This window comes from Pseudomonas sp. NPDC099000 (genome assembly GCF_044759925.1).
In the GTDB taxonomy this organism is placed as follows: Bacteria; Pseudomonadota; Gammaproteobacteria; order Pseudomonadales; family Pseudomonadaceae; genus Aquipseudomonas.
Window position 1 is genome coordinate 1 of the sequence record NZ_JBIWAF010000033.1, and the last position, 52,325, is coordinate 52,325.

The 52,325-nt window shown below is 59.4% G+C and carries 48 protein-coding genes and 1 pseudogene; 25 read left to right on the plus strand and 24 right to left on the minus strand.

The features are described from left to right. Positions 1 to 35: 35 nt before the first annotated feature. A pseudogene (locus ACIQV9_RS25475) lies at positions 36 to 101 on the minus strand (30S ribosomal protein S21); the annotation flags it as partial. A gap of 199 nt (positions 102 to 300) precedes the next feature. On the opposite strand from ACIQV9_RS25475, the gene tsaD reads away from it, so the two are divergent. Continuing rightward, entirely contained in the window at positions 301 to 1,326 is a 1,026-nt protein-coding gene (tsaD, locus tag ACIQV9_RS25480) for a tRNA (adenosine(37)-N6)-threonylcarbamoyltransferase complex transferase subunit TsaD (protein WP_010467153.1), read from the plus strand. Positions 1,327 to 1,349: 23 nt separating this feature from the next. Here the strand turns inward: tsaD and plsY are convergent, their stop codons facing one another. Beyond that, positions 1,350 to 1,919: a glycerol-3-phosphate 1-O-acyltransferase PlsY gene (gene plsY, locus ACIQV9_RS25485; protein WP_150654008.1), complete on the minus strand. Its 570-nt coding sequence runs from the start codon at positions 1,917 to 1,919 to the stop codon at positions 1,350 to 1,352. 74 nt (positions 1,920 to 1,993) lie between these two features. On the opposite strand from plsY, the gene folB reads away from it, so the two are divergent. Then, the gene (folB, locus tag ACIQV9_RS25490) at positions 1,994 to 2,350 is read left to right on the plus strand and encodes a dihydroneopterin aldolase (RefSeq protein ID WP_008051601.1); all 357 of its coding nucleotides are present in this window, start codon (positions 1,994 to 1,996) and stop codon (positions 2,348 to 2,350) included. Then, complete coding sequence (gene folK / locus ACIQV9_RS25495) at positions 2,341 to 2,859, plus strand: 2-amino-4-hydroxy-6-hydroxymethyldihydropteridine diphosphokinase (protein ID WP_403107427.1); 519 nt, start codon at positions 2,341 to 2,343, stop codon at positions 2,857 to 2,859. The genes folB and folK overlap by 10 nt, the downstream gene beginning before the upstream one ends. Before the next feature lie 97 nt (positions 2,860 to 2,956). Here the strand turns inward: folK and ACIQV9_RS25500 are convergent, their stop codons facing one another. From ACIQV9_RS25500 to ACIQV9_RS25550, 11 genes are all read right to left on the minus strand, one after another. Then, entirely contained in the window at positions 2,957 to 4,186 is a 1,230-nt protein-coding gene (locus tag ACIQV9_RS25500) for a multifunctional CCA addition/repair protein (protein WP_403107428.1), read from the minus strand. A gap of 63 nt (positions 4,187 to 4,249) precedes the next feature. Beyond that, positions 4,250 to 5,812, minus strand: coding sequence for a SpoVR family protein (locus ACIQV9_RS25505; protein WP_109635328.1), 1,563 nt, complete (start codon positions 5,810 to 5,812; stop codon positions 4,250 to 4,252). Then, entirely contained in the window at positions 5,809 to 7,080 is a 1,272-nt protein-coding gene (locus tag ACIQV9_RS25510; RefSeq protein WP_010467159.1) for a YeaH/YhbH family protein, read from the minus strand. Before ACIQV9_RS25510 ends, ACIQV9_RS25505 begins: the two co-directional genes overlap by 4 nt. A gap of 204 nt (positions 7,081 to 7,284) precedes the next feature. After that, entirely contained in the window at positions 7,285 to 9,207 is a 1,923-nt protein-coding gene (locus tag ACIQV9_RS25515) for a PrkA family serine protein kinase (RefSeq protein ID WP_010467160.1), read from the minus strand. Positions 9,208 to 9,503: 296 nt separating this feature from the next. Next, positions 9,504 to 9,833: a thiosulfate sulfurtransferase GlpE gene (gene glpE / locus ACIQV9_RS25520; protein ID WP_054044142.1), complete on the minus strand. Its 330-nt coding sequence runs from the start codon at positions 9,831 to 9,833 to the stop codon at positions 9,504 to 9,506. Between the two features lie 33 nt (positions 9,834 to 9,866). Beyond that, positions 9,867 to 10,748: a symmetrical bis(5'-nucleosyl)-tetraphosphatase gene (locus ACIQV9_RS25525; protein ID WP_403107431.1), complete on the minus strand. Its 882-nt coding sequence runs from the start codon at positions 10,746 to 10,748 to the stop codon at positions 9,867 to 9,869. Continuing rightward, positions 10,748 to 11,128 (minus strand): Co2+/Mg2+ efflux protein ApaG, encoded by a 381-nt coding sequence (gene apaG / locus ACIQV9_RS25530; protein ID WP_403107433.1) that lies wholly within the window; start codon positions 11,126 to 11,128, stop codon positions 10,748 to 10,750. Before apaG ends, ACIQV9_RS25525 begins: the two co-directional genes overlap by 1 nt. 123 nt (positions 11,129 to 11,251) lie before the next feature. Further along, complete coding sequence (gene rsmA, locus ACIQV9_RS25535) at positions 11,252 to 12,070, minus strand: 16S rRNA (adenine(1518)-N(6)/adenine(1519)-N(6))-dimethyltransferase RsmA (protein ID WP_403107435.1); 819 nt, start codon at positions 12,068 to 12,070, stop codon at positions 11,252 to 11,254. Next, entirely contained in the window at positions 12,067 to 13,056 is a 990-nt protein-coding gene (gene pdxA / locus ACIQV9_RS25540) for a 4-hydroxythreonine-4-phosphate dehydrogenase PdxA (RefSeq protein WP_403107437.1), read from the minus strand. The genes rsmA and pdxA overlap by 4 nt, the downstream gene beginning before the upstream one ends. After that, positions 13,053 to 14,369, minus strand: coding sequence for a peptidylprolyl isomerase SurA (gene surA / locus ACIQV9_RS25545; protein WP_403107438.1), 1,317 nt, complete (start codon positions 14,367 to 14,369; stop codon positions 13,053 to 13,055). The genes pdxA and surA overlap by 4 nt, the downstream gene beginning before the upstream one ends. Next, on the minus strand, positions 14,350 to 17,160 hold the full coding sequence (locus ACIQV9_RS25550; protein WP_403107440.1) for an LPS-assembly protein LptD: 2,811 nt from the start codon (positions 17,158 to 17,160) through the stop codon (positions 14,350 to 14,352). Before ACIQV9_RS25550 ends, surA begins: the two co-directional genes overlap by 20 nt. Positions 17,161 to 17,290: 130 nt before the next feature. Here ACIQV9_RS25550 and ACIQV9_RS25555 point away from each other — a divergent pair, with 130 nt between their 5' ends. From ACIQV9_RS25555 to ACIQV9_RS25565, 3 genes are read left to right on the plus strand one after another with little or no spacing between them, the layout of a single operon-like run. Next, complete coding sequence (locus tag ACIQV9_RS25555) at positions 17,291 to 18,310, plus strand: aminoglycoside phosphotransferase family protein (protein ID WP_403107441.1); 1,020 nt, start codon at positions 17,291 to 17,293, stop codon at positions 18,308 to 18,310. Beyond that, entirely contained in the window at positions 18,307 to 18,978 is a 672-nt protein-coding gene (gene murU, locus ACIQV9_RS25560) for an N-acetylmuramate alpha-1-phosphate uridylyltransferase MurU (protein WP_403107442.1), read from the plus strand. Before ACIQV9_RS25555 ends, murU begins: the two co-directional genes overlap by 4 nt. Before the next feature lies 1 nt (position 18,979). Next, positions 18,980 to 19,747 (plus strand): TerB family tellurite resistance protein, encoded by a 768-nt coding sequence (locus ACIQV9_RS25565; protein ID WP_403107444.1) that lies wholly within the window; start codon positions 18,980 to 18,982, stop codon positions 19,745 to 19,747. 125 nt (positions 19,748 to 19,872) lie between these two features. Here ACIQV9_RS25565 and ACIQV9_RS25570 read toward each other — a convergent pair whose 3' ends face one another. Beyond that, positions 19,873 to 20,865 (minus strand): alpha/beta hydrolase family protein, encoded by a 993-nt coding sequence (locus ACIQV9_RS25570; RefSeq protein WP_403107446.1) that lies wholly within the window; start codon positions 20,863 to 20,865, stop codon positions 19,873 to 19,875. A gap of 73 nt (positions 20,866 to 20,938) precedes the next feature. Between ACIQV9_RS25570 and ACIQV9_RS25575 the strand changes: the two genes are divergently transcribed. The 10 genes from ACIQV9_RS25575 (at position 20,939) to trpE (ending at position 33,470) form a co-directional block, all read left to right on the plus strand. Further along, positions 20,939 to 23,335, plus strand: coding sequence for a PAS domain S-box protein (locus tag ACIQV9_RS25575; protein WP_403107448.1), 2,397 nt, complete (start codon positions 20,939 to 20,941; stop codon positions 23,333 to 23,335). Between the two features lie 126 nt (positions 23,336 to 23,461). Continuing rightward, on the plus strand, positions 23,462 to 24,091 hold the full coding sequence (locus ACIQV9_RS25580) for a response regulator transcription factor (RefSeq protein WP_003210977.1): 630 nt from the start codon (positions 23,462 to 23,464) through the stop codon (positions 24,089 to 24,091). Between the two features lie 327 nt (positions 24,092 to 24,418). Next, positions 24,419 to 25,543, plus strand: coding sequence for an ABC transporter ATP-binding protein (locus tag ACIQV9_RS25585; protein ID WP_403107450.1), 1,125 nt, complete (start codon positions 24,419 to 24,421; stop codon positions 25,541 to 25,543). Positions 25,544 to 25,592: 49 nt separating this feature from the next. Further along, the gene (locus tag ACIQV9_RS25590; protein WP_109635303.1) at positions 25,593 to 26,636 is read left to right on the plus strand and encodes an ABC transporter substrate-binding protein; all 1,044 of its coding nucleotides are present in this window, start codon (positions 25,593 to 25,595) and stop codon (positions 26,634 to 26,636) included. A 204-nt stretch (positions 26,637 to 26,840) separates the two neighbouring features. Continuing rightward, positions 26,841 to 28,088: an ABC transporter permease gene (locus tag ACIQV9_RS25595; protein WP_095127227.1), complete on the plus strand. Its 1,248-nt coding sequence runs from the start codon at positions 26,841 to 26,843 to the stop codon at positions 28,086 to 28,088. A gap of 12 nt (positions 28,089 to 28,100) precedes the next feature. Then, entirely contained in the window at positions 28,101 to 28,925 is an 825-nt protein-coding gene (locus tag ACIQV9_RS25600) for an ABC transporter permease (protein ID WP_403107452.1), read from the plus strand. Positions 28,926 to 29,162: 237 nt separating this feature from the next. After that, on the plus strand, positions 29,163 to 30,311 hold the full coding sequence (locus ACIQV9_RS25605) for an iron-containing alcohol dehydrogenase (protein ID WP_403107454.1): 1,149 nt from the start codon (positions 29,163 to 29,165) through the stop codon (positions 30,309 to 30,311). Positions 30,312 to 30,427: 116 nt separating this feature from the next. After that, on the plus strand, positions 30,428 to 31,102 hold the full coding sequence (gene rpe / locus ACIQV9_RS25610; protein WP_008035979.1) for a ribulose-phosphate 3-epimerase: 675 nt from the start codon (positions 30,428 to 30,430) through the stop codon (positions 31,100 to 31,102). After that, entirely contained in the window at positions 31,099 to 31,917 is an 819-nt protein-coding gene (locus ACIQV9_RS25615) for a phosphoglycolate phosphatase (RefSeq protein WP_403107456.1), read from the plus strand. Before rpe ends, ACIQV9_RS25615 begins: the two co-directional genes overlap by 4 nt. Positions 31,918 to 31,988: 71 nt before the next feature. After that, positions 31,989 to 33,470, plus strand: coding sequence for an anthranilate synthase component I (gene trpE / locus ACIQV9_RS25620; protein ID WP_192409285.1), 1,482 nt, complete (start codon positions 31,989 to 31,991; stop codon positions 33,468 to 33,470). Positions 33,471 to 33,666: 196 nt separating this feature from the next. On the opposite strand, the gene estP is transcribed toward trpE, so the two are convergent. Continuing rightward, complete coding sequence (gene estP, locus ACIQV9_RS25625) at positions 33,667 to 35,577, minus strand: esterase EstP (RefSeq protein WP_403107458.1); 1,911 nt, start codon at positions 35,575 to 35,577, stop codon at positions 33,667 to 33,669. A gap of 405 nt (positions 35,578 to 35,982) precedes the next feature. On the opposite strand from estP, the gene ACIQV9_RS25630 reads away from it, so the two are divergent. From ACIQV9_RS25630 to ACIQV9_RS25645, 4 genes are all read left to right on the plus strand, one after another. After that, entirely contained in the window at positions 35,983 to 36,576 is a 594-nt protein-coding gene (locus tag ACIQV9_RS25630) for an aminodeoxychorismate/anthranilate synthase component II (RefSeq protein WP_403107460.1), read from the plus strand. A gap of 9 nt (positions 36,577 to 36,585) precedes the next feature. Next, positions 36,586 to 37,635: an anthranilate phosphoribosyltransferase gene (gene trpD, locus ACIQV9_RS25635; protein ID WP_403107461.1), complete on the plus strand. Its 1,050-nt coding sequence runs from the start codon at positions 36,586 to 36,588 to the stop codon at positions 37,633 to 37,635. Then, positions 37,632 to 38,468 (plus strand): indole-3-glycerol phosphate synthase TrpC, encoded by an 837-nt coding sequence (gene trpC / locus ACIQV9_RS25640; protein ID WP_403107462.1) that lies wholly within the window; start codon positions 37,632 to 37,634, stop codon positions 38,466 to 38,468. The genes trpD and trpC overlap by 4 nt, the downstream gene beginning before the upstream one ends. A 98-nt stretch (positions 38,469 to 38,566) precedes the next feature. Next, a complete protein-coding gene (locus ACIQV9_RS25645; RefSeq protein ID WP_403107464.1) occupies positions 38,567 to 39,304 on the plus strand; it encodes a biotin/lipoate A/B protein ligase family protein in 738 nt (245 codons plus the stop codon). Between the two features lie 10 nt (positions 39,305 to 39,314). On the opposite strand, the gene crp is transcribed toward ACIQV9_RS25645, so the two are convergent. Beyond that, the gene (gene crp / locus ACIQV9_RS25650; protein WP_008027103.1) at positions 39,315 to 39,959 is read right to left on the minus strand and encodes a cAMP-activated global transcriptional regulator CRP; all 645 of its coding nucleotides are present in this window, start codon (positions 39,957 to 39,959) and stop codon (positions 39,315 to 39,317) included. A 233-nt stretch (positions 39,960 to 40,192) separates the two neighbouring features. Here crp and ACIQV9_RS25655 point away from each other — a divergent pair, with 233 nt between their 5' ends. Both ACIQV9_RS25655 and speD read left to right on the plus strand, forming a co-directional pair. Next, positions 40,193 to 40,615, plus strand: coding sequence for an OsmC family protein (locus tag ACIQV9_RS25655; RefSeq protein ID WP_007941657.1), 423 nt, complete (start codon positions 40,193 to 40,195; stop codon positions 40,613 to 40,615). 238 nt (positions 40,616 to 40,853) lie between these two features. Then, a complete protein-coding gene (gene speD, locus ACIQV9_RS25660) occupies positions 40,854 to 41,648 on the plus strand; it encodes an adenosylmethionine decarboxylase (protein ID WP_403107466.1) in 795 nt (264 codons plus the stop codon). 116 nt (positions 41,649 to 41,764) lie between these two features. Here speD and coq7 read toward each other — a convergent pair whose 3' ends face one another. From coq7 to hemJ, 6 genes are all read right to left on the minus strand, one after another. After that, positions 41,765 to 42,412, minus strand: a complete 648-nt coding sequence (gene coq7, locus ACIQV9_RS25665; protein WP_403107468.1) for a 2-polyprenyl-3-methyl-6-methoxy-1,4-benzoquinone monooxygenase — start codon at positions 42,410 to 42,412, stop codon at positions 41,765 to 41,767. 192 nt (positions 42,413 to 42,604) lie between these two features. Beyond that, positions 42,605 to 42,943 (minus strand): histidine triad nucleotide-binding protein, encoded by a 339-nt coding sequence (locus ACIQV9_RS25670; protein ID WP_094470373.1) that lies wholly within the window; start codon positions 42,941 to 42,943, stop codon positions 42,605 to 42,607. 81 nt (positions 42,944 to 43,024) lie between these two features. Beyond that, positions 43,025 to 43,813, minus strand: a complete 789-nt coding sequence (locus ACIQV9_RS25675; protein WP_403107470.1) for an SDR family NAD(P)-dependent oxidoreductase — start codon at positions 43,811 to 43,813, stop codon at positions 43,025 to 43,027. 95 nt (positions 43,814 to 43,908) lie between these two features. Further along, positions 43,909 to 44,853, minus strand: coding sequence for a DUF805 domain-containing protein (locus tag ACIQV9_RS25680; protein WP_403107472.1), 945 nt, complete (start codon positions 44,851 to 44,853; stop codon positions 43,909 to 43,911). 92 nt (positions 44,854 to 44,945) lie between these two features. Beyond that, a complete protein-coding gene (locus tag ACIQV9_RS25685; protein ID WP_403107474.1) occupies positions 44,946 to 45,914 on the minus strand; it encodes an NAD(P)H-dependent flavin oxidoreductase in 969 nt (322 codons plus the stop codon). 27 nt (positions 45,915 to 45,941) lie between these two features. Then, positions 45,942 to 46,370, minus strand: a complete 429-nt coding sequence (gene hemJ, locus ACIQV9_RS25690; RefSeq protein ID WP_219096887.1) for a protoporphyrinogen oxidase HemJ — start codon at positions 46,368 to 46,370, stop codon at positions 45,942 to 45,944. A gap of 296 nt (positions 46,371 to 46,666) precedes the next feature. Between hemJ and argC the strand changes: the two genes are divergently transcribed. After that, a complete protein-coding gene (gene argC / locus ACIQV9_RS25695) occupies positions 46,667 to 47,701 on the plus strand; it encodes an N-acetyl-gamma-glutamyl-phosphate reductase (protein WP_109635271.1) in 1,035 nt (344 codons plus the stop codon). Positions 47,702 to 47,869: 168 nt separating this feature from the next. Next, a complete protein-coding gene (erpA, locus tag ACIQV9_RS25700) occupies positions 47,870 to 48,220 on the plus strand; it encodes an iron-sulfur cluster insertion protein ErpA (RefSeq protein WP_007947969.1) in 351 nt (116 codons plus the stop codon). A 67-nt stretch (positions 48,221 to 48,287) separates the two neighbouring features. Here erpA and ACIQV9_RS25705 read toward each other — a convergent pair whose 3' ends face one another. Both ACIQV9_RS25705 and ACIQV9_RS25710 read right to left on the minus strand, forming a co-directional pair. Further along, entirely contained in the window at positions 48,288 to 49,379 is a 1,092-nt protein-coding gene (locus ACIQV9_RS25705) for an anhydro-N-acetylmuramic acid kinase (protein WP_403107477.1), read from the minus strand. 3 nt (positions 49,380 to 49,382) lie between these two features. Then, positions 49,383 to 50,804 (minus strand): peptidoglycan DD-metalloendopeptidase family protein, encoded by a 1,422-nt coding sequence (locus tag ACIQV9_RS25710; protein ID WP_403107479.1) that lies wholly within the window; start codon positions 50,802 to 50,804, stop codon positions 49,383 to 49,385. A 212-nt stretch (positions 50,805 to 51,016) separates the two neighbouring features. Here ACIQV9_RS25710 and tyrS point away from each other — a divergent pair, with 212 nt between their 5' ends. After that, entirely contained in the window at positions 51,017 to 52,216 is a 1,200-nt protein-coding gene (gene tyrS / locus ACIQV9_RS25715) for a tyrosine--tRNA ligase (protein ID WP_403107481.1), read from the plus strand. Positions 52,217 to 52,325 lie beyond the last annotated feature (109 nt).

A 52,325-nucleotide genomic window follows, 5' to 3' on the forward strand; every position in this document is an offset into this window, starting at 1 on the left:
ATACGATCTTCAGCCAGTTCTCCGGCTTTTTCTCAGGAGCTATTGATTCGACGCAGAGCTACGTCGAAGGGTTCGTTCTCTTTTACTTTGACGGCTGGCATCCAGAGCTACCTTCATTCATTACCGGGGTCAACATCCTCGCGGCAAAAGAGCACTTGAAGACGTCGGTTTTTAAGGGTTGCGGATGTTAACTCCTCATCGACCGGAATGCAAAGCCTCTGATCGAAAACCGCTAGTCGGGGCATCCCATGGCGACTATTATGCGCGCCTTCGAATTCAGCCTAAACAAGGCGCAAACCCATGCTAGTACTGGGATTAGAAACCTCCTGCGACGAAACCGGTGTCGCATTATATGACAGTGAGCGCGGCCTGCTGGCCGACGCTCTGTTCAGTCAGATCGACCTGCATCGCGCCTATGGCGGGGTGGTGCCGGAGCTGGCCTCGCGCGACCACGTCAAGCGCATGCTGCCCTTGATTCGTCAGGTGTTGGCTGAAGCGGACTGTGTGCCGACCGAGATCGACGCCATCGCTTATACCGCAGGTCCCGGCCTGGTCGGTGCCTTGCTGGTGGGCGCCTCCTGCGCCCAGGCGCTGGCGTTTGCCTGGGGCATTCCGGCCCTCGGTGTGCACCACATGGAAGGCCATTTGCTGGCGCCGATGCTGGAGCCGCAACCGCCACAATTTCCGTTCGTCGCTTTGTTGGTGTCGGGTGGTCATACGCAGCTCGTTCAGGTCGACGGGATCGGCCACTACACGCTGTTGGGCGAGACCCTCGACGATGCCGCCGGCGAAGCGTTCGACAAGACGGCGAAGATGATGGGCCTCAATTATCCGGGCGGTCCGGAAATCGCCAAACTGGCAGAGCGGGGCGTTTCAGGACGTTTCACCTTTCCGCGTCCGATGTGCGACCGCCCGGGCCTGGCCTTCAGCTTCAGTGGCTTGAAAACCTTCGCCCTGAACACCTGGCAGCAGAGCGTCAGCGCCGGGGACGACAGCGAGCAAGCCCGTTGCGACATCTCGCTGGCGTTCCAGCAGGCCGTGGTGGAGACTTTGACCATCAAGTGCAAGCGCGCCCTGAAACAGGCGGGCATGAAGCGTCTGGTGATCGCTGGGGGCGTCAGCGCCAACAAGGCACTGCGCACTTCCCTGGAAAAAATGCTCGGCGACATGAAGGGCGATGTGTTTTATGCCCGGCCGGAGTTCTGCACCGACAATGGCGCGATGATTGCGTTTGCCGGTTGCCAGCGCTTGCAGGCCGGTCAGCACGAAAGCCTGGCGATCAGCGTGCAGGCGCGCTGGCCGATGGAGCAATTGTCGGCGCTTTGATGAGCGGTGCTCATGCCCGGTAATTAAAAATGCCGTTCGCGCCCGGCAAACAGGTCGCGTAGATTGCCCCGATGGCGCCAGACGATCAGCCCCGTGAGTGCACTCATGGGCAGCAATGCCGCCGGTTCTTGCCAGGCCAGCAGCGGCAGGGTCAGCGGCGTGGCGATCAGTGCGGCGAGTGAGCTGGTGCGGGTCAGGTAGAACGTCAGCAGCCAGGCGCAGACCGCCAGCAATGCAGCAGGCGGATACAGGCCAAGGAGCATTCCGGCCGCGGTGGCGACACCCTTGCCACCGCGAAAGCGAAAGTATAGCGGGAACAGGTGGCCGATGACGGCACAGACGCCGATCCAGGCCTGTTCTTGCAGCGAAAGGCCCGCAACACCGGCGATCAGCACCGGCAGCAGGCCTTTGCAGAGGTCGCCGATCAAGGTCAGGATTGCGAGTTTCTTGCCGGCCAGGCGCAGCATGTTGGTAGCGCCAGCATTGCCCGAGCCACTCATTCGCGGATCGGGGTTACCCGTCAGGCGGCTGAGCAAAATGGCGAAGGACAGAGAGCCGAGCAGGTAGGCGAGGGTCGCCAGTAACCAAAACATGCTAACTATTCCGGGCGAGGACGCCCTGATTCTAACGGCGCATTGCGCCCTTGTCGTGCAGCGGAGAAAAGTGCTTGGACAGAGTGTTTATCGAGGGCCTGGAAGTCGACACCGTGATTGGTGCCTACGACTGGGAACGAGGCATCCGACAGTGCCTGAGACTTGATCTGAGCTTCGCTTGGGACAATCGCCCGGCCGCTGCAGGGGATGACCTGACCTTGGCCCTCGACTACGCGAGCGTTTCGTCGCGCATCCAGGCCTTTGCCGAGCAGGCGCAGTTCCAACTGGTCGAGACCTTTGCCGAGCGTCTGGTTGAAGTGTTGATGAGCGAATTCAAGATCACCTGGATGCGCCTCAAGCTGACCAAGCCTGGCGCCGTCCCGGCGGCCACCGGTGGTGTGGGCGTGGAGATCGAGCGCGGATGTCGCTGACTCAGGTGTATCTCGGGCTCGGTAGCAATATCGAGCGCGAAACCCATTTGCAGGCTGGCCTCGAAGCCCTGGCGGGTTTCCTCGTGGATATCCGTTGCTCGGCGGTGTTCGAAAGCCAGCCAGTGGGGATCAAGAGCGGCCCGTTCTTCAATTTCGTGGTCTCGGCTTACACCGATTTGCCGCTGATGGAGCTGGACCGTCGATTGAAGTTCATCGAAGCGGATAATGGCCGTTATGCGCCCGACCGCAGGGGCTTGCCGCTGGATATCGACGTGCTGCTGTTTGGCGATCTGGTGGGTAATTTCGACGGATTGATCCTGCCCCGGGCAGAGATTCTGAAAAACGCCTTTGTTTTGTGGCCGTTGTCGCTGATTGCGCCGGATCGTGTGCATCCGGGCGTAGGCAAAAGTTTCGCGACGTTGTGGGGCGAGGCGCAGATTGATCAGGTGTTGGCGCCGGTGGCGTTCGAGTGGCGCGGTGAGCAGCTGACACCTTCGAATTTGCTGTGATCTGACTGATGTAATCGCGGGCAAGCCCGCTCCCACAGGGATTTACACTAAACCTGTGGGAGCGGGCTTGCCCCGGGCGGCGATCCGACGAAGCTTTTCAGGCAGACGCCGCCTCTTTGTAGGCCTTCAGCACTTTTAGCCGCTCACGCTTGATCGCCTCGCCCAACTCCGGCCCCTTGAATCCCTGCTCCAGCAACGGCTGAACCGCCACGCTCCGTGCTGCAGTCGCCGCCCCGCGCAAATAATCCGCCTGTGGATAACTTCTCTGCTCCAGCCCTTTGCGGCCACGGGCGTCCATTTCGCACGCGGCAATGAACTCTTCAAACCGCTGCGGCCGACGGTAAACGTCAAAACTCTGCAGTAACTCCAGCAACGTCGAAGGTTTCAACTCCAGGGCGCGGTGGCCGTGAGTGTGATATTGGCCCACCAGCGATGCCAGTTCCTGACAATCCTTCGGTGCCTTGAACCGTTCATTCACCGCTTTGATCAGCTTCAGGCCCGTGTGCTCATGGGCAATGTGGCGTGGCCATTCTTCTTCGGGCGTCAGACCTTTGCCCAAGTCATGCAGCAGGCACGCCCAGCGCACGGTCAGCGGTTGTTTATGCAGCGCCGCTTGCTCAAGCACGCTCAGGGTGTGCACCCCCGTGTCGATTTCCGGGTGATGGACTTCCGGTTGTGGCACGCCGAACAAGGCGTCGACTTCCGGCATCAGCACCTTGAGCGCACCGCATTCACGCAGAACCTCGACGAACACCTGCGGCTGATCTTCCATCAGTGCGCGGGAAATCTCTTTCCAGCTGCGTTCGGCAGTCAGCGCCTCCAGTTCGCCTGACTCGCTGAGCTGACGCATGAGCTCCAGTGTTTCAGGCGCAACGGTGAAACCCAGCCCGGCGTAACGCGCTGCGAAGCGGGCAACGCGCAGAACACGGAGCGGATCTTCGGCGAACGCGGGGGAAACGTGACGAAGCACTCGAGCTTCGAGATCGCGCTGGCCGTGGTAAGGATCGGTCAGCTTCTGCTGAGCGTCTTCGGCCATGGCGTTGATCGTCAGGTCGCGACGGATCAGGTCTTCTTCGAGGGTGACTTCGGGGCTGGCGTGAAAGGTGAAGCCGCCGTAACCACGTCCGCTTTTGCGTTCAGTACGGGCGAGGGCGTATTCCTCACCGCTCTTGGGATGAAGAAATACCGGGAAGTCAGCACCCACCGGGCGATAGCCCTGGGCGAGCATTTCTTCGGTGGTGGCGCCGACCACGACCCAGTCGATATCGGTGACAGGCTTGCCCAGCAGGCGATCGCGTACCGCGCCGCCGACTTTATAAATCTGCATAAAAAACCTCCGTTAGCTCGACAGAATAACCTTTGCGTCGAACTTCCGGAGGCAGAAACAGGATCAAAGATGAATGACGGCCAGGTCCAGCCGGCCGTAATCCCCCTCGCTGTGCTCGCTTCTGGGCGGAACATGGTGAACTTTCATGACCTGGTCGCCCTGCAGCGTTTCCAGGTGAATGTCGAAGCCCCACAGCCGATGCAGGTGCTTGAGCACTTCCTCGGTGGACTCGCCCAGCGGTTTGCGGTCGTGTTGCTGGTGGCGCAAGGTCAGGGAGCGGTCGCCGCGCCGGTCGATGCTGTAGATCTGAATGTTGGGCTCGCGATTTCCCAAGTTGTACTGTGCGGCCAGGGTTTCGCGAATGATGCGGTAGCCCCCTTCGTCGTGAATCGCTGGGACCAGCAGGTCGTCCTTTTGGTCATCATCGAGAATGCTGAACAACTTCAGGTCGCGGATCACCTGGGGTGACAGGTACTGCAGTATGAAGCTCTCATCCTTGAAGCTGCTCATGGCGAACTTGATGCTCGACAGCCAGTCGGTGCCGGCAATCTCAGGGAACCAGCGGTAGTCCTCTTCGGTAGGGTGTTCGCACATGCGGCGGATGTCCCGGTACATGGCAAAGCCCAGGGTGTAGGGGTTGATGCCGTTGTAGTAGGGGCTGTCGAAGCCGGGTTGATAGACCACGCTGGTATGGGACGTCAGAAACTCCATCATGAAGCCGTCGGTGACGAGACCTTCGTCATACAGATCGTTCATCAGCGTGTAGTGCCAGAACGTGGCCCAGCCTTCGTTCATGACCTGGGTCTGGCGTTGCGGGTAGAAATACTGGGCGATCTTGCGCACGATCCGCACGATCTCCCGCTGCCAGGGTTCCAGCAACGGCGCATGTTTTTCGATGAAGTACAGGATATTTTCCTGGGGTTCGGCGGGGAAGCGTGCGTTGTCCTTGTCGCTGTATTTGTCCGCGCCTTTGGGAATGGTCCGCCACAGATCGTTGATCTGTTTCTGCAAGTGCTCTTCCCGATCCTTCTGCCGACGGCGTTCTTCTTCAGCCGAGATCGGATACGGGCGTTTGTAGCGATCGACCCCGTAGTTCATCAGCGCGTGGCAGGAATCCAGCAGGTCTTCCACGGCGTCAATGCCGTGGCGCTCTTCGCATTGCATGATGTACTGCTTGGCGAAAACCAGGTAATCGATGATCGAACTGGCGTCGGTCCAGGTGCGGAACAGGTAATTGCCCTTGAAGAAGCTGTTGTGGCCGTAGCAGGCGTGAGCGACCACCAGGGCCTGCATGCAGATGGTGTTTTCTTCCATCAGGTACGCGATGCACGGGTCCGAGTTGATCACAATCTCGTAGGCCAGCCCCATCTGCCCGCGGCTGTAGGACTTCTCGGTGCTGAGGAAGTGTTTGCCATAGGACCAATGGTGGTAACCCAGCGGCATGCCGACGGAGGCGTAGGCGTCCATCATCTGCTCGGCGGTGATCACTTCGATCTGGTTGGGGTAGGTATCCAAGGCGTAACGAGCCGCCAGGCGACTGATTTCTTTGTCGTAGGCCTGGATCAGCTCGAATGTCCATTCGGAGCCGGTGGAAATGGGTTGGCGCTTCTGCTCTTTGGCGGTCATGTCACTAACCTGCGCTGGAAGAGTTCACGGAAGACCGGGTAGATATCCCCGGCCGAGACCAGTTGCTGCTGGGCAAAAGTGTCAGAGAAGGCTTCGGCAATGCGTTCGTACTCGAACCACAGCGCCTGGTGTTCGCGCGGGGTAATCTCAACGTAAGTGTAGTACTGCACGAACGGCATGATCTGGTTGATCAGAATGTCGCGGCAAATCGGCGAGTCGTCGTTCCAGTTGTCGCCGTCTGACGCTTGGGCCGCATAGATGTTCCACTCATTGCTCGGATAACGCTCGGCCATGATCTCCTGCATCAGTTTCAACGCGCTGGAGACGATGGTGCCTCCGGTTTCCCGGGAGTAGAAGAACTCTTCCTCATCCACTTCGCGGGCGCTGGTGTGGTGGCGGATGAACACGACATCGATTTTGTCGTAGTTACGCTTGAGAAACAGGTACAGCAGGATGAAAAAGCGCTTGGCGATGTCCTTGGTCGCCTGGGTCATGGAACCGGACACGTCCATCAGGCAGAACATCACTGCTTTGGAGCTTGGGTTGGGCTGCTTGATCAGCAGGTTGTACTTGAGGTCGAAAGTGTCGAGAAAGGGCACGCGATGGATGCGCGCGCTGAGTTTTTCGATTTCTGCTTCGATCTCCTGAATATCGCCGAAGTTATCCGGTTCATCCCGCTTGAGTCGCAGCAGTTCCTCTTTGGCTTCACGCAATTTTGCCCGGCTGCTGCCAGACAGGGCGATTCGCCGGGCATGGGCCGAGCGCAGGGTACGGATGATGTTGATTCGCGACGGGTTACCTTCGTTGCTGATACCCGCGCGCACAGTCTTGAAGGTGTCGGTGCCGGTCAGGTTGCGCTTGACCAGGTTCGGCAGTTCGAGGTCCTCGAACATGAATTCGAGAAACTCCTCCTGGGTGATCTGGAAGACAAACTCGTCCATCCCTTCGCCCGAATTGCCAGCCTTGCCCGGGCCTCTGCCACCACCACCGCCTGGTGGACGGGCGATGTGTTCGCCGCTGGTGAACTCCTTGTTACCAGGGTGCACGACCGTCTGCTTGCCACCACGTCCGTGGTGAAGCACCGGCTCGTCGATGTCGCGGCCGGGGATGCTGATCTGTTCGCCGTGTTCCATATCGGTAATGGAACGCCGGCTGACCGCCTCTTCGACGGCCTTCTTGATGTGATCACGATAACGCCGCAGAAACCGCTGACGGTTCACCGTGCTCTTGTTCTTGCCATTGAGACGTCGGTCGATCACATAGCTCATGACTGCTCCTTAGAAGCTGTCCTGAAAGGGGCGAGCGGTTATGCAGCATCGTGCCGAGTGCCAAGGGATGTTCACGCTCCCCCAAGCGCTTTGGATGCTGCCTGAACCTGCGCTTGCGACTTTCGAACACCTTCAGAGGCCTGTGTAACAGAAAAAGCGCACACAGGTCTCTGGCTGACGACAACCGGTCTGACCGGCAGCGGGTTATTGTGATTTTCTGACCCGCAGGTACCACTCGGACAGCAGTCGTACCTGTTTGTCGGTGTAGCCCCGCTCGACCATCCGTGTGACGAAGTCGTTGTGCTTCTGCTGGTCCTCTTTGCTGGCCTTGGCATTGAAGCTGATGACCGGCAGGAGGTCTTCGGTGTTGGAGAACATTTTCTTCTCGATGACCACCCGCAGTTTTTCGTAGCTGAGCCAGGTCGGGTTCTTGCCATTGTTGTTGGCCCGGGCGCGCAAGACGAAGTTGACGATTTCGTTGCGGAAATCCTTCGGATTGCTGATGCCAGCCGGTTTTTCGATTTTCTCAAGCTCTTCGTTCAGCGCGACGCGGTTGAGGATTTCGCCGGTTTCCGGGTCTCGGTATTCCTGGTCCTGGATCCAGAAGTCGGCGTACAGCACGTAGCGATCGAAGATGTTCTGGCCGTACTCACTGTAAGACTCGAGGTAGGCGGTCTGGATCTCCTTGCCGATGAATTCGATATAACGCGGTGCCAAGTACTCCTTGAGGAAGCGCAGATAGCGTTCGCGGGTCTCGGCCTGGAATTGTTCCTGCTCGATCTGTTGTTCCAGCACGTAGAGCAAATGCACCGGGTTAGCGGCGATTTCGTGCGGATCAAAGTTGAAGACCTTGGACAGGATCTTGAACGCAAACCGGGTCGACAGACCGTTCATGCCTTCGTCGACACCGGCGTTGTCGCGGTATTCCTGGATCGACTTGGCTTTTGGATCCGTGTCCTTGAGGTTCTCTCCGTCATACACGCGCATCTTGGAGTAGATGTTGGAGTTTTCCGGCTCCTTGAGGCGTGACAGTACGGTGAACTGGGCGAGCATCTTCAGGGTGTCGGGCGCGCAATGGGCCTTGGCCAGGGAGCTGTTGAACAGAAGCTTGTCGTAGATCTTCACCTCGTCGCTGACCCGCAGGCAGTACGGCACTTTGACGATATAGATCCGGTCGATGAAGGCTTCGTTGTTCTTGTTGTTGCGGAAGGTGTGCCATTCCGATTCGTTGGAGTGGGCCAGCAGGATCCCGGTAAACGGAATCGCACCGAGGCCTTCGGTACTGTTGTAGTTGCCTTCCTGAGTGGCGGTCAGCAATGGGTGCAGCACCTTGATTGGCGCCTTGAACATTTCGACGAATTCCATCAGGCCCTGGTTGGCCCGGCACAGAGCGCCTGAATAGCTGTAGGCATCGGCGTCGTTCTGTGGGTATTCCTCCAGTTTACGGATATCGACCTTGCCCACCAGCGCCGAAATGTCCTGGTTGTTTTCATCGCCCGGTTCGGTTTTGGCCACCGCGATCTGGTTGAGGATCGACGGATAGAGTTTCACCACGCGGAACTGGCTGATATCGCCGCCGAATTCGGCCAAGCGCTTGGTGGCCCATGGCGACATGATGGTGTTGAGGTAGCGCCGTGGAATGCCGAAGTCTTCCTCGAGGATCGCGCCATCTTCAGTGGCGTTGAACAGACCCAGCGGCGACTCGAATACCGGCGAGCCCTTGATGGCATAGAAGGGCACTTTTTCGATCAGCTGTTTCAGCTTCTCGGCCAGGGACGATTTACCGCCACCGACGGGGCCGAGCAGATAGAGGATTTGTTTCTTCTCTTCCAGGCCCTGAGCGGCGTGGCGGAAATACGACACGATCTGGTCAATGCATTCTTCCATCCCGTGGAAGTCTTCAAAGGCCGGATAGCGGCGGATCACCTTGTTGGAGAAGATTCGCGACAGCCTCGAGTTGGTCGAGGTGTCGAGCAGCTCCGGTTCTCCGATGGCCAGCAATAGTCGCTCGGCGGCGGAGGCGTAGGCGCTGCGGTCCTGTTTGCACAGCTCAAGATACTCTTGCAGCGAGAGTTCTTCCTGGCGTGTGGACTCGAAGCGTTGTTGGAAGTGGCTAAAGATACTCATGACGTCACCTCGCTCGATACGTGGAGCCGACGCCGGATCATTCAGTCGATGCTGGCAGCAACCGGATATGCAGTCGCTGTTTACCCCCCAGAACTCTTTCGAAGCTGACTACCCCGAAAGCTACTCCCGATGACCCGCGCGCCGGTGTACCGGCTCTCCCCTGTTTTGGATGGCCTGCGCTTAAGGATAGTTGCTTATTCGGGAGGTAAAGGCGAGATACGTAATTAGTTGTGGCGGACCGTTCGTCTGCCACTGCGCGAGCCCGCGGGGGCCGGGGCTTGCGCGTTACAAAAATATTATTCGGAAGTGCCTTGCGCCGTTTCCGCGGGATAAGTCGTACGCCACAGCTCAAAACCGCCATCCATGCTGTACACGTCGGAAAAGCCCTGGCTGATCAGGTAAGCGGCGGCACTCTGGCTGGAGTTTCCGTGATAGCAGACCACGACCGTAGGCGCGTCAAGATCGGCGGCACGGATGAAATCCGAGATGGAAACGTTGTCCAGGTGCTTCGAGCCGGCGATGTGCAGCGCGGCATAGGTTTGCGGGTCGCGAACATCGACCACCACTGCGCCTTGTTCGCGCAGGGCCTGTGCCTGTTCTGGGGGGATGCGTTTGAATTCGCTCATGGCGGGCTCCTGTGGCTCGGCTGAAAGCGCAGTCTAGCGCTGGGCGCTGGCTGACGGTTGTTCGGGAATGGTGGGAGTGACTGGCGGTAAGGTGTGGCCATGTTCGTCGCATTTGCACAGTAGGCGTTCACCGGTGTCGACGTTCATCAGGGTCATGGAGCCGCCCCAGACACACCCGGTGTCGAGCGCGAAGACGTCTGGCTCGTCACACTGGCCTTCGAGCGCCGCCCAATGGCCGAAGATAATCTTCACGTCCTTGGTCCTGCGCTCCCTGTGCTTGAACCACGGTGCATAGCCCGGCGGCGCGGTGTCGATGCCTTCTTTGCCCTTGAGGTCGAGTTTGCCCTCGCTGGTACAAAAACGCATGCGGGTGAAATAGTTGGTGATCACGCGCAGGCGGGTCACGCCTTTGAGGTCGTTGTCCCATTTCACCGGATCGTTGCCGTACATGCCGTCAAGGTAGGCCGGGAAACGGTTGTCGTCGCGCAGGGCTTCTTCAACTTCGGCAGCGCATTTCAAGGCTTTGCGCAGCGACCACTGTGGCGGAATGCCGGCATGGACCAGGGCAATGTTGCGCTGTTCGTCATAGTGCATGAGCTTTTGCTCGCGCACCCACTCCAGCAGCTCCGCAGCATCTGGTGCCTGGAGGATCTCGCGCAGGGTGTCGGCTTTCTTCAGGCGTTCGATGTTCTGCCCGGCTGCCAGCAAATGCAGGTCATGGTTGCCGAGCACGCACACCAGCGATTCGCGGATGCTATAGAGAAAACGCAAGGTTGCCAGCGACTGCGGGCCACGGTTGACCAGGTCGCCCACCAGCCACAGACGATCCTTTGCAGGGTCGAAAGCGACTTGTTCGAGCAGGCATTGCAGTGGCTCAAGGCAGCCTTGAAGGTCACCGACGGCATACGTTGCCATCAGTGCAGGGCTCCGGGCACCGCCAGGCGGAAGGGCGCGATGACGGCGTCGAAGTGTTTGCCGTCGTCGGCGATCATTTCATAAGTGCCCTGCATCGTGCCGACTTTGGAGGTCATGACGGTGCCGCTGCTGTAGGTATGGCTCTTGCCCGGTTCGATCAGCGGTTGTTGGCCGACAACGCCCGCACCGCGAACCTCTTCGACATGCCCGTCGCCATCGGTGATGACCCAGTGCCGTGACAGCAACTTGGCCGGTAACTCGCCGTTGTTCTGCACGGTGATGGTGTAGGCGAAGGCAAAGCGGTTCTGCTCGGGTTGCGATTGTTCTGCCAGATAGCGGGTGACGACGCTGACGTCGACCTGATAACGAGGATCGGACATGCAAGAGGCCTTAAAAACGAAGCGGGACGCGGGGCGTAACTGATTGAACTCAGTCTAGGCCAAGTATCGGGTAGTAAACCAGACATGGGCGCTGGTGTCCTACCCGATAACGTTCGTCGCCTGTCAGTCGACGACGGGGGATGGCAGGACTTGTTCGCTGAGCTTGTCGGCCAGGCGCACGAAGGCGGCGAGGTCAAGCTGCTCTGGACGAAGGCTGCCGTCGACACCGGCGGCGCTGATTTCGTCGTTGCTCAAAAGCAGCTTGAGGGTATTGCGCAGGGTCTTGCGGCGCTGGTTGAAGGCTTCGCGCACAACACGCTCCAGCAGCTTGTGATCCTTGGCAGGGTGCGGCAGCACCGCGTGAGGCACCAGGCGCACGATGGCCGAATCGACTTTCGGTGGCGGATTGAACGCGCCGGGCCCGACGTTGAACAGATGCTCGACCCGGCAATGATACTGAACCATGATCGACAGACGGCCCCAGTCACCGCCGCCAGGACCTGCCGCCATACGCTGGACCACTTCCTTTTGCAGCATGAAGTGCATGTCGCGAATCAGGCTGGCGTTGTGCAGCAAGTGAAAAATCAGCGGCGTAGAGATGTTGTACGGCAGGTTGCCGACGACCCGAAGGCTACCCGGAGCTGCGTTCAGGCTGTTGAAGTCAAACTTCAGTGCGTCACCCTGATGCAGGTTGAAGTTGCTCTTGCCAGCGAACTGCTGATTGAGGATCGGGATCAGGTCTTTGTCCAGCTCCACCACGTCCAGTTGTGCGCCGCTGCCCAGCAGGCCTTGGGTCAGTGCACCCTGGCCCGGGCCGATTTCCAGCAGGCGGTCCTCAGGCTTGGCATGGATGGAGCGCAGGATGCGGTCGATAACGCCGGCATCGTGCAGGAAGTTCTGGCCAAAACGCTTGCGCGCCCGGTGTTGGTAATGCTCGGTCATAAACGGGTCTCGGCCATCTGGTAGGCGGTTTCCAGGGCGACTTGCAGGCTGCCGGTGTCGATGTTGCCGCTGCCGGCCAGATCCAGGGCAGTGCCGTGGTCGACCGACGTGCGGATGATCGGCAAGCCCAGGGTCACGTTGACTGCCGCGCCGAAGCCTTTGTATTTCAGCACAGGCAGGCCCTGGTCGTGGTACATCGCCAGCACCGCATCGCAGTGCTCCAGATATTTGGGGGTAAACAGAGTGTCGGCGGGGAGGGGGCCGCGAAGGTCCATGCCCTCGCCGCGCAGGCGCTCTAATGTAGGTTCGATGATGTCGATTTCTTCATGGCCCAGGTGTCCGCCTTCACCGGCGTGCGGGTTTAGCCCGCAGACCAGGATGCGTGGCTGGGCGATGCCGAACTTTTGTTGCAGGTCTGTGTACAGAATGCGTGTGACCCGTTCCAGACGCTCCGGCGTGATTGCATCGGCAATTTCGCGAAGGGGCAGGTGAGTGGTGACCAGTGCCACGCGCAAGCCGCGGGTGGCGAGCATCATGACCACTTGCGCGGTATGGGTCAGGTCAGCGAGAAATTCGGTGTGCCCGGAGAAGGCAATCCCGGACTCATTGATCACGCCCTTGTGCACAGGGGCGGTGATCATGCCAGCGAAATGCCCGTCGAGGCAGCCTTGGCCCGCACGGGTCAAGGTTTCCAGAACGAAAGCCGCATTGGCCTTGTTCAGTTGCCCAGCGGTGACCGGTGCATTGAGCGGGGTATCCCAGACATACAGGCTGTTGGCGGGTGCTGGAACATTCGGCCAGCTGTCCGGCGTTACCGGCAGCAGATCGACAACCACGCCCAGCTGCGCGGCCCGCTCAAGGAGCAGGTCGCGACTGGTAATGGCAATCAGGGGATGTGGCTGGGCTTGCGAGGCGAGCAGCAGGCACAGGTCGGGACCTATGCCGGCCGGTTCGCCGGGTGTCAGCGCGAAACGCTTGGGTTTCACTGCGCTGCCTGGTCTGCACCAGGGAGTTTGATCTCTACGTATGCTTCGTCACGGATCTGACGCAGCCAGGTTTGCAGCTCTTCGTCGTATTTGCGGTTACGCAGTACGGTCATCGCTTGCTGCTCACGGGCCTGGGTAGTGCTGTCGGTGGCGCGACGGCCAAGGACTTCCAGAACGTGCCAGCCGTATTGGGTCTGGAACGGCTTGGACAGCTGACCTTGCGGGGTCTTGGCCATCACTTCGCGGAACTCAGGCACCAATGCATTCGGGTCGATCCAGTTCAGGTCGCCACCGTTGAGGGCGGAACCCGGGTCTTCCGAGAAGCTTTTTGCCAGTTCGCCGAAATCTTCGCCCGCTTCGATTCGGGTGTAGAGCGATTCAGCCAGGGCCTTGGTCTTTGCTTCGTCGCGGATCGGGCTAGGTTTGACCAGGATATGACGCACGTGAACTTCGTCACGCGTCTGGGTTTCACCGCCACGCTTGTCGAGGATCTTCAGGATGATGAAGCCGCCCGGCGTGCGCATTGGCTGGGTAATGTCGCCAACGGTCATGGTGCTCAGCATGCGATCGAACGGAGGTGGCAATTGAGCGGCTTTACGCCAGCCCATGTCGCCGCCTTCCAGTGCGGTTTCGCTGGCGGATTTGGCGATTGCCAACTGACCGAAGTCAGCGCCTTGCTTGAGCTGCTGGTAGACCGCGTCCGCTTGCTTGGCCGCATTCTGAATCGCATCGGAGTTGGCGCTTTCCGGTGTAGGAATCAGTATGTTGGCCAGACGGAACTCTTCGGACAATTGCATCTTGCCGAGGTCAGAAGCGAGGAAGTTCTTCACTTCCTGTTCAGACACCTGGATACGTTCGGCCACACGACGCTGACGCACGCGGCTGATGATCATTTCGCGGCGGATCTGCTCCCGGGCGTCCTCGTAAGAGAGACCGTCGCGAGTCAGGGCAGCGCGGAACTGATCAAGCGACATGTTATTGCGCTGGGCAATGGTGCCGACAGCCTGGTTCAGTTCTTCATCGGTGATACGGATGCCGGAACGCTCGCCAATCTGCAGTTGCAGGTTTTCGACGATCAAACGCTCAAGCACCTGCTGGTCCAGCACGCCGGCCGGCGGCACTGCTGCGCCGCGTTTAGCGATGGTTTGCTGAACTTCATGAACGCGCTGGTCCAGTTGGCTCTGCATGACCACGTCGTTGTCGACGATGGCCACCACTTTATCGATGGACTGTACCGCGGCGTTAGCCGCGGTACCCAGGAACAGCGCGCCCAGCACTAGCGGGCGCAGACAATCAGAAAGCTTGGTCTTCACGTTCACGATAACCTTGGATGCCTTTGTCGAGGAAGCTCTCTACTTTGGCGCCGGTGAGGCCGCCGAGACCTTTCAGAACGATTTGTAGGAAAATGCCGTGGTCGCCTTTTTCGTTTTCCGGGGCGTTCTGACTGAATTCGTCATACGAAACCCAGTAACGGTTGATCAGGCGCAGTTTCCAGCAGCAGTTGTCGTACTCGAAACCACCGAAGGCTTCCAGGGTACGGTTGCGGTTGTAGTCATACTGCCAGCGACTGATGACGTTCCATTGCGGCACGACCGGCCAGATCACTGAGAAATCGTGCTGTTGGATTTTGTAGTAGTCCTTCACATAGCCAGGTTGGCCAGGGGTGCCATAGTCACCACCGAACTGCCACTTACCGGTGTTCTGATTGTAGATAACCTGATCGTTACGATAGCGATAGCCGGCGTTGATAACCTTGTTCGGGTTGTCTTCAGGCTGGTAGTGGAACATCGCGCTGCCCGAGCGAGGGCTGCGGCTGTCCGGGTCCCAGTTGTAGTCAGCGGTGGTGCTCCAATCGTTGTTCCAGCGATACACGTATTCCAGTGCGTACGGCGAAACATTGGCTTGAGCGTCGGCGCGGTCTCTTGGATTGATACCCGGCAACTGAACTTCCCGGTCCTTGAAGTACATGGCCTGGCCTACGCTGATGCGTTGACGTTCGAAACCGCTTTCTTCGATCCAGCGGTTAGTGATGCCCAGCGACAGTTTGTTCTCGTCACCGATACGGTCGGAGCCAGAGAATCGGTTGTCACGGAACAGCGATGCGTAGCTGAATGTGTATTCGCTGGTATCGAACGCCGGAATATCTTCCTGGTTCTCCTCCGGGACGTAGAGGTAGAACAGGCGTGGTTCAAGGGTCTGGCGGTAGTTCTTGCCGAACCATTGGGTGTCGCGATCGAAGTACAGGCCGCTGTCGATGCTGGCGATTGGAACGCCACGGTTCTGGCTGCTGCTGAAATTGCCATTGAAATTTCTTGTTCCGGCTGCAGCTGCAGCTTGATCCTGAGCCACGATCTGGTTCTTGCCAATACTGTCCAGATCCAGCTGGTACTGGGTGTACTGATACTTGAGCTTCGGCTTCAGGAAGCCGTAAGTCCAATCCAGCGGAAGGCTGACGGATGGCGCCAGGTTGAGGCGATCGCCAGTGGCTCGCGCAAGACCTTGAATGTTAGTGTCAAGGCGCGGACTTACAGTGCCGTCTTCATTGGTAAAGTTGCCGTTTTTCAGGTCGCGATCAAATCGCACGATTTCAGTGTTGTAACTGAAATCCAGTCCGCCCGGGTGGTACGGCAGCGCACCATCAAAGGTGATCTGCGGCAGACGATCGTACGGTGTGAGGTTGGCAACGGTCGCCAGCTGATAAGCCTGGGCGTTGATGCGAGCAGTGTAGTTGTCGCCACGATAGCTGACAGAACCCTGCTGGTTAACGTAGTCAGCGCTTTTCACGCCGATCTGGTCAGTCTGCAGATCCTGGAAGTAATACGGATCGCTGATCTTGGTGTAGTCGACTTGCGTCAGTACCCGCGAATCCAGACCACCCTTGTGCTGCCAGTTATACATGTAGCGGTTTTTCTGGTAATCGGTCTGCCCGCTGCGATCGGTGTCCTCGTCGTTGAGGTACGCAGCACCGAACTGACCTTCACTGGACTTGGTCAGGTAGCGGAATTCGCCTTCCATCAGCAAGCCATGCTTGCTCATGTAACGCGGGTACAACGTGGCATCGTAGTTCGGCGCCAGGTTGAAGTAATACGGTGTGACCAGCATGAAGCCGGTATCGCTGCCCGTGCCGATAGTCGGCGGCAGGAAACCTGACTGGCGACGGTCGTCGATCGGGAAATAGATGTACGGCGTGTACAGGACAGGAATGTCCTTGACCCGCAGTGTCACGTTGGTCGCGGTACCGAAACCGGTCGCCGGGTTCAAGGTGATGTTGTTGCCCTTGAGCTGCCAGGCGTTGCTGTTCGGTTCGCACGTGGTGTACGTACCATCCTTGAGGCGGATGATCGCGTTTTCGGCACGTTTGGCATACAGCGCGTTACCGCGGATACGGGATTTGTGCATCACGTATTCGGCGTTGTCGACCTTGGCTTCACCGGTATCGAGCTGCACGTCGGCGTGGTCGCCCACGATCAACGCGCCGTTGTCGCGAATGCGCACGTTACCGCTGAGTTCGCCGCGGCTTTCGGCCTGGTACAGGTTCGCTTCGTCGGCTTCGACTTGCATGCTGCCCTGACGCATGACGACGTCACCGGCCAGGGTCGCGACTTGTTCATCCTGCTTATAGCGAGAGGCCTTGGCGCCGATAAAGGTCGGGGCGTCACTTTTATCCGTCTTGTCATTCATGCCAGGACGAATCGGTTCGATATAGGAACCAGAGCAGTAAGGACCGGTCTCGGCCAGTTGCGCCGCCGTGAGGTTCTCGCGCGGAACCCAGTCGAGGTGACTGTAGTCTGCACTACGGGACTTCAGGCCGCGGCCTTTGGACTCGGTAACCAGCACAGGCTTGGCGCCGGCGTCTTCACTGGTGCCATTCTCGGTCGCAGGTTCGCCGGTGGCGGAAACTGCGCTACCGTCATGGACGGGACGCGGAGGCAAAGCCGCCGCTGGTGCTTTTGGCGCACAGTCCCAGGCACCCGAAGCAGAGACTGAGCAGTCATACTGTTCCGCGGCTACCACGAATGAAGTGGCTAGGGGTTGCAGGGCCAGCAGACTGCCGGTAACCAACAACGGAAATTTTTTACGAAACGCGGGGGATTTCAATGCCATCTTATTAGTCCGGGCTTCCTGCGTGCCATCTGCCCGCGGTGTGGGCCGCACGCCTCTCGATGGTCTGAAAAAGATGCTGGATAATAAAGCATGACCCGCTTGACGGCTAGCGCCGTCGGAGACCCTTGCAATGCCTGACCAAGATGTACGTTTGCAACACCTGAAAGTTTGGCTCGATGAGCAGTTGGCAACCCTCTTTGCAGAGCAAGGTTGGGGTGCCGTACCCCCGGCCACATTGACCGCGGCCAGTAGTGACGCGAGTTTCCGGCGCTACTTCCGATGGGAAGGCGAGGGCCGCAGCTTCATCGTGATGGACGCGCCACCGCCCCAGGAAAACTGCAAACCCTTCGTGGATATCGCTTTTTTGCTGGCGAAATCCGGAATAAATGTGCCGAAAATTTATGCCGAAGACCTCGATCGCGGTTTTCTTTTGCTTAATGACCTGGGCAACAAGACTTATCTGGACGTGATCGACAGCGAAAACGCCGACGATTTGTTCAAGGATGCCCTGCAAGCACTGCTGGCTTTCCAGCAATTGCCGATGGTCGCGCCGTTGCCAAGTTATGACGTGGCATTGCTGCGCCGCGAGCTGGAACTGTTCCCTGAGTGGTACGTGCAACGCGAGTTGGGCATCGAGTTCGACTCCGCACAGCAAATGCTCTGGCAGAACGTGACCGAGCTGCTGATCGACAGCGCCCTGGCCCAGCCAAAAGTGCTGGTACATCGCGACTACATGCCACGCAACCTGATGCTCAGCGAGCCGAACCCTGGTGTTCTGGATTTCCAGGACGCGGTCTATGGCCCGGTGACTTATGATGCGACTTGCCTGTTCAAGGATGCCTTCCTCAGTTGGCCCGAGGAACGTGTACGCGCCTGGCTGGAAGACTACTGGCAACAGGCAGGTGCGCTCGGCATTCCCGTGCAGCCTGATTTCGAAGACTTCCTGCGGGCCAGCGACCTGATGGGCGTGCAGCGTCACCTGAAAGTGATCGGCATCTTCGCCCGCATCTGTCATCGCGACGGCAAGCCGCGATACCTGGCCGATGTGCCGCGCTTCTTTGCTTACATAGACGCGGTGATCGCACGCCGTCCTGAACTGGCTGAGCTGGATGTGTTGCTGCTGAGCCTGCGTGCTGGAGCCACTGCATGAAGGCGATGATTCTGGCGGCCGGCAAAGGCGAGCGCATGCGCCCGCTGACCCTGACCACACCCAAGCCGCTGGTTCGTGCCGGCGGCGTGCCTCTGATCGAGTACCACTTGAAAGCCCTGGCGATCGCCGGGTTTACCGAGATTGTGATCAACCACGCCTGGCTCGGTCAGCAGATCGAAAGTTACCTGGGTGACGGCTCGCAATACGGCGTGCGTATTCAGTACTCGCCGGAAGGTGAGCCACTGGAAACCGGCGGCGGCATTTTCCGCGCGTTGCCGTTGCTGGGCGATGACGCGTTCCTGGTGGTCAACGGTGACATCTGGACTGACTACGACTTCAGCGTGCTGCATCAACCCATCGCCGGGTTGGCGCATCTGGTGCTGGCGGATAACCCGGCCCATCACCCGACCGGCGATTTCACGCTGATCAACGGGCAAGTGCGCGACGGTCAGCCGGACACCGCCACCCTGACCTACAGCGGCATTGCCGTGCTGCATCCGCAACTGTTCGACGGTTGCTCGGCCGGCGCCTTCAAACTGGCACCGTTGCTGCGCAAAGCCATGGCCGATGGACAGGTCACCGGCGAACGCTTGAACGGGCACTGGGTGGATGTCGGCACGCACGAACGCCTGGCTGAAGTTGAAACCCTGATAGAAGCGAGACGCTGAGATGCTGTGGCCAGGGACTCTGATTGGAGCCGGAGCGGGCTTTGCCATAGCCAGCATTCCGGGGGCCATGCTCGGCGCTTTGTTGGGACAGGCGCTGGATCGGCGTTTGCACTTGCAAAGCTGGGGGCATTTGCGGGAAAAGCTCGGCGGTCGTCCGATGCTGCGCAACGATGAACTGTTGTTCGTGTTGCTGGGACGGTTGGCCAAGAGCGATGGGCGAGTGGTGGATGGCCACATCCAGCAGGCCCGCCAGGAAATGCGTTCGCTGGAAATGACAGAGCCGGCGCAGCGTCGTGCCATTGCCGCGTTCAATCGGGGCAAGTCGGGCAATGATCGTTTGCGCGGGTATCTGCGGCGCTTGAGTGCTCAACCCCACGCCGCGGAAGGCGTGTTGCGCGCCTGTTGGCGGATGGTTTGGGCCGATGGGTGTGCGGGGAACAATGAACGCGAACTGCTGGCCCAGTGGGGTAAGTGGCTGGGCTGGACGCCGCAACAGGTGCTGGCGTTGGCGGCCGACTACGATCAGCACAAGCGACCGCAAGTCAGCAGCACCCTGACCTATCAGGATGCCTTGCGGCTGTTGGGGGTGTCGGCGACCAGCGAGCCGGCGCAGATCAAGCGTGCCTACCGACGCCTGCTCAGTCGCCATCACCCGGACAAGATTGCCGGCAGCGGTGCGACGGCGTTGCAGGTGCGAGAGGCGACTGACAAGACTCGCGAACTGCACACGGCCTACACGTTGATTCGTGAGCGGCGGGATTTTCGTTAGCAGGAAAGATTTTTGTCGCCAGGGAGGCCGTCTTCGCGGGCAAGCCTCGGTCCTACAGATTCCGCGTCATACGACACAGAATCTGTAGGAGCGAGGCTTGCCCGCGAATGGGGCGACGCGGTCTATCAGTCCGCCGCCTTCTGCGGATTCAACCACCCGCGCACCCGGCGCACCAGTTGCTCTTGCTCTGCCTTGGCATTACCAGGCAGCGCTTTGAGCGACACCTGACTGAACGCCGAAGACTTCAATCGCTTGCTAGCCTGCATCCGTGCCAGCGCTGCGTTGCGATCCAGCGGCCTATCCATGTAGAAGATATCTGCCGTCGGCAGCTTCAGTGTCGGCGTCAGCTCAACCAGCTCGGGCTTCGCCTCGGCAGGTGTCTGTGCCGCGACCATCACAAATTTCTCCACTTGCGACGGCTGCTTCTCGCTCAGATAACGCGCGGCCCAATAAGCACCAGTGCCATGGCCCAAAACCACGATGCTGCGAGCGCTTTGCTGTTCGGCATAGGCAATGGCGGCATCGATGCGAGCAAAGATGCGTTCGGCGTCGGCCTTTGATTGCTCTTCCGTGGTTTCGGCGATGGCCTTGTCGGCGACTTCCGCTTCACCACCGGCCGCTTGCTCGATAGGTGCTGCCGTGGTCGAGTCCTTGCTGCCGGTTTCCGGTGCCTTGAGCGTTGGCGGCATTTCCATGATGCGTGGTGCAATGGCATCGCTTTGCAGGTCGGGCAAGGTGATACTCAGGCTGCTCCACTTGGCGTCGGGCAATTTGTTGCGCAACGGACTGATTGCTTGCGGCCAGTCAACGGTTTCACCTGCGCCAGGGATGATAATCACCGCGCCTTTGGGCTCGGCGGTATTGGCCGGTTTCCACAGCGCAAGAAAGGTGTCGGCGCCGGCTTGCAGTTGTTGCTGTTCCTGCGCAGGGATTTTTCGCTCAAGTGCTGTCGCTTCTTCCTGACTACGCTCAAGCAGTGGCTGGCGTTCGACCGGGTTTTCTTCTGCGGGGTTTTCCGCAGCGGCAGGTGCCGGATCGGCCGCCTCGACGGAAAAGGCGCAAGGCAGGATCAGCGACAGGCACAATGCTGGCAGTGCCAGGCGGTAGACAGGGGGCATCGGATATTCCAGGCCAGAAGTTATTCCGGCAGCCTAATGGGTTGGTCAGTATTTGTCAGTGTGTGAGACTTCGATGATGCGTTTTCGCTGCCTGTGGGTTATCGGCTGTTTGTGGTTTCCCTTGATGAGTTGGGCGGCGTCCGCGCCACCGGCGCATGTCGCGCCCTTGTCGCCCAAGCAACAACAGTGGCTGGCAGCGCACGGCGAATTGCGCGTCGGGCTGGTGTTGCAGGCGCCTTACGCGCAATACGATCGCCGCTTGCAGCGTCTGTCCGGGGTTAACGTCGAGTTGATGAAATGGCTGGCCAAAGCCCTCAAGGTCGAGCTGAGCTGGCGTAATTTTCCCGACCTTGCTCAACTCGAAGCCGCCGCGCGCGAGGGTGAAATCGACATTGCTCCCGGGCTGACCCAAACCCCCGCCGGCCTGCGATTCTGGCAATTCTCCGACCCCTACATGCGGGTGCCGCAACTGGTGGTCAGTGACCAGAAAAGTACCGGTGTGGTGGAGCTGGAAAAACTCGACAGCCAAACCCGCGTCGCCGTGCGGATGCCCAGCGCGACGGCCGACTATCTGCGTGGCAACTATCCCCATCTGAACCTGCAAGGCGTACCGCTCGAGCGTCAGGCATTGCAATTGTTGCTGAGTCAGCAGGCCGGTTATGCCGTGGTCGATGAAGCGCAATTGGGGCGGCTGTCCGTCGAGCCTGAGTTCGCCGGGCTGGTCGTGGTGGGTGACATCGGCTTGCCGCAATTACTGCGAGTGGCCACGCGGCGGGACCAGCCGGAACTGGCCGGCATCGTCGAAAGCGCGCTGCGGGCGATCCCGGCCAAGGACCTTGAGCAACTGCACAACCAATGGCTGCAACCCAAATACCCGCGCCTGACCGAGTCCCCGGGCTTCTGGCAAAACCTCTGCCTGCTGATGGTGGTGTTGATGCTGAGCAGCATGGCCATCGTGTTCTGGCAGCGCCGCCAACAACACAGTCTGGAGCAGCGTCTATTGGCGGCGCGCGAGGACATTGCCCTGCGCGAGGCCAGTGAAGAGGCGTTGCGCCTGACCCAGTTTTCTATCGATCAGAGCACCGTCGGCATCCTCTGGGTCAACTGGGACAGCCACGTGCGCTACGCCAACCGCGCCGCTGAAACCATGCTCGGGTATCCGCCCGGCGCAATCATTGATCGGCCGTTGATCGACTTCGAGCCGGGCCTGCACATGGACCGCTGGTTGAACCTGTGGAAGCGCGCCCGGACCAGCGAAGAAGGGCCGCAAAGTTTCGAAACCAACTGTGTACGAGCCGATGGCAGCATCCTGCCGACCGATGTCTCGTTGAGCTTTATGCGCTTTCGCGGTGGTGAATACCTGGTGGTCTACCTCAACGACGTCACCGAACGTCGGCGCGCCCTGGCGGCGTTGCAGGAAAGTGAAGCGCGGTTGCAGGGGATTGCCGCCAACGTTCCGGGATTGGTCTTTCGCCTGGAGCGGGCGCCGGTGACAGGGCAGATCGACTTTGCCTACATCAGTGAAGGCAGCGAGAGTCTGGTGGGCTACTCGCCAGCGACCCTGGCCCATCGCGACAAAGGCCTGCGTAGCCTGGTGCACCCGGACGACAAAGCCAGCTATCACCAGACTCAGGACCGTGCACTGGACACCGACAGCGACTGGTCATGGCAGGGGCGGATTCTCACCCGTTCAGGCGAACAGCGCTGGGCCGAGATCAAGGCCATCACTCGCCGGCTCGAAGACGGCGCCTATGTCTGGGACGGGATTGTCTGGGACATCAGCGAGAGCAAGCGCATCGAGCTGGAACTGGCCAGTTCCCGCGAGCAACTGCGTGAGCTGTCCGCTCACCTGGAGAGCGTGCGCGAGGAGGAAAAAGCCCGCATCGCCCGGGAAGTTCACGACGAGCTGGGTCAGATGTTGACCGTGCTCAAGCTGGAAACCTCCATGTGCGAATTGGCCTACGCCCAGCTCGACCCTGGTCTGAATGAGCGCCTGAACAGCATGAAACGCCTGATTGCGCAGCTGTTCCAGTTGGTGCGCGATGTGGCGACCGCGCTGCGACCACCGATTCTCGATGCCGGGATCGCGTCCGCCATCGAATGGCAGGCCCGGCGTTTCGAGGCGCGCACGCAGATTCCGTGTCTGGTGCAGGTGCCGGAGAACCTGCCGGTGCTCAGTGACGCCAAGGCCATTGGGCTGTTCCGGATTCTTCAGGAAGCGCTGACCAATGTCATGCGCCATGCCCAGGCGCATACTGTTGAACTGACACTGGCGCTGGAAGGCGACGAGTTGTGTCTGACCGTCAGTGATGATGGCGTAGGATTTGTCCCCACCACGGGCAGGGCGACTTCCTTTGGGGTGGTCGGTATGCGTGAGCGGGTATTGATCATGGGCGGGCAGTTGTCGCTGGAGAGTGAGCCGGGGGAGGGCACGACGTTGAGTGTGCGAGTACCGGTGGATGAAGCCTGAACTATTTGTTTTGTCTGTGCTGACGCCTTCGCGGGCAAGCCACGCTCCCACAGGGATTTTGTGAACAACACAAATCCTGTGGGAGCGTGGCTTGCCCGCGAAAGGTTCTTGAACCTGGAGAAGAACGTGATCCGTGTACTGGTAGCCGAAGACCACACCATCGTCCGTGAAGGCATCAAGCAATTGATTGGCCTGGCCAAGGACTTGCTGGTGGTGGGGGAGGCGAGCAATGGCGAGCAGTTGCTCGAAACCTTGCGGCATGTGCCCTGCGAAGTGGTGTTGCTGGACATCTCCATGCCCGGCGTCAATGGCCTGGAAGCGATTCCACGGATTCGTGCGTTGAACAATCCGCCGGCCATCCTGGTGTTGTCGATGCACGACGAAGCGCAAATGGCCGCCCGGGCGTTGAAGGTCGGCGCGGCGGGCTACGCGACCAAGGATAGCGATCCGGCGCTGCTGCTGACGGCGATCCGCAAGGTCGCGGCGGGCGGGCGCTACATCGACCCGGACCTGGCCGACCGCATGGTCTTCGAAGTCGGCCTGACCGATTCGCGGCCGTTGCACTCGTTGCTGTCCGAGCGCGAATTCTCGGTGTTCGAACGCCTGGCCCAGGGCGCCAACGTCAACGACATCGCCCAGCAACTGGCCCTGAGCAGCAAAACCATCAGCACCCACAAGGCGCGGCTGATGCAGAAACTCAACATCACCTCCCTGGCGGAGCTGGTGAAGTACGCGATGGAACACAAGCTCCTCTAGGGTCCACCGCAAACCCTGTAGGAGCGAGGCTTGCCCGCGAAGCCTTTAGCGCCAGTGAGGGCGCCTTCGCGGGCAAGCCTCGCTCCTACGGGAATCTCGTCGTCATATCCATTTGCGACATTCCTCCAACATCGCTTTTGCCCGGTTTCGCGGCTTGCAGCTTGAAACTCGCCACTGCCCCTATCCATCCCCGCCATCCGTGTAGGGCAATCCCTACCCCCAACCTTCCATCCCGCTGAGGCCATTCTCTCCTGCGCCCCGATTTGCGTGGTCGGCAGCGTCCACTAGGCTTAGTCCACAGCAGTCATCAACAAAAAAGGTGTGGGTATGAGCCAGGTCGATTCAAACGCAGGGGCCAGTGACATTCTGGTCAGCTTTCGTGGAGTGCAAAAAAGCTACGACGGCGAGAACCTGATCGTCAAAGACCTCAACCTGGAGATTCGCAAAGGCGAGTTCCTCACCTTGCTCGGGCCGTCCGGCTCCGGCAAGACCACCAGCCTGATGATGCTCGCCGGTTTTGAAACTCCGACCGCAGGTGAAATCCAGCTGAACGGGCGCTCCATCAACAACGTGCCGCCGCACAAGCGCGACATCGGCATGGTGTTCCAGAACTACGCATTGTTCCCGCACATGACCGTCGCTGAGAACCTGGCGTTTCCGCTGACCGTGCGCGGTTTGAACAAGAGCGACGTCAACGACAAGGTCAAAAAAGTCCTGAGCATGGTCCAGCTCGACGCCTTCGCCCAACGCTATCCGGCACAACTGTCCGGCGGTCAGCAACAGCGTGTGGCCCTGGCCCGCGCCTTGGTGTTCGAACCGCAACTGGTGCTGATGGACGAGCCCCTCGGCGCACTGGACAAACAACTGCGCGAACACATGCAGATGGAAATCAAGCACCTGCACCAACGCCTCGGCGTGACCGTGGTCTACGTGACGCACGACCAGGGTGAAGCCCTGACCATGTCCGACCGCGTGGCAGTGTTCCACCAGGGCGAGATCCAGCAGATCGCTGCGCCGCGCACCCTCTATGAAGAGCCGAAAAACACCTTCGTGGCCAATTTCATCGGCGAGAACAACCGCCTCAACGGCCGCTTGCACAGTCAGACCGGCGACCGTTGCATCGTTGAGCTCGGACGCGGTGAAAAAGTTGAAGCGCTGGCGGTCAATGTCGGCAAGACCGGCGAACCCGTCACACTGTCGATTCGCCCGGAACGCGTAAGCCTCAATGGCTCCAGCGAGTCCTGCGTCAACCGCTTCTCAGGGCGGGTGGCGGAATTCATCTATCTGGGCGACCACGTCCGGGTTCGCCTGGAAGTCTGCGGCAAGACCGATTTCTTTGTGAAACAACCGATTGCCGAGCTCGATCCCGCGCTCGCCGTCGGCGATGTAGTACCGCTTGGCTGGCAGGTCGAACACGTTCGCGCGCTCGACCCACTTCTAGAGGCGCATTGATCGCCCCCTGCTTCAACAACACCAACCCTGCACGTGGAGAGAACAATAAATGTTGAGATCCCTGAAATTCACCGCTTTGGTCATGGGCATGATCGGTGCGGCACACGCGATGGCGGCGGGCCCGGACCTGACCGTGGTGTCCTTTGGCGGGGCGAACAAGGCGGCGCAGGCCAAAGCCTTCTACGCCCCGTGGGAAGCGGCAGGCAACGGCAAGATCGTGGCGGGCGAATACAACGGCGAGATGGCCAAGGTCAAAGCCATGGTCGACACAAAGAGCGTGTCCTGGGACCTGGTGGAAGTTGAGTCGCCAGAACTGTCTCGCGGTTGCGACGAAGACATGTTCGAGCAACTTGATCCTGCGCTGTTCGGCAAATCCGAAGATTACGTCAAGGGCGCTATCCAGCCCTGCGGCGTAGGTTTCTTCGTGTGGTCGACCGTGTTGGCCTACAACGCTGACAAGCTGGCCTCGGCACCGACCAGTTGGGTGGATTTCTGGGACACCAAGAAATTCCCGGGCAAGCGCGGCCTGCGCAAAGGCGCCAAGTACACCCTGGAATTCGCACTGATGGCCGACGGCGTTGCGCCGAAAGACGTCTACAAAGTGCTGGCCGGCAAGGACGGTCAGGACCGTGCGTTCAAGAAACTTGATGAGCTCAAGCCAAGCATTCAGTGGTGGGAAGCCGGCGCACAACCGCCGCAATACCTCGCCTCCGGTGACGTGGTCATGAGCTCGGCCTACAACGGCCGGATCGCCGCCGTGCAGAAAGAAAGCAACCTGAAAGTGGTGTGGAACGGCGGTATCTACGACTTCGACGCATGGGCGATTCCGAAAGGTCTGGACGCCAAGCGCGCCGAAGCGGCGAAGAAATTCATCGCGTTCTCGGTGGCTCCGCAGCAGCAGAAGACCTACTCGGAAAACATCGCTTACGGCCCGGCCAACATTCAAGCCGTACCGTTGTTGTCCAAGGATGTCCTGAAAGACATGCCGACCACCCCGGAAAACATCGCCAACCAGGTGCAGATCGACGTCAGCTTCTGGGCTGACAACGGCGAGCAACTGGAGCAGCGCTTCAATTCCTGGGCTGCCAAGTAAGCACGACCCTGTGGGCCTGCCCCCTGTAGGAGCGAGGCTTGCCCGCGAAGACGTCAGCACATTCAACATCAATGTTGACTGACACGCCGCCTTCGCGGGCAAGCCTCGCTCCTACAGGGGTGATGTGTAGTTATCAAGAACAGAGGTGGCCTTGCGGTTACGGAATGCCGCCTCTGTAACGATCAAAGATTTCCGGAGTACGCCATGGCCACCGCCATTCCCCTGAACGCGGGCACTGACCCCACCTTGAAGCAGCGGCTCAAGCACGCCGAGCGGATCAACCGCTGGAAGGCCCAGGCCTTGATCGCGCCCCTGGTGCTGTTTCTGTTGCTGGTGTTCCTGGTGCCGATCGTGGCGCTGCTCTACAAAAGCGTTGGTAACCCTGAAGTGGTCGGCGGCATGCCGCGCACTGTGGCGGCCATCGCCAGTTGGGACGGCCGCGGCTTGCCCGCAGAACCGGTGTACAAGGCGGCGAGCGAAGACCTCGCTGAAGCCCGCAAGAATCAGACCCTGGGCGACCTGTCCAAGCGCTTGAACATGGAGTTGGCCGGCTACCGCAGCCTGCTGACCAAAACCGCCCGCGCCTTGCCGTTCGCCACTGAACCGGCTTCTTATAAAGAAGCGCTGGAAGGCCTCGACGAACGCTGGGGCGACCCGGCCTATTGGCAAGCGGTGCGCCGCAACACCAGCAACATCACGCCGTACTACTTGCTGGCGGCCGTCGATCACCGCATCGACGACCTCGGTGAAATCGCCCCGGCCACTCCTGACCAGGCGATCTACCTCGACATCTTCGCTCGCACGTTCTGGATGGGCCTGATCATCACCGTGATCTGCCTGTTGCTGGCGTATCCGTTGGCTTACTTGCTGGCGAACCTGCCGTCACGCCAAAGCAACCTGCTGATGATTCTGGTGCTGCTGCCGTTCTGGACGTCGATTCTGGTACGGGTTGCCGCGTGGATCGTGTTGCTGCAATCGGGCGGGCTGATCAACAGCGGCCTGATGGCGATGGGCATCATCGATAAACCACTGGAGCTGGTGTTCAACCGCACGGGCGTTTACATCTCGATGGTGCACATCCTGCTGCCGTTCATGATCCTGCCGATCTACAGCGTGATGAAAGGCATCTCGCCAACTTACATGCGCGCCGCGATTTCCCTCGGCTGCCACCCGTTCGCCAGTTTCTGGCGGGTGTATTTCCCGCAGACCTATGCCGGTGTCGGCGCCGGTTGCCTGTTGGTGTTCATCCTCGCCATCGGCTACTACATCACCCCGGCGTTGCTGGGTAGCCCGAACGATCAGATGGTCAGCTACTTCGTCGCCTTCTACACCAACACCAGCATCAACTGGGGCATGGCGACCGCACTCGGTGGGCTGCTGCTGTTGGCGACCGTGGTGCTTTACCTGATTTACAGCTGGCTGGTGGGCGCCAGTCGCCTGCGCTTGAGCTAAGGGGAGAATGAAATGCTGAGTCCTTATATGTCGCCCATCGAACGGGCGTGGTTCTACAGCTTGCGGATTCTCTGCGGCTTGATTCTGTTGTTCCTGATTCTGCCGGTGTTGGTGATCATTCCGCTGTCGTTCAACTCAGGCAGTTTCCTCGTGTATCCGTTGCAAGGCTTCTCGCTGCACTGGTATCAGGACTTCTTCGCCTCGGCGGAATGGATGCGGGCATTGAAGAACAGCATCATCGTTGCCCCGGCGGCAACGGTGCTGGCGATGATCTTCGGGACGCTGGCGGCAATCGGCCTGACGCGGGGGGATTTTCCGGGCAAGGCGCTGGTCATGGCCCTGGTGATTTCGCCGATGGTGGTGCCGGTGGTGATCATCGGTGTGGCCAGCTATCTGTTCTTTGCACCGCTGGGCCTGGGCAACAGCTTTTTTTCGCTGATCGTGGTGCATGCGGTGTTGGGCGTGCCGTTTGTGATCATTACCGTGTCGGCGACCTTGCAGGGGTTCAACCATAACCTGGTGCGCGCCGCTGCCAGTCTGGGGGCCTCGCCGCTGACGGCGTTCCGCCGGGTGACGTTGCCGCTGATTGCGCCGGGTGTGATCTCGGGTGCGCTGTTTGCCTTCGCGACGTCGTTCGATGAAGTGGTGGTGACCCTGTTCCTCGCCGGTCCCGAACAAGCGACCTTGCCTCGGCAGATGTTCAGCGGTATCCGCGAAAACCTCAGCCCGACGATTGCTGCTGCAGCAACCCTGCTGATCGCCTTCTCGGTGATCCTGTTACTGACCCTGGAGTGGCTTCGCGGCCGCAGCGAGAAACTGCGCACCGCCCAGGTCTGACAGGCTTTTTGATCGTTCCCACGCTCTGCGTGGGAATGCCTCACTGGACGCTCCGCGTCCGCTCTTGGGACGCAGAGCGTCCCTGGCTGCATTCCCATGCGGAGCGTGGGAACGATCGGCAACAAGGATTTGAGGTGTTTTCGGGATGTTCAGTCATTCACAACCTGAATAGCAGACAAACCCCAATCCCCAGCTACTATTGTGCCCAGCTCCCCTATTTATAAGAGGCTGCGCACGATGAGTCTTTCCTCTTTCAAAATTGCTCACAAACTGATCACCGGCGCAGGTGCCATCGAGCAGCTGGCCGCCGAACTCACTCGCCTGGATGTCGACAACCCGCTGATCGTCACCGACGCGGCGCTGGTCAAGTCCGGCACGGTCGAGCTGGCGCTGGCGCAGTTGGGCGATCGGACCTACGAGATCTTCGACCGTGTGCTGCCAGACCCGGAAATCGCCATCGTCGAAGACTGCATGCGGGTTTATCGCGAGGGCGGGCATGACGGTCTGATCGGACTCGGCGGCGGCAGCGCCATCGACATCGCCAAAAGCGTCGCGGCCTACGCCGGTTACCACGGTGCGCTGGAGGATTTGTTCGGCGTCGACCAGGTGCCGCGCAAAGGCCCGCCGCTGATCGCCATCCCGACCACGGCTGGCACCGGTTCGGAGGTGACCAATGTGGCGATCCTCTCCGACAAGGTCGCGCAGCTGAAGAAGGGAATCGTCAGCGACTATCTATTGCCGGATGTGGCGCTGGTCAGCCCGCAAATGACCCTGACCTGCCCACGCAGCGTCACCGCCGCCAGCGGTGTCGACGCGCTGGTGCACGCCATCGAATCCTATTTGTCGGTCAACGCCTCGCCGATCACCGACGCCCTGGCCATTGGCTCCATCAAGCTGATCGCCAAAGCGCTGCCCAAGGCCTACGCCAATCCTTCCAACCTGCAAGCCCGCGAAGACATGGCCACCGCCAGCCTGATGGCCGGCATGGCTTTCGGTAACGCCGGGGTCGGCGCGGTGCATGCGCTGGCGTATCCGCTGGGCGGGCGTTTCAACATTGCTCATGGCGTCAGCAACGCCTTGCTGCTGCCGTATGTCATGACCTGGAACAAGATGGCCTGCGTCGAGCGCATGCAGGATATTGCCGAGGCCATGGGGGTGAAGACTGCCCACCTGAGCGCCAACGAAGCGGCGGACAAAGCCGTAGAGGCCATGACCGCATTGTGTGCTGCGGTAGAAATCCCGTCGGGCCTGCGCAGCTTCGGTGTTCCGGAGGATGCGATCCCGGCCATGGCCGTGGAAGCCGCGGGGATCGAGCGCCTGATGCGCAACAATCCGCGTAGGTTGAGTGCGGTTGATATCGAGAAGATCTACCGAGCGGCGTTCTAGAGCCTGCGGCCACTTATTGATCGAAGGCAGGCCCAATCATCGCGGTCACAGTGCGCGCGTCAAAGCATGAGGTATACAATGCGCGCCATCGTGATTCTGCTCAAAAAAGGTGCGTCATGCAGCCCTTCGTCATTGCTCCGTCGATTCTCTCCGCTGACTTCGCCCGCCTGGGTGAGGAAGTGGACAACGTCCTGGCCGCCGGCGCCGACTTCGTGCACTTCGATGTCATGGACAACCACTACGTGCCGAACCTGACCATCGGCCCGATGGTCTGCGCCGCGCTGCGCAAATACGGCGTGACCGCGCCGATCGACGCTCACCTGATGGTCAGCCCGGTGGACCGCATCGTTGGTGACTTCATCGAGGCCGGCGCGACCTACATCACGTTCCACCCGGAAGCCACGCAGCACGTCGATCGCTCCCTGCAACTGATCCGCGAAGGCGGCTGCAAGTCGGGCCTGGTGTTCAACCCGGCAACGCCGCTGGACGTGCTCAAGTACGTGATGGACAAGGTCGACATGATCCTGCTGATGAGCGTCAACCCAGGCTTCGGCGGGCAGAAGTTCATCCCCGGCACCCTCGACAAGCTGCGTGAAGCGCGGGCGCTGATCGATGCTTCCGGGCGTGACATCCGCCTGGAAATCGACGGCGGCGTCAACGTGAACAACATTCGTGAAATCGCCGCGGCTGGCGCCGACACCTTCGTCGCCGGTTCGGCGATTTTCAATGCGCCGAACTACCAAGAGGTGATTGAAAAGATGCGTTCCGAACTGGCGTTGGCTCGTCCATGAGTGGCTTTGAGCAGCTGTTCCCGGGGCGTCTGCCGCGGCTGGTGATGTTCGATCTGGATGGCACGCTGGTCGATTCGGTCCCCGACCTCGCTGTGGCCGTGGATAACATGCTGCTCAAACTGGGGCGCGAACCCGCCGGCCTCGATTCGGTGCGTGAGTGGGTCGGCAATGGCGCGCCGGTGCTGGTTCGCCGTGCGCTGGCCGGTGGCATCGACCATTCGACGGTCGACGACGGCGAAGCCGAGGGCGCGCTGGAGATTTTCATGGAGGCTTACAGCGAGAGCCATGATCTGACCGTGGTCTATCCCGGCGTGCGTGACACCCTGAAATGGCTGCACAAGCAGGGCGTCGAGATGGCACTGATCACCAACAAGCCGGAGCGCTTCGTCGCGCCGCTGCTGGACCAGATGAAAATTGGCCGCTACTTCAAATGGATCATCGGCGGCGACACTCTGCCGCAGAAGAAGCCTGACCCGGCCGCGCTGTTTTTCGTGATGAAAATGGCCAACATCCCGGCCTCGCAATCGCTGTTTGTCGGCGATTCGCGCAGCGATGTACTGGCGGCGAAGGCGGCGGGGGTCAAGTGCGTGGCCCTCAGCTACGGCTACAATCATGGCCGGCCGATTTCGGAAGAGTCACCGGCGCTGGTGATCGACGATCTGCGCAAGCTAATTCCCGGTTGCCTGGATCCGGCCGCTGAGATAACGTTGCCCGACGTTGCTCAACCCCCTTCTGGAAACGCCATCGTGGTGGTCACTCGCAAACTCTGGATGAAAGTCATCAAGGCCCTGGCCCGCTGGCGTTGGCGCGCCTGACTCGATTCTGGCCGGCTTTCCGGCGCGTTTGCATACCTGACTGTTAGCACCTCAAGCCACGAGGCTACCCCATGATCCGCGAAGAATTCCTGCGTTTGGCCGCTGCCGGCTATAACCGTATCCCGTTGGCCTGCGAAACCCTGGCCGACTTCGACACGCCGCTGTCGATCTACCTGAAGCTTGCCGACGAGCCGAATTCCTACCTGCTGGAATCGGTGCAGGGCGGGGAGAAGTGGGGTCGTTATTCGATCATTGGCTTGCCGTGCCGCACGGTGTTGCGGGTTCACGACCATCACGTCAGCGTGACCCACGACGGCATCGAGATCGAAAGCCACGAAGCCGAAGATCCGTTGGCCTTCGTTGAAGCATTCAAAGCCCGCTACAACGTGCCGACCATTCCCGGCCTGCCGCGCTTCAATGGCGGTCTGGTGGGTTACTTCGGTTACGACTGCGTGCGCTATGTGGAGAAGCGTCTGGGCAAGTGCCCGAACCCGGATCCGCTGGGCGTGCCGGACATTCTGCTGATGGTCTCCGACGCGGTTGTGGTGTTCGACAACCTCGCCGGCAAGATGCACGCGATTGTGCTGGCCGATCCGTCGCAGGACGATGCGTTCGAGCAAGGTCAGGCACGTCTGGAAGAGCTGCTGGAGAAACTCCGTCAGCCGATCACCCCGCGTCGCGGCCTGGATTTCAGCAAGCAACAGTCGGCTGATCCGGTGTTCCGTTCGAGTTTCACCCAGGACGATTACGAAAAAGCCGTCGACACCATCAAGGAATACATCCTGGCCGGTGACTGCATGCAGGTCGTGCCGTCCCAGCGCATGTCGATCGACTTCAAGGCTGCGCCGATCGATCTGTACCGGGCGCTGCGCTGCTTCAACCCGACGCCTTATATGTACTTCTTCAACTTCGGCGACTTCCACGTCGTCGGCAGTTCGCCGGAAGTGCTGGTGCGGGTCGAAGACAACCTGATCACCGTGCGCCCGATCGCTGGCACTCGCCCACGCGGGGCCAACGAAGAGGCCGATCTGGCGCTGGAAAAAGACTTGCTGTCGGACGACAAGGAAATCGCCGAGCACTTGATGTTGATCGACCTCGGTCGCAACGACACGGGCCGGGTCTCGGAAATCGGTTCGGTGAAGCTGACCGAGAAGATGGTCATCGAGCGTTATTCCAACGTGATGCACATCGTCTCCAACGTCACGGGCCAATTGAAGGCTGGGTTGACGGCGATGGACGCACTGCGGGCGATTCTGCCGGCGGGTACCTTGTCTGGAGCTCCGAAGATTCGTGCGATGGAAATCATCGACGAACTGGAGCCGGTCAAGCGTGGTGTCTATGGCGGGGCGGTGGGCTACTTCGCCTGGAACGGCAACATGGACACCGCGATTGCGATCCGCACTGCAGTGATCAAGAACGGCGAACTGCACGTGCAGGCCGGTGGCGGCATCGTCGCCGACTCGGTGCCAGCGTTGGAATGGGAAGAAACCCTGAACAAACGTCGCGCCATGTTCCGCGCCGTGGCCCTGGCCGAACAAACACCGGACGCCTGAGTTCACACAAGCCTTTGTGGCGAGGGGGCTTGCCCCCGTTGGGGCGCGAAGCGGCCCTTGGTTCTTCAGGTCCACCAAGTCACATGGATTTGCGACTGCTTCGCAGCCGAACGGGGGCAAGCCCCCTCGCCACAATGTGCATTCAGCATAAAAAAACGCGGCGCCTGCGAGGGCGCCGCGTTTTTTTGCCTGATGTTTAGAAGTCCAGCGCAACGCCTATGTTAATGCCCTGCTGGGTAAAGTCATCATCCTTGCGAATGTCATAACTGGCCCGCAAAGCCAGGTCCTTGGTGAGGTTGTGGCTCACGCCCAGGTTCAAGCGGTTCAGGTTGGTCTGCGGGGTGTAGCCGGCCAGGGTGTAGCGGTTGTTCGGCAGGCTGTTGAGGTTCATGGTCACGTCCTGGGTATCGTCGTTGTACTCACGCTCATGAGCCAGTTCGCCGAACACCTGGGTCTGCGAGGTGAACTGATACTTACCCTGGAGGCCGATGCCAAGACGCCGGGAAATGCGTGATTGATCGTCGAATGTCAGCGCGGTGGAGTCGGCGCCGTTCTCCGAGTAACCGTCGACTTCAACTTTGGCGAAATCAGCGCTCACGAATGGCGACAGGTGCCACGGGCTGCTCGCCAGCGGCGCGATGTCGTACCCTACGCGACCGCTGAAAGCCACCAGGTAGCCGTCGGTATCGCCTTTCTCCCCGCGTTCATTGACCCCCAACTGGAATTTGCGTTTGAGGCTGTCGTAGTCCAGATGCCCGGCCGTCACTGCCGCGTCACCCCACCAGCGATTCTGCTGATACTGGGCGAACGCAGTACCCATGTAGGTGTTCAGCTTGTAGTCCGAGTCGTTGTCGCCGGCTTCGAGCTTCTGGTTGTAGAAGCCCGCCGCCAAACCTACGCGCCATGCGTCGTTGAGCCGGTAGCTGCCACCGATGTTCAGGTTGGCGCCATTGCCGTCAGCACTGGCGCCACTGCGCTGGCTGTCGAAGTCCTGATGCTGGCCACCACCGGCGACAATCGCCCGCCATTGACCCACGCCTTGCCAGTTTTCCCAATCGGCCAGCCATTGGTTGCGCAACTCATCCTGATGAGAACGCAAAGTACCCTGGGCCATTTGGGGCAACAGGGTTGCTTCCCATGGCGCGGCCAGCAGCGAGTAAGCGTAATCGGCAATCAGACGTTGCCCGGCTTCGGTCGGGTGCACCGAGTCGTTGTAGATAAGCTTGGTCGGGTCCGGCGTCGCACTGTTGATGCCGTAACGGGCGTTTTCGGTGCAGCTGCTGCCGCTGAAGCAGGTGGCGCTCAGGTTCTGATCGGTGGCCAGGCCGAACTGCGCCGGGTTGGCAAACGTCTCTTTGAGCAGCACCGGAATGTTGAGCGGTATGACGTTGGCATTGACGTTTTGCAGTTGGCTCACCAGTTCGGTGTTGAACTGAGAACTGAGCTGTGACGTGAACGCTTGCAGCGGGGTGCCGTTGAAGGCTGGGGTGAAGCCGATGTCTGGCAGCAACCAGACCATGATGTAGCGGGCACCGGCCTGTTGCAGGGTTTGCACGCTGCTGACCAGGCGATCGGCCGCGGCGCTGGCCTGAGGCAGGCTGGTCACGCGACCTTGCAGGAAGTCGTTGCCACCGCCCGACAGGTAATACAGCGCGTTCGGGTCAGCGCGGAAGTTGTTCGAAGGCAGGTAGCCGGCGCGGGTGCGCTCGCCCGTGGCAGAGGTGCTGGTGATCGAATCGAGAATCTGGTCGGTGCGATAACCGCCGACGGCCCAGTTGTTGCCATCGGGCTGGCCATTGTTGGCGCGAACCGCCGAGGAAGATGAGGCTGTCTGATCCGCCGAGAACCCTAGTTTCCCCCCCAGGATCTGCGTGGAGTTGAGCGAGCGAACTTCACCGCTGCCATCCAGATAAACCGGCCCCGTGCGGTTGGTAAAGCGCTCAGTTGAGCCGGCCGGCCCACCCGTGTCGGCAAAAGTCCCGGCATCGTTGAGACTGTCGCCGAAGACCACGAAATTGGAGTAAGGATTAGGCGCGGCGATCGCCTGGGCGCAAGCCGCGGCGAGCAAGCATCCTGCGAGCGGTACAAACAACGTCTGTTTGATCATGAGCAAGTCCGTTTATTTATTGTTGTAGTGAACGAAACGACAGTACCAAAAACTTCCGGCCTTTTGCCATCGGTCGCGAACCCTTCAATTGTTTCGGGGCCAGTCGCCCCGGCCATATTGCACGCTCTGCCCAGCTAAGTTACTGTGCCGAGACGTATGAATGAGACCTTCCCCGTGTTGATCATCAGCAAACTTCTGGATCAAGTCATCAAGGCACACGCCCGCTGGCGTTGGCGCGCCTGAATTCTTTTGCCGGCCCCGCCGGACCTGTACCGCTTTGCCTTCTTCACCCGTATGACATACCGCTTTGCTGGCGCACCCGGCGACTGACAAAGCGCAGGACGCTGCGGGTAATCATCTGAAGGCTGTATTTAAAGTCAGTGAATTCAAGAGGTTACAAACGCCATGTTGCTGATGATCGATAACTACGACTCTTTTACCTACAACGTTGTGCAATACCTCGGCGAGCTCGGCTCCCAGGTCAAAGTCGTGCGCAACGATGAACTTACCGTTGCCGACATCGAAGCCCTCAACCCTGAGCGCATCGTGGTGTCCCCCGGTCCTTGCACCCCGACTGAAGCCGGTATCTCGCTCGACGTGATCAAGCATTTCGCCGGCAAACTGCCGATTCTCGGCGTCTGCCTCGGCCACCAGTCCATCGGCCAAGCCTTTGGCGGTGATGTGGTCCGCGCCCGGCAAGTCATGCACGGTAAGACTAGCCCGGTATTTCACGAGGACAAGGGCGTGTTCGAAGGCCTGAATCGTCCGCTGACGGTGACGCGCTATCACTCGCTGATCGTCAAGCGCGAAACCTTGCCGGATTGCCTGGAAGTGACTGCATGGACCCAGCTCGAAGACGGTTCGGTCGACGAGATCATGGGCCTGCGCCACAAGACATTGAACATCGAGGGTGTGCAGTTCCACCCCGAGTCTATCCTCACCGAGCAGGGCCACGAGCTGTTCGCTAACTTCCTCAAACAAACCGGCGGCACGCGCTAAGGACTTTTCATGAATATCAAGACAGCCCTGAGCCGTATCGTCGACCACCTCGACCTCAGCACCGATGAAATGCGCGATGTAATGCGCGAAATCATGACCGGGCAATGCTCGGATGCGCAGATCGGCGCGTTCATGATGGCCATGCGCATGAAGAGCGAAAGCATCGACGAGATCGTTGGCGCGGTGTCGGTCATGCGCGAGCTGGCGGACAAGGTCGAACTCAAGACCCTCGACGGTGTAGTCGATGTGGTCGGCACCGGCGGTGATGGTGCGAACATCTTCAACGTTTCGACCGCTTCCTCCTTCGTGGTGGCAGCAGCCGGTTGCACCGTGGCCAAGCACGGTAACCGTGCGGTGTCGGGCAAAAGCGGCAGCGCTGACTTGCTGGAGGCGGCCGGGATCTACCTGAACCTGACGCCAGTCCAGGTGGCGCGCTGCATCGACAACGTCGGTATCGGTTTCATGTTTGCCCAGACCCATCACCGAGCCATGAAGTACGCCGCTGGCCCGCGCAAGGATCTTGGCCTGCGTACCCTGTTCAATATGCTCGGCCCGCTTACGAATCCGGCCGGCGTGAAACATCAGGTGGTGGGCGTGTTCAGCCAGGCGTTGTGCCGGCCATTGGCCGAAGTCTTGCAGCGCCTGGGCAGCAAGCACGTGCTGGTGGTGCACTCGAAGGATGGCCTGGACGAATTCAGCCTGGCAGCGCCAACTTATGTGGCCGAACTGAAGAATGACCAGATCACCGAATATTGGGTCGAGCCAGAAGACCTGGGCATGAAGAGCCAGAGCCTGCACGGCCTGGCAGTGGAAAGTCCGGCGGCGTCCCTTGAGCTGATTCGCGATGCCTTGGGCAAGCGCAAGACCGAAAGCGGCCAAAAAGCCGCCGAGATGATCGTGCTCAATGCTGGTGCGGCGCTGTACGCCGCTGACCTGGCAACCAGTTTGAAAGAAGGCGTTGCCCTGGCGCACGATGCGCTGCACACAGGCCTCGCTCGGGAAAAACTTGAGGAGTTGGGTGCATTTACCGCGGTATTCAAAGTGGAGAATGAGGGATGAGTGTACCGACGGTTCTGGAAAACATTCTGGCCCGCAAAGTCCAGGAAGTTGCCGAGCGTAGCGCCCGTGTGAGTCTGGCGGAGCTGGAAAGTCTGGCCAAGGCGGCCGATGCACCCCGTGGTTTTGCCCAGGCATTGATTGCTCAGGCCAAGCTGAAACAGCCGGCCGTCATTGCCGAAATCAAGAAAGCCTCGCCGAGCAAAGGCGTGATCCGCGAACACTTCGTTCCCGCCGACATCGCCAAAAGCTACGAGAAGGGCGGCGCGACCTGCTTGTCGGTGCTGACCGATATCGATTACTTCCAGGGCGCCGATGCGTATCTTCAGCAGGCGCGGGCGGCGTGCAACCTGCCGGTGATCCGCAAGGATTTCATGATCGACCCGTACCAGATCATAGAAGCCCGTGCCTTGGGCGCTGACTGCGTGCTGTTGATCGTCTCGGCGCTGGACGACGTGAAAATGGCCGAGCTGGCGGCCGTGGCCAAAAGCGTCGGCCTTGATGTGCTGGTGGAAGTTCATGATGGCGACGAGCTGGAGCGGGCCTTGAAAACCCTCGACACGCCGCTGGTCGGCGTCAACAACCGCAACCTGCACACCTTCGACGTCAGCCTGGAAACCACGCTCGACCTGTTGCCACGTATCCCGCGTGATCGCCTGGTAATCACTGAGAGCGGCATTCTCAACCGGGCGGATGTGGAACTGATGGAAATCAGTGACGTGTACGCGTTCCTGGTGGGCGAGGCATTCATGCGCGCCGAAAGCCCGGGCACCGAATTGCAGCGCCTGTTCTTTCCTGAGCGCGGCGGCCCGGTCAGCGGTTCTACGCTCGACTGAATACTTTTTCGCAGGCAACCCGATCCCCTGTGGGAGCGGGCTTGCCCGCGAAGAGGCCATCAAGTGCGCCAAAGACTTCATGTCTTACGGAGTCATCCATGCCCCAACCAATCTCTCTGACCGTCGAAGCCGGCCTGCTCGCCGAACAGGACCTGTTGGCCCATGTGTGCACCGGAGAATCGGAGTTCGGTCTGCTGTTCTGGCAGCCCAACGACCGGGCATTGGTCATGCCTCGACGCCTGAACCGTCTACCAGGGTTCGAAGCGGCATGTGAAGTGTCAGCCGCCGCCGGTTGGCCGGTTCTGTTGCGTGAAACCGGCGGTGAGCCAGTGCCGCAATCGGTTTCTACCATCAATATCGCACTGGTCTACGCGCCGCCGCGCAGTGAAGGTGACCAGAACCGGATCGAAACCGCTTACCGCCGACTCTGCGACCCGATCTGTCAGTTACTCGATGAACTGGGTGGCGTTTCGTCATTGGGCGAAGTCGACGGCGCATTTTGCGATGGCCGTTTCAACGTCAACCTCGACGGCCGCAAGATGGTCGGCACCGCTCAGCGCTGGCGTCAGAGCAAGGGTGGTCAGCGCCCGGTGGGATTGGTGCACGGGGCCTTGTTGCTCGATAACGAGCGTGAATCGATGGTCGCTGCAGTCAATCGCTTCAATGAAGCGTGCGGTCTTGAGCAGCGGGTGCGTGCCGAAAGCCACATTGCCCTGCATGAGAAGTTTGCCGCGCCCGATGCGCCCGATGCGCCCGATGCGCCCGATGCGCCCGATGCGCTCGGGCGGCTTGATGCGCTTTATCGCCAGTTGCTGGCAGACATGCTCGGGGCTTGAGTTTTCGAGCTTAGCGCGTGCCGAAGACCACCATAGTCTTGCCTTTGACGTCCACCAGGTTGCGTTCTTCCAGATCCTTGAGCACGCGACCGACCATCTCCCGTGAACAACCGACAATCCGCCCGATTTCCTGGCGGGTCACTTTGATCTGCATGCCGTCCGGGTGGGTCATGGCATCCGGCTGTTTGCACAGCTCTAGCAGACAGCGGGCGACGCGACCGGTAACGTCGAAGAACGCCAGATCGCCGACCTTGCGCGTGGTATTGCGCAGACGCTGTGCGATTTGTCCGCTGAGTACGTAAAGAATGTCTGGATCCTGCTGGGACAACTCGCGGAATTTTGCGTAGCTGATTTCCGCCACTTCACACTCGATCTTCGCGCGCACCCAGGCGCTGCGTTCCTGCTCAAGCCCCGCTTGTTCAAACAGGCCCAACTCACCGAAAAAGTCCCCGGAGTTCAGGTAGGCGATGATCATTTCGCGGCCGTCGTCATCCTCAATCAGGATCGTGACCGAACCCTTGATAATGAAAAACAGCGTTTCCGAGCGATCACCGGCACAAATGATGTTGCTCTTCGCCGCATAACGACGACGCTGGCAATGCATCAACAGCTTGTCGAGGTTCTTGATTTTGGGGGTTGGGGCAATAGCAACCATGGTTGTATCCCGAAAAGACTTCACGGTGTGTTTGATTTTTTATGAGTCGATGACGACGGATGCTACAAAGCTGGCTATGCGCCAGCGAATTGGCGCCAGCTTAACAGACACTTCTCGCAATATTCGAGAAATTACCTACGGTTCGGATGGTTATGCCCTACGAATGCAGGGCACTGTCGATCAGGGCCCCTGTGCTAAGCTGGCGACCCTTTTTTATGCAGTGGAGTCTGGCGATGAAGGCACGCATCCAATGGGCTGGCGAAGCCATGTTCCTCGGTGAATCCGGCAGTGGCCACGTCGTGGTCATGGACGGTCCGCCCGACGCCGGCGGTCGCAACCTGGGTGTCCGGCCAATGGAAATGCTCCTGCTGGGTGTCGGCGGTTGCAGCAATTTCGATGTGGTCAGCATTCTCAAGAAGTCCCGTCAGGCCGTCGAAAGCTGTGAAGCCTTCCTTGAAGCCGAGCGCGCGACCGAGGATCCGAAAGTCTTCACCAAGATCCACATGCACTTCGTGGTCAAGGGCCGCGGGCTGAAAGAAGCCCAGGTCAAACGCGCCATCGAGCTGTCGGCGGAGAAGTACTGCTCGGCTTCGATCATGCTGGGCGCGGCTGGCGTGGCCATTACCCACGACTACGAGATCATCGAACTCGGTTGAATCGACATTCAACTATCATAAAAGCAGTGCAGACTCTGGCGATCCCAAGCTGACGTCTGCATAATGCGCCACTTTTTTCAGGGTAGTTGCCGGTCATCGACAGGCTGCGAACCCGAACAGACAACCAAAATCGCCATCGCGAAGAGGTGTTAACCGTCCTACGCAGCTGCGTTGTTCGCATCTGACGGGCATGCTTGATCACGCGGCCCGGGCCGCAATACATAGAGAGTTTTTAACGGTGAAAAGCAAACTCAAGCTCCACGGGTTCAATAACCTGACAAAGACCTTGAGCTTCAACATCTATGACATCTGCTACGCGGAAACCCCGCAAGACCAACAGGCTTACGTCGAGTACATCAATAAAGAGTACAACGCGAAACGCCTGACGCAGATCCTCACAGAAGTTGTCGATATCATTGGTGCCAACATCCTGAACATTGCCAGTCAGGACTATGAGCCTCAGGGCGCCAGCGTCACGATTCTGATCTCTGAAGAGCCGGTAACCCCGACCGACAGCCAGATCGAAGAGTCGCCGGGCCCGTTGCCCGAGATTATCCTGGCCCACCTCGACAAGAGCCACATCACGGTGCACACCTACCCGGAAATCCATCCGGACGACGGCATTGCGACCTTCCGTGTGGACATCGACGTGTCGACCTGTGGCGTGATTTCACCGCTTAAGGCGCTCAACTTCCTGATTCACCAGTTCGATTCGGACATTGTGACCGTGGATTATCGCGTGCGCGGCTTCACCCGTGACGTGGAAGGCAATAAGCACTTCATCGATCACGAGATCAACTCGATTCAGAACTACCTCTCCGACGACACCCGCGACGCGTACCAGATGACCGACGTGAACGTGTACCAGGAAAACCTGTTCCACACCAAGATGCTGCTGAAGAACTTCGAGCTGGACAACTATCTGTTCGGCGACGCCACCAACAGCCTGTCCTCTGAGCAGCGAGCTCAGGTGACCGACCGTGTGAAACACGAAATGCTGGAAATCTTCTACGCACGCAACGTGCCTAACTAAGATCTTCGAGCACAAAAAAGGCGACTCCCTCACGGCAGTCGCCTTTTTCATGTCTGTCGCAAAACCCTGTGGGAGCGAGCTTGCTCGCGATGAGGCCCTGACTGACAACGCAGTTATCAGATCCGGTAAGTACTCTTGGTCATCACCTTGGCCATCAAACTCATCCCGAACTTCACCGGTGCCGGAAAACGAAAACCACCCGCCTCCAGTGCACTTTCAGCGTGATGTTCTTCATCGATGCGCATCTGCTCAAGAATCGCCCGGGATTTCTCATCCTCGGCCGGCAGTTGTTCCAGATGTTCATTCAAGTGCTTGCACACCTGATCCTCGGTCGCCGCAACGAACCCTAGGCTGACTTTATCGCTGATCAATCCGGCCACCGCGCCAATCCCGAACGACATGCCGTAGAACAGCGGATTGAGGATGCTGGTGTGGCTGCCCAGCTGTTTGATGCGTTGCTCGCACCAGACCAGGTGATCGATTTCTTCTTCGGCCGCATGTTCCATGGCGGCCCGCACGTGCGGCAGCTTGGCGGTCAGGGCCTGACCCTGATACAGCGCTTGGGCGCAGACTTCACCGGTATGGTTGATGCGCATCAAGCCAGCAACGTGGCGGGAATCTTCGTCACTCATTTGCGCATCCGGCTGCACAATGGCGGGCGACGGACGGTATGGTTGGCCACTGAAAGGCAGCAACGTCCGCATCGCGGCATCGGCTTGCAGCAGAAGACGGTCAATCGGCGAGTAGTGGCGCTGGGTAGTCATGCTGACCTCCGGGAAGAATCTCGGCGGCCAGTTTAACCCAATCGGCCGGGGAAGGTTTGCGCTGGGTCATTGGAGTATTCCAATCCTGTAGGAGCGAGGCTTGCCCGCGAAAGCGGTTTATCAAATGACATTAATGTGACTGTCAGATCGCTTTCGCGGGCAAGCCTCGCTCCTACAAAGGAATGGGTTGGATCAACCCGGCGGCCAGTGCATCTGGCGCTGACCGAGTACATGCATATGAATGTGGTAGACCGTCTGCCCGCCCAGTTCATTGCAGTTCATGACCACACGGAAACCTTCTTCGCAGCCCAGTTCCAGGGCCAGACGCTGGGCGGTGAACAGAATATGTCCGGCCAAGGCCTTGTCGTCCTCGGTGAGGTCGTTGAGGGTGCGCACCGCTTTTTTCGGAATGACCAGAAAATGCACCGGTGCCTGTGGGGCGATGTCGTGGAAGGCCAGTACCTGGTCGTCCTCGTAGATGATCTTCGCCGGGATTTCCCGGTTGATGATCTTGGTAAACAGAGTATCCACAGCTGTTTTCTCCGTTGTTTGGACTGGCCTGAGTGTACTCATGGGTTATCCCCGAGCCCAGCGTTTTACCTTGAGGCCTGGTCAACGCGGGCAGTAAGCCTTGTTGACCATGCCAGCGATTGTCCGGTTCAGCCAGCGAGAGCCGAGCCGTGGCAGGAAGGCACGCCAGCGGTTCCCTCGACCCGGAATGATGATTGCGCGATTTTTTTCCAGGGCGCGCACGGTATACAGCGCAACCTCTTCGGGACTCATGAGCATGTTGCTGTCGGCCAGTTTGCCGGTATCCAGCTGCGCGGTGCGGAAGAATCCGGTACGGGTCGGGCCGGGGCAGAGCACCGAGACCTTGACTGCGCACTTCTTCAGCTCGACGCGCAGCCCTTCGGAAAAATGCAGCACATAGGCTTTGCTGGCGTAGTACGTGCTCATCCACGGGCCGGGTTGGAATGCCGCCATTGAAGCGACGTTCAGAATTTGTCCGCCACCCTGCAAGGCCATGCTATTTCCGATGGCATGACACAAGCGGGTGAGGGCCAGGATGTTCACTTCGATCAGGTCCTGCTCGGTCATCCAGTCCTGGGCCAGAAATGGCCCGCAGGTGCCGATGCCCGCGCAGTTGACCAGCAGATCGATTTGCCGGTCACCTTCTTCCAGTTCCAGCAGGAACCCGGACAGCCGTAATGGCTCGCCGAGGTCGCAGGCGCGAAACAATACTTCCACGCCAAAGCGTTGGGTCAGTTCAATTGCAATACTTTCCAGCTGATCACGTTGTCGGGCCACCAGAATCAGGCTGCGGCCACGGCGGGCCAGCGCTTCGGCCATCGCCAGGCCGATGCCGCTGGAGGCACCAGTGATCAGAGCGTAACGGGTCATGCAGTTCTCCATCGCAACAGCTCCGCGCCGGCGACGCGGGTGTCACGGGCGGGGAGCGCTGTTCATTCTTTCGCAGAGTCTACAGGGGCCGGGGCTTATTCGGCTTCTTCGTCTGCGGAATCCGCTGCTTGCTCCGCCTCTTGCGCCGGCTCGACCTCAACTTCTTCGGTAATCGCCGAGCTGCTGTCGTAGCTGGTTTCGGCCGCGGTTTCATACTCTTCCTGGATCGCCGTAAGGCCTCCGGCCAGAGCACCAATCAAGACAATGGCAATCAACACGACCCACAGCGAAGACAGCACTTTGACCGCAGTGGTGTTGGGTGGGGGCGGTGCGCCATAGCGATTGGCGATGTTGGTTCCCGGGGCGACCATGATCACGAACGGGAAGAAGCTGCCCACGAACGGGACCAGGTTCAGCAGCCAGAGCCAGCCGGACCAGCCGATATCATGCAGGCGCTGAACGCTGATCTGAATGCTGACGACCGCGGCTGCAATGCACAGGATGAACGCTGCCAGGCCGCCGAGAATAAGGCCTGCGGTCGAATCGGCACTGATGATGGCGACTGCGAAAATCGCCGCTACCGAGCCGACCGCCAGCATGACCAGCGTCAGGACCATCGTCCAGGCCAGATAACGCAAGCGACCGATGCGGCCTTCAACACTGAATGGCTTGAGTGGGGCATACGCGGGCAGGCTTTCGCCGACAGTGGCCCGGGGCGGTGCGTAAGGGGATGCGGGGTCGGCAAATACCGGTTGGCTGGCGACAGGCTCGTGTTCGTGGGCATCGGTCAGGTTCAGCTCTATGGACGGCCCGCTTTCGATGCGAGCATCGATGCCGGTTTTCGTCAGCGCCTGAAGGTAGGTTTGCGCGTCGGCGTGCGACAGGTCTTTCTTGAGCGTAACCGTCTTGCCAGTGAACAGCCGTTCGACGGCAGCGACTTCGCTTTTGTATAGATCGGCCAGCTTCTGTTTAGCGGAGGTGGCGTCAACGCCTGGCAGCAGAGCTCCGTCGAACACGATCTTGAAACGGTTGTCGCTCATTGCGAGGCATCCTTGTCGCGAGAATTTGTAATAAGGTGTGTTTCAAGCGTGGAGTGTAAGGCCAGCCGGGACGGGCTGGCCAAACTTTCATCTTAGCGTGGCCAGCGTTTAGGCAACTGGGCCGCAACCTCCAGGGCCTTGCGGTATTCCGCGTCCAGCCGTGCGACCAGTTGATCGACGCTCGGCAAATCATCGATTTCCCCGACACCCTGGCCCGCGGACCATACGGTTTTCCAGGCTTTGGCTTCATCGCTGATAGGCTTGAGTTTGGAGCCGAAGTCGACCTCGCCCTTGCCTTGCAGAGCTGCCATGTCGAAACCGGCAGCCTCCAGGCTTTGGCGCATGAAACTCGCCGGTACACCCGAAACTGCCGGCGTATGGACGATGTCCGCGGCTCTGGCAGTCAGCAACATCTCTTTGTAGGCGTCAGGCGCATGACTTTCAGTGGTGCCGATAAATCGCGTGCCGAAGTAGGCCAGATCCGCGCCGAGCAATTGCGCAGCAAGGATCTCGTGGCCGTGGTTAAGGCAGCCGGCCAGCAGCAGGGTCTTGTCGAAGAACTGGCGGATCTCGGCAATCAGCGAGAACGGGCTCCAGGTCCCGGCATGTCCACCGGCACCTGCTGCCACGGCGATCAAGCCATCCACACCAGCCTCGGCGGCTTTCTCGGCATGGCGACGGGTCGTCACGTCATGAAACACCAGGCCGCCATAGCTGTGCACGGCATCGACTACTTCTTTCACGGCGCCGAGGCTGGTAATCACGATCGGTACTTTGTGCTCAATGCAGATCGCAAGGTCTGCTTGCAGTCGCGGGTTGGTGTTGTGAACGATCAGGTTGACCGCGTAAGGCGCCGGGTTCTCGAGTGTCGCCAACCCTGCTTCGATCTCTTCCAGCCAGGCCTTGAAGCCGCTGCTCTCGCGCTGGTTCAGCGCGGGAAAGCTGCCGACCACGCCGTTACGGCAGCAGGCGAGCACCAATTGCGGATTGGAAATCAGGAACATCGGCGCAGCCACCACGGGCAGGCGCAAACGTTGTTCGAGCAAAGCGGGCAGCGACATTGGAAGTACCCCGGTGAGTTGTGCTTATTAGAACGGCCGAACGACGACCAGAATTACGATAGCCAGCAATATCAGAACCGGCACTTCATTGAACCAGCGATAAAAGACATGGCTGCGGGTGTTTTCGCCACGAGCAAAACGTTTTACTTGGGCGCCGCACATATGGTGGTAGCCGATCAGGATCACCACCAGGGTCAGCTTGGCGTGAATCCACGCGCCTTGACTGAAGATGCTCGGGTTAAGCCAGATCAGCGCGATACCGAAAATCAGGGTGGCGATCATCGCCGGACCCATGATGCCGCGATACAGCTTGCGCTCCATGAGGCTGAAGCGTTCCTTGCTGACGGTGTCTTCGCTTTGAGCGTGATAAACGAACAGGCGCGGCAGGTAAAACAGGCCTGCAAACCAGCAGACCATGCTGACGATGTGAAGCGCTTTGAGCCACAGATAAAGCATTTTTAGTTATTCCCAGGTTCACGGTAGCCCGAATAGTAGAGAAAGTGTCCCGTCTCGGACATAACTGTTCAATTTTGACGGCGTCTTTTGCGGCCAGACTGCGTTGCCGCTCCTCGCCATAGCGAGCTATGACTCGTCGCGGCGCCTTGCCTGGCCACAAAAGCCACTCGCCAAAAGTTGAACGTTATGCCCGAGACGGGACACATTAGCCGCCGCACGTCACCTAAGCGGTTGTCGCAGGGCCGCGCGGCCCCTATTATCGACGGCTTTCCAGTGGGTTCGTTGAGGGCAGCTTTATGGTCAAGGTCGGTATCGTCGGCGGCACGGGTTACACCGGTGTCGAACTGCTGCGTCTGTTGGCACAGCATCCGCAAGCTGAAGTGGTTGTGATCACTTCCCGATCCGAGGCCGGTCTGGCCGTGGCTGACATGTACCCGAACCTGCGAGGCCACTACGACGGCCTGGCGTTCAGCGTTCCGGACATCAAGACGCTGGGCGCCTGTGATGTGGTGTTCTTCGCCACGCCGCACGGGGTTGCTCATGCGCTGGCCGGCGAATTGCTGGCGGCCGGGACCAAGGTCATCGATCTGTCGGCGGACTTCCGTCTGCAAGACTCGGTTGAATGGGCCAAGTGGTACGGCCAGCCGCACGGTGCGCCGGAGCTGCTGGAGGAAGCGGTCTACGGTCTGCCGGAAGTCAATCGCGAGCAGATCAAGGACGCTCGCCTGATCGCCGTGCCGGGTTGCTATCCAACGGCTACGCAATTGGGATTCCTGCCGTTGCTCGAAGCCGGGCTGGCCGATACCACGCGTTTGATCGCTGACTGCAAATCCGGTGTCAGCGGTGCCGGCCGTGGCGCTTCGGTCGGTTCGCTGTACTCCGAGACGTCGGAAAGCATGAAAGCCTACTCCGTCAAAGGTCACCGTCATTTGCCGGAAATCCGCCAGGGTCTGCGTCGTGCAGCGGGCAAGGACGTCGGTCTGACCTTCGTTCCGCACCTGACGCCAATGATTCGCGGCATCCATTCGACGCTGTACGCGACCGTCGTGGATCGCTCGGTGGATCTGCAGGCGTTGTTTGAAAAGCGTTACGCCAACGAACCGTTCGTCGATGTCATGCCGGCCGGAAGCCATCCGGAAACCCGTAGCGTGCGCGGTGCCAACGTCTGCCGTATCGCGGTGCATCGTCCGCAGGATGGCGATCTGGTGGTGGTGCTGTCGGTGATCGATAACCTGGTCAAAGGCGCGTCGGGTCAGGCGGTGCAGAACCTGAACATTCTGTTCGGGCTGGATGAGCGCCTGGGCCTGTCCCACGCCGGCATGCTGCCGTAAGGCTTTATCCCGCTCAGCAAAAAGGCCCGTCTGACGGGCCTTTTTGCATTTCGAACCGGCAATCGGGTTTATTGATATACCGTAACAATAGTTGACCGATTTTCTAGGAGAAGCGGATAATGCGCGTCATCACGCATTATGGCGGCGTAACGCCGGGAGATAGTCAGCATGAGCGTCGAATCCTTCACCCCCACCGCTTTGCAATTCACCCACGGTGCCGCGCACAAGGTGAAGAGCCTGGTCGATGAAGAGGGGAATGATCGCTTGAAGCTGCGCGTATTCGTTACGGGCGGCGGTTGTTCAGGTTTTCAGTACGGCTTCACCTTCGATGAAGAAGTGGCCGATGACGACACCATCGTCGAGCGCGAAGGTGTGAGTCTGGTGGTCGACCCAATGAGTTTCCAGTATTTGGCAGGTGCCGAGGTGGATTATCAGGAAGGTCTGGAAGGTTCGCGTTTCGTGATCAAGAATCCGAACGCCAGCACCACGTGTGGTTGCGGCTCTTCGTTCTCGATCTGATCGCGCTTCACCGCATTACCAAGCGCCGCATGGCTTCAGGGCTTTGCGGCGTTTTGCTGTGTGGCGTTTATGCCGGGTAGATGGCGCCGAGTACGCGCAGGCCGCGGGCGCCGGTGACGCTCGGGCGATTGGCGGCGATGCCTTCCAGGCAGCAATGGGCCAGCCAGGCGAAGGCCATGGCTTCGACCCAGTCTGGATCCACGCCGTAAGCGGCAGTGCTGCTGACTGTCGCGTTCGGCAGCAGGCTGGCCAAACGCTTCATCAGTGTGGCGTTGTGAGCGCCGCCACCGCAGACCAGCAGTTCCTGGGTGTCCGATTGAGCGTGCTGCAATGACTCGACGATAGTCAGTGCGGTCAGCTCAAGCAGGGTTGCTTGCACGTCTTCAGCGGCGAAGGTCGGCAGCTTCGATAGATGCTGTGTCAGCCATGGCAGGTTGAACACTTCGCGGCCGGTGCTTTTCGGGCCTTTGGTCACGAAGAACGGATCGCTCAGCAATTCATTCAGCAGAACCGGTTCAACCTTGCCGCTGGCAGCCCATTGACCGTCACGATCAAAGTTGTCGCCGCGTTGCTGGTGAATCCACGCATCCAGCAGCACGTTCCCTGGGCCGCAGTCGAAACCGGCGACAGGCTTGCCGGGTTCGATCAGGCTGAGGTTGCTGAATCCGCCAACATTCAGTACCGCACGATTACCGGCGCGTTCATCAAACAAGGCTTCGTGAAAGGCTGGAACCAGCGGTGCACCTTGCCCGCCGGCAGCCACGTCACGGCTGCGGAAGTCGCTGACCACGGTGATACCGGTCAGCTCGGTGAGCAGGGCGGGGTTGCCGATTTGTACCGTGAAGCCGCGCGCCGGTTCGTGGCGAATTGTCTGGCCGTGGCTGCCAATCGCACGAATGTCTTCGGGTTTCAGGTCGTGTTGTTGGAGGAGGGCGTTAATGCCCTGAGCGGCCAGTTTCACCCAGTTCTGCTGAGCGATGGCGGAGCGGGCAATCTCGTCCGGGCCGCTGGCGCACAAGCCAAGCAGCTCGACGCGCAGGGAATCAGGCATGGGGGTGTAGTACGTGGCGATCAGGTTGATCGCCGGGGTCAGCTCGATCAGTGCAGTGTCCAGGCCATCGAGGCTGGTCCCGGACATCACGCCTATATAGAGCGTCATGATTTAGCGCTTCGAAGCCAGCATAGTGGACTTCTCTTGATCCATGCGGGCCATCAACGGCTGACTCTGCGCAAGGAAGCGTGCGCGTTCCCCTTTGGAGATTGGATCGGCCATCGCAACTTTCTGGCCCAGTGGGTCGACGTGCACGCCATTGACCTGGAACTCATAGTGCAAGTGCGGGCCGGTGGAGAGCCCGGTTGTGCCGATGTATCCGATCACCTGGCCTTGCTTGACGCTGCCGCCAGTCTTGATGCCTTTGGCAAAACCTTGCATGTGACCGTACAGGGTACGGTAGGTGTTGCCATGCTGGATGATCACGGTATTGCCGTAGCCGCCACGGCGGCCGGCCAGCAATACTTTGCCGTCACCGGCCGCTTTGATCGGGGTGCCGCGTGGTGCTGCGTAATCGACACCTTTGTGGGCGCGGATTTTGTTCAGGATCGGGTGTTTGCGGCCCATGGAGAATTTCGAGCTGATGCGGGCGAAGTCTACCGGCGTGCGGATAAACGCCTTGCGCATGCTATTGCCGTCAGCGGTGTAGTAGCTGCTGTTGCCTTGTTTGTTGGTGTAACGCACGGCGGTGTAGGTTTTGCCGCGGTTGGTGAAGCGTGCAGAAAGGATCGGGCCGTTGCCGACCGCTTTGCCATTGACGACTTTCTGCTCGTAGATCACATCGAACTCGTCACCCTGGCGAATATCCTGGGCGAAGTCGACGTCATAGCCAAACACGCTGGCCATGTCCATGGTCAGGCTGTGGGACAGGCCGGCGCGCGCGGCAGACTGCGACAGCGAGCTGTTGATCACGCCATGAACGTAGGCGGAGCGCACGGTGGGTTTGGCGGTAATGCGGTTGAACGTATAACCCTTGTCATTCTTGGTCAGGGTGATGCTTTCGACGTCGCTGACCTTGCTGTGCAAGTTGGTCAGCTGGCCATCGGGGGTCAGTTCGAATTCGAGTTTCTGGCCGTGTTTGAGCTGGCTGAACTGCTTGGCCTGCTTGTCGCTGGCCAGTACCTCATGCACCGAAGTGGCGGGGAGGCCGACTTTCTCAAACAGCGTGGACAGCGTATCGCCTTTGGAAACAATCACTTCCCTGTGGTTTGGGGCCTTCTTTTCTTCGACGACCGGGGCAGGTACAGGCTCGGCCTGAGCGGTTTCCTGTGGCTCTTCGGCGCTGTTTTCGATCTGCGCGAAAGGCGAGGCTGCCGGCTCATTTGTGGCTTGGACGGCTTCGGCAGCGTCTTGATCTTGTGTCAGTTGTTCAGCAGGGCTTTCCAGCTCAAGACTCAGCGTCGTCTTTTTGGCTTCTACATCACTGGAAGGGAATACCAGAAGCGCCAGGCTCAGAAGAGCGGCGATACCACTTGCTGCGAGCAGGTGGGTCTTCGGGTAAAGCGGTGGCGCTTTAGACGATTCTTTGGTCATAGGTAATTTTTGACTTTGAAAAAGATGAATTGGAAAAGATGAATGACATGATGAAGATGAAATAACTGTATAAAATATAACCAAATCATCTCTGAAGCAAGTCCGTGGTCACTCTGCCAGCGGATTGGCGTCATTGCGCCGGCCAAACTTTGTATTTGACGCGTGATCTTGTATGGTTGGTCCCCTTTGAATTCGAGCCTTGCGGGTCTGTTATGAAGTCGGTTGAAGAGCAGCTAGCGCTGATAAAACGTGGTGCGGAAGAACTGTTGGTCGAGTCCGAGCTGATCGAAAAGCTCAAGCGTGGCCAGCCGCTACGTATTAAGGCAGGCTTCGATCCGACCGCGCCGGATCTGCACCTGGGTCATACCGTGCTTATTAATAAGCTGCGTCAGTTCCAGGACCTGGGTCACCAGGTGATCTTCCTTATAGGCGACTTCACCGGAATGATCGGTGATCCGAGCGGCAAGAGCGCGACGCGTCCCCCGCTCACCCGCGAGCAGGTTCTCGAGAATGCCGAGACCTACAAGACTCAAGTCTTCAAGATTCTTGATCCGGCCAAGACCGAGGTGGCGTTCAACTCCACCTGGATGGACCAGATGGGGCCGGCGGACTTCATTCGTCTGACTTCGCAGTACACCGTGGCTCGCATGCTTGAGCGCGATGACTTCGACAAGCGCTACACCACCAATCAGCCAATCGCTATTCACGAGTTCCTTTATCCGTTGGTTCAAGGGTATGACTCGGTTGCTTTGCGCGCGGATGTCGAGTTGGGTGGGACCGATCAGAAGTTCAATCTGCTGATGGGGCGTGAACTGCAGCGTGGTTATGGTCAGGAGGCTCAATGCATTCTGACGATGCCGCTGCTCGAAGGTCTGGATGGCGTGAAGAAAATGTCCAAGTCCTTGGGCAACTACGTCGGTATCCAGGAGGCGCCAGGTGTCATGTACGGCAAGCTGGTCTCTATTCCGGATGCACTGATGTGGCGCTACTTCGAATTGCTCAGCTTCCGCTCCATGGATGAGATCAATGCATTCCGTGCCGATGTCGAGGCGGGCGCGAATCCGCGTGATATCAAGATCAAACTGGCTGAAGAGATCGTTGCGCGTTTTCATGGTGAAGAGGCTGCGGCCAATGCTCACCGTGCGGCGGGCAACCGTATGAAGGATGGCGAGCTGCCGGACGATCTGCCCGAGATCGAACTGACCGCTGCTGAAGACATGCCGATTGCTGCTGTCCTTAATAAGGCAGGCCTGGTCAAGAACTCGGCTGTCGCGAGAGACCTGTTGGGCTCCGGTGGTGTGCGTATAGATGGCGAGGTTGTCGATCGCACCTTTATATACGTACTCGGCGCGACTCATGTTTGCCAGGCCGGAAAGAAAGCATTTGCGCGTATTACGCTCAAATCCGAATAAAGCTGAAATAAGGGGTTGACGGCAGATTCTGGAAGTCTATAATTCGCCCCACTTCCGGCGCAGTCGAAACGGAAAACTCCTTGGTAAACAAAGAGTTACGCAGTTTTCG

Coding starts and splice junctions, on each gene's coding strand:
- ACIQV9_RS25505 (WP_109635328.1), bottom strand. CDS start 5,812: ATGACCGCCAAAGAGCAGAAGCGCCAACCCATTTCCACCGGCTCCGAA.
- ACIQV9_RS25615 (WP_403107456.1), top strand. CDS start 31,099: ATGAGTGGCTTTGAGCAGCTGTTCCCGGGGCGTCTGCCGCGGCTGGTG.
- erpA (WP_007947969.1), top strand. CDS start 47,870: ATGAGCGTCGAATCCTTCACCCCCACCGCTTTGCAATTCACCCACGGT.
- hemJ (WP_219096887.1), bottom strand. CDS start 46,370: ATGCTTTATCTGTGGCTCAAAGCGCTTCACATCGTCAGCATGGTCTGC.
- trpE (WP_192409285.1), top strand. CDS start 31,989: ATGATCCGCGAAGAATTCCTGCGTTTGGCCGCTGCCGGCTATAACCGT.
- ACIQV9_RS25525 (WP_403107431.1), bottom strand. CDS start 10,748: ATGGCAACGTATGCCGTCGGTGACCTTCAAGGCTGCCTTGAGCCACTG.
- ACIQV9_RS25590 (WP_109635303.1), top strand. CDS start 25,593: ATGTTGAGATCCCTGAAATTCACCGCTTTGGTCATGGGCATGATCGGT.
- ACIQV9_RS25565 (WP_403107444.1), top strand. CDS start 18,980: ATGCTGTGGCCAGGGACTCTGATTGGAGCCGGAGCGGGCTTTGCCATA.
- rpe (WP_008035979.1), top strand. CDS start 30,428: ATGCAGCCCTTCGTCATTGCTCCGTCGATTCTCTCCGCTGACTTCGCC.
- rsmA (WP_403107435.1), bottom strand. CDS start 12,070: ATGACCGAGCATTACCAACACCGGGCGCGCAAGCGTTTTGGCCAGAAC.
- ACIQV9_RS25500 (WP_403107428.1), bottom strand. CDS start 4,186: ATGCAGATTTATAAAGTCGGCGGCGCGGTACGCGATCGCCTGCTGGGC.
- ACIQV9_RS25705 (WP_403107477.1), bottom strand. CDS start 49,379: ATGACGCTCTATATAGGCGTGATGTCCGGGACCAGCCTCGATGGCCTG.
- ACIQV9_RS25600 (WP_403107452.1), top strand. CDS start 28,101: ATGCTGAGTCCTTATATGTCGCCCATCGAACGGGCGTGGTTCTACAGC.
- ACIQV9_RS25630 (WP_403107460.1), top strand. CDS start 35,983: ATGTTGCTGATGATCGATAACTACGACTCTTTTACCTACAACGTTGTG.
- ACIQV9_RS25575 (WP_403107448.1), top strand. CDS start 20,939: ATGATGCGTTTTCGCTGCCTGTGGGTTATCGGCTGTTTGTGGTTTCCC.
- ACIQV9_RS25515 (WP_010467160.1), bottom strand. CDS start 9,207: ATGAGTATCTTTAGCCACTTCCAACAACGCTTCGAGTCCACACGCCAG.
- apaG (WP_403107433.1), bottom strand. CDS start 11,128: ATGTCCGATCCTCGTTATCAGGTCGACGTCAGCGTCGTCACCCGCTAT.
- ACIQV9_RS25595 (WP_095127227.1), top strand. CDS start 26,841: ATGGCCACCGCCATTCCCCTGAACGCGGGCACTGACCCCACCTTGAAG.
- ACIQV9_RS25555 (WP_403107441.1), top strand. CDS start 17,291: ATGCCTGACCAAGATGTACGTTTGCAACACCTGAAAGTTTGGCTCGAT.
- ACIQV9_RS25680 (WP_403107472.1), bottom strand. CDS start 44,853: ATGAGCGACAACCGTTTCAAGATCGTGTTCGACGGAGCTCTGCTGCCA.
- ACIQV9_RS25655 (WP_007941657.1), top strand. CDS start 40,193: ATGAAGGCACGCATCCAATGGGCTGGCGAAGCCATGTTCCTCGGTGAA.
- tyrS (WP_403107481.1), top strand. CDS start 51,017: ATGAAGTCGGTTGAAGAGCAGCTAGCGCTGATAAAACGTGGTGCGGAA.
- ACIQV9_RS25685 (WP_403107474.1), bottom strand. CDS start 45,914: ATGTCGCTGCCCGCTTTGCTCGAACAACGTTTGCGCCTGCCCGTGGTG.
- estP (WP_403107458.1), bottom strand. CDS start 35,577: ATGATCAAACAGACGTTGTTTGTACCGCTCGCAGGATGCTTGCTCGCC.
- ACIQV9_RS25605 (WP_403107454.1), top strand. CDS start 29,163: ATGAGTCTTTCCTCTTTCAAAATTGCTCACAAACTGATCACCGGCGCA.
- plsY (WP_150654008.1), bottom strand. CDS start 1,919: ATGTTTTGGTTACTGGCGACCCTCGCCTACCTGCTCGGCTCTCTGTCC.
- ACIQV9_RS25675 (WP_403107470.1), bottom strand. CDS start 43,813: ATGACCCGTTACGCTCTGATCACTGGTGCCTCCAGCGGCATCGGCCTG.
- tsaD (WP_010467153.1), top strand. CDS start 301: ATGCTAGTACTGGGATTAGAAACCTCCTGCGACGAAACCGGTGTCGCA.
- ACIQV9_RS25585 (WP_403107450.1), top strand. CDS start 24,419: ATGAGCCAGGTCGATTCAAACGCAGGGGCCAGTGACATTCTGGTCAGC.
- crp (WP_008027103.1), bottom strand. CDS start 39,959: ATGGTTGCTATTGCCCCAACCCCCAAAATCAAGAACCTCGACAAGCTG.
- trpC (WP_403107462.1), top strand. CDS start 37,632: ATGAGTGTACCGACGGTTCTGGAAAACATTCTGGCCCGCAAAGTCCAG.
- coq7 (WP_403107468.1), bottom strand. CDS start 42,412: ATGACTACCCAGCGCCACTACTCGCCGATTGACCGTCTTCTGCTGCAA.
- folK (WP_403107427.1), top strand. CDS start 2,341: ATGTCGCTGACTCAGGTGTATCTCGGGCTCGGTAGCAATATCGAGCGC.
- ACIQV9_RS25510 (WP_010467159.1), bottom strand. CDS start 7,080: ATGAGCTATGTGATCGACCGACGTCTCAATGGCAAGAACAAGAGCACG.
- ACIQV9_RS25645 (WP_403107464.1), top strand. CDS start 38,567: ATGCCCCAACCAATCTCTCTGACCGTCGAAGCCGGCCTGCTCGCCGAA.
- ACIQV9_RS25550 (WP_403107440.1), bottom strand. CDS start 17,160: ATGGCATTGAAATCCCCCGCGTTTCGTAAAAAATTTCCGTTGTTGGTT.
- glpE (WP_054044142.1), bottom strand. CDS start 9,833: ATGAGCGAATTCAAACGCATCCCCCCAGAACAGGCACAGGCCCTGCGC.
- trpD (WP_403107461.1), top strand. CDS start 36,586: ATGAATATCAAGACAGCCCTGAGCCGTATCGTCGACCACCTCGACCTC.
- argC (WP_109635271.1), top strand. CDS start 46,667: ATGGTCAAGGTCGGTATCGTCGGCGGCACGGGTTACACCGGTGTCGAA.
- ACIQV9_RS25570 (WP_403107446.1), bottom strand. CDS start 20,865: ATGCCCCCTGTCTACCGCCTGGCACTGCCAGCATTGTGCCTGTCGCTG.
- ACIQV9_RS25710 (WP_403107479.1), bottom strand. CDS start 50,804: ATGACCAAAGAATCGTCTAAAGCGCCACCGCTTTACCCGAAGACCCAC.
- murU (WP_403107442.1), top strand. CDS start 18,307: ATGAAGGCGATGATTCTGGCGGCCGGCAAAGGCGAGCGCATGCGCCCG.